Annotated in this window: 46 protein-coding genes, 3 tRNA genes and 1 rRNA gene; 26 read left to right on the forward strand and 24 right to left on the reverse strand. The window is 65.9% G+C overall.

Annotation, left to right across the window (positions count from 1 at the left end; translation table 11 throughout):
- Positions 1 to 107, forward strand: a 5S ribosomal RNA gene (gene rrf, locus NZU74_18420); the annotation flags it as partial.
- Between the two features lie 128 nt (positions 108 to 235).
- On the opposite strand, the gene NZU74_18425 is transcribed toward rrf, so the two are convergent.
- Complete coding sequence (locus tag NZU74_18425; GenBank protein MCS6883312.1) at positions 236 to 1018, reverse strand: SDR family oxidoreductase; 783 nt, start codon at positions 1016 to 1018, stop codon at positions 236 to 238.
- A 757-nt stretch (positions 1019 to 1775) separates the two neighbouring features.
- Here NZU74_18425 and NZU74_18430 point away from each other — a divergent pair.
- Positions 1776 to 3341 (forward strand): hypothetical protein, encoded by a 1566-nt coding sequence (locus NZU74_18430; GenBank protein ID MCS6883313.1) that lies wholly within the window; start codon positions 1776 to 1778, stop codon positions 3339 to 3341.
- 229 nt (positions 3342 to 3570) lie between these two features.
- Complete coding sequence (locus tag NZU74_18435; GenBank protein ID MCS6883314.1) at positions 3571 to 4143, forward strand: AAA-associated domain-containing protein; 573 nt, start codon at positions 3571 to 3573, stop codon at positions 4141 to 4143.
- 18 nt (positions 4144 to 4161) lie between these two features.
- Here NZU74_18435 and NZU74_18440 read toward each other — a convergent pair whose 3' ends face one another.
- The 5 genes from NZU74_18440 to NZU74_18460 form a co-directional block, all read right to left on the reverse strand.
- The gene (locus NZU74_18440) at positions 4162 to 4947 is read right to left on the reverse strand and encodes a TlyA family RNA methyltransferase (GenBank protein ID MCS6883315.1); all 786 of its coding nucleotides are present in this window, start codon (positions 4945 to 4947) and stop codon (positions 4162 to 4164) included.
- Positions 4928 to 5305 carry a hypothetical protein gene (locus NZU74_18445; GenBank protein MCS6883316.1) on the reverse strand — a complete coding sequence of 126 codons (378 nt, stop codon included), beginning with the start codon at positions 5303 to 5305 and terminating at the stop codon, positions 4928 to 4930. The genes NZU74_18440 and NZU74_18445 overlap by 20 nt, the downstream gene beginning before the upstream one ends.
- 3 nt (positions 5306 to 5308) lie before the next feature.
- Positions 5309 to 6925: a glycine--tRNA ligase gene (locus tag NZU74_18450; GenBank protein MCS6883317.1), complete on the reverse strand. Its 1617-nt coding sequence runs from the start codon at positions 6923 to 6925 to the stop codon at positions 5309 to 5311.
- Positions 6926 to 7523: 598 nt separating this feature from the next.
- Positions 7524 to 8477 (reverse strand): tyrosine recombinase XerD, encoded by a 954-nt coding sequence (locus NZU74_18455; GenBank protein ID MCS6883318.1) that lies wholly within the window; start codon positions 8475 to 8477, stop codon positions 7524 to 7526.
- A gap of 387 nt (positions 8478 to 8864) precedes the next feature.
- Positions 8865 to 9074 (reverse strand): hypothetical protein, encoded by a 210-nt coding sequence (locus tag NZU74_18460; GenBank protein MCS6883319.1) that lies wholly within the window; start codon positions 9072 to 9074, stop codon positions 8865 to 8867.
- Positions 9075 to 9238: 164 nt separating this feature from the next.
- Here NZU74_18460 and NZU74_18465 point away from each other — a divergent pair, with 164 nt between their 5' ends.
- Both NZU74_18465 and NZU74_18470 read left to right on the forward strand, forming a co-directional pair.
- The gene (locus NZU74_18465; GenBank protein MCS6883320.1) at positions 9239 to 10240 is read left to right on the forward strand and encodes a diacylglycerol kinase family lipid kinase; all 1002 of its coding nucleotides are present in this window, start codon (positions 9239 to 9241) and stop codon (positions 10238 to 10240) included.
- Between the two features lie 39 nt (positions 10241 to 10279).
- Positions 10280 to 11296 carry a hypothetical protein gene (locus NZU74_18470; GenBank protein ID MCS6883321.1) on the forward strand — a complete coding sequence of 339 codons (1017 nt, stop codon included), beginning with the start codon at positions 10280 to 10282 and terminating at the stop codon, positions 11294 to 11296.
- 8 nt (positions 11297 to 11304) lie between these two features.
- Here the strand turns inward: NZU74_18470 and NZU74_18475 are convergent, their stop codons facing one another.
- From NZU74_18475 to NZU74_18485, 3 genes are all read right to left on the reverse strand, one after another.
- Complete coding sequence (locus NZU74_18475; protein ID MCS6883322.1) at positions 11305 to 11940, reverse strand: 5-formyltetrahydrofolate cyclo-ligase; 636 nt, start codon at positions 11938 to 11940, stop codon at positions 11305 to 11307.
- Positions 11941 to 12053: 113 nt separating this feature from the next.
- On the reverse strand, positions 12054 to 12389 hold the full coding sequence (locus tag NZU74_18480) for a DUF4491 family protein (GenBank protein ID MCS6883323.1): 336 nt from the start codon (positions 12387 to 12389) through the stop codon (positions 12054 to 12056).
- Between the two features lie 15 nt (positions 12390 to 12404).
- Entirely contained in the window at positions 12405 to 12854 is a 450-nt protein-coding gene (locus NZU74_18485; GenBank protein MCS6883324.1) for a DUF4491 family protein, read from the reverse strand.
- Positions 12855 to 13045: 191 nt separating this feature from the next.
- Here NZU74_18485 and NZU74_18490 point away from each other — a divergent pair, with 191 nt between their 5' ends.
- Positions 13046 to 13507, forward strand: a complete 462-nt coding sequence (locus NZU74_18490) for a MarR family transcriptional regulator (protein ID MCS6883325.1) — start codon at positions 13046 to 13048, stop codon at positions 13505 to 13507.
- A gap of 131 nt (positions 13508 to 13638) precedes the next feature.
- Here the strand turns inward: NZU74_18490 and NZU74_18495 are convergent, their stop codons facing one another.
- On the reverse strand, positions 13639 to 14088 hold the full coding sequence (locus NZU74_18495) for a hypothetical protein (GenBank protein MCS6883326.1): 450 nt from the start codon (positions 14086 to 14088) through the stop codon (positions 13639 to 13641).
- A 570-nt stretch (positions 14089 to 14658) separates the two neighbouring features.
- Here NZU74_18495 and NZU74_18500 point away from each other — a divergent pair.
- The 4 genes from NZU74_18500 to NZU74_18515 all read left to right on the forward strand — a co-directional run bounded on the left by NZU74_18500 (position 14659) and on the right by NZU74_18515 (position 19257).
- On the forward strand, positions 14659 to 15066 hold the full coding sequence (locus NZU74_18500; GenBank protein ID MCS6883327.1) for an Hsp20/alpha crystallin family protein: 408 nt from the start codon (positions 14659 to 14661) through the stop codon (positions 15064 to 15066).
- On the forward strand, positions 15066 to 17528 hold the full coding sequence (locus NZU74_18505; GenBank protein ID MCS6883328.1) for an endopeptidase La: 2463 nt from the start codon (positions 15066 to 15068) through the stop codon (positions 17526 to 17528). The genes NZU74_18500 and NZU74_18505 overlap by 1 nt, the downstream gene beginning before the upstream one ends.
- 230 nt (positions 17529 to 17758) lie before the next feature.
- Positions 17759 to 18841, forward strand: a complete 1083-nt coding sequence (locus tag NZU74_18510) for a S8 family serine peptidase (GenBank protein MCS6883329.1) — start codon at positions 17759 to 17761, stop codon at positions 18839 to 18841.
- Entirely contained in the window at positions 18838 to 19257 is a 420-nt protein-coding gene (locus tag NZU74_18515; GenBank protein ID MCS6883330.1) for a hypothetical protein, read from the forward strand. The genes NZU74_18510 and NZU74_18515 overlap by 4 nt, the downstream gene beginning before the upstream one ends.
- 50 nt (positions 19258 to 19307) lie before the next feature.
- On the opposite strand, the gene NZU74_18520 is transcribed toward NZU74_18515, so the two are convergent.
- From NZU74_18520 to NZU74_18540, 5 genes are read right to left on the reverse strand one after another with little or no spacing between them, the layout of a single operon-like run.
- Positions 19308 to 19565: a FeoC-like transcriptional regulator gene (locus NZU74_18520; protein MCS6883331.1), complete on the reverse strand. Its 258-nt coding sequence runs from the start codon at positions 19563 to 19565 to the stop codon at positions 19308 to 19310.
- 10 nt (positions 19566 to 19575) lie between these two features.
- On the reverse strand, positions 19576 to 21312 hold the full coding sequence (gene feoB, locus NZU74_18525) for a ferrous iron transport protein B (protein ID MCS6883332.1): 1737 nt from the start codon (positions 21310 to 21312) through the stop codon (positions 19576 to 19578).
- Entirely contained in the window at positions 21309 to 21848 is a 540-nt protein-coding gene (locus NZU74_18530; GenBank protein ID MCS6883333.1) for a 50S ribosome-binding GTPase, read from the reverse strand. Before NZU74_18530 ends, feoB begins: the two co-directional genes overlap by 4 nt.
- Positions 21841 to 22089 (reverse strand): ferrous iron transport protein A, encoded by a 249-nt coding sequence (locus tag NZU74_18535; protein ID MCS6883334.1) that lies wholly within the window; start codon positions 22087 to 22089, stop codon positions 21841 to 21843. Before NZU74_18535 ends, NZU74_18530 begins: the two co-directional genes overlap by 8 nt.
- Positions 22089 to 22328 carry a ferrous iron transport protein A gene (locus NZU74_18540; protein ID MCS6883335.1) on the reverse strand — a complete coding sequence of 80 codons (240 nt, stop codon included), beginning with the start codon at positions 22326 to 22328 and terminating at the stop codon, positions 22089 to 22091. The genes NZU74_18535 and NZU74_18540 overlap by 1 nt, the downstream gene beginning before the upstream one ends.
- Before the next feature lie 600 nt (positions 22329 to 22928).
- Between NZU74_18540 and NZU74_18545 the strand changes: the two genes are divergently transcribed.
- A complete protein-coding gene (locus NZU74_18545; GenBank protein ID MCS6883336.1) occupies positions 22929 to 23657 on the forward strand; it encodes a metal-dependent transcriptional regulator in 729 nt (242 codons plus the stop codon).
- A gap of 143 nt (positions 23658 to 23800) precedes the next feature.
- Here NZU74_18545 and NZU74_18550 read toward each other — a convergent pair.
- The 6 genes from NZU74_18550 to rpsU form a co-directional block, all read right to left on the reverse strand.
- A tRNA-Phe gene (locus NZU74_18550) sits at positions 23801 to 23876 on the reverse strand.
- Between the two features lie 22 nt (positions 23877 to 23898).
- Positions 23899 to 23973: transfer RNA gene (locus NZU74_18555), tRNA-Val, on the reverse strand.
- Between the two features lie 9 nt (positions 23974 to 23982).
- Positions 23983 to 24072, reverse strand: a tRNA-Leu gene (locus NZU74_18560).
- A 39-nt stretch (positions 24073 to 24111) separates the two neighbouring features.
- Positions 24112 to 25161 (reverse strand): adenosine deaminase, encoded by a 1050-nt coding sequence (add, locus tag NZU74_18565; GenBank protein ID MCS6883337.1) that lies wholly within the window; start codon positions 25159 to 25161, stop codon positions 24112 to 24114.
- 3 nt (positions 25162 to 25164) lie between these two features.
- Complete coding sequence (gene prfA, locus NZU74_18570; protein MCS6883338.1) at positions 25165 to 26247, reverse strand: peptide chain release factor 1; 1083 nt, start codon at positions 26245 to 26247, stop codon at positions 25165 to 25167.
- Between the two features lie 250 nt (positions 26248 to 26497).
- A complete protein-coding gene (gene rpsU, locus NZU74_18575) occupies positions 26498 to 26689 on the reverse strand; it encodes a 30S ribosomal protein S21 (GenBank protein MCS6883339.1) in 192 nt (63 codons plus the stop codon).
- 462 nt (positions 26690 to 27151) lie between these two features.
- On the opposite strand from rpsU, the gene glgX reads away from it, so the two are divergent.
- From glgX to NZU74_18595, 4 genes are all read left to right on the forward strand, one after another.
- Complete coding sequence (glgX, locus tag NZU74_18580) at positions 27152 to 30148, forward strand: glycogen debranching protein GlgX (protein MCS6883340.1); 2997 nt, start codon at positions 27152 to 27154, stop codon at positions 30146 to 30148.
- Positions 30149 to 30158: 10 nt separating this feature from the next.
- A complete protein-coding gene (locus tag NZU74_18585) occupies positions 30159 to 31994 on the forward strand; it encodes a peptide ABC transporter substrate-binding protein (protein MCS6883341.1) in 1836 nt (611 codons plus the stop codon).
- A complete protein-coding gene (locus NZU74_18590) occupies positions 31991 to 33022 on the forward strand; it encodes an ATP-binding protein (GenBank protein MCS6883342.1) in 1032 nt (343 codons plus the stop codon). Before NZU74_18585 ends, NZU74_18590 begins: the two co-directional genes overlap by 4 nt.
- Positions 33023 to 33125: 103 nt before the next feature.
- Positions 33126 to 33890, forward strand: a complete 765-nt coding sequence (locus NZU74_18595) for a TIGR01457 family HAD-type hydrolase (protein ID MCS6883343.1) — start codon at positions 33126 to 33128, stop codon at positions 33888 to 33890.
- 99 nt (positions 33891 to 33989) lie between these two features.
- On the opposite strand, the gene NZU74_18600 is transcribed toward NZU74_18595, so the two are convergent.
- On the reverse strand, positions 33990 to 34892 hold the full coding sequence (locus tag NZU74_18600) for a PIG-L family deacetylase (protein ID MCS6883344.1): 903 nt from the start codon (positions 34890 to 34892) through the stop codon (positions 33990 to 33992).
- Between the two features lie 251 nt (positions 34893 to 35143).
- On the opposite strand from NZU74_18600, the gene NZU74_18605 reads away from it, so the two are divergent.
- From NZU74_18605 to NZU74_18650, 10 genes are all read left to right on the forward strand, one after another.
- Positions 35144 to 35977 carry a lysophospholipase gene (locus NZU74_18605; protein MCS6883345.1) on the forward strand — a complete coding sequence of 278 codons (834 nt, stop codon included), beginning with the start codon at positions 35144 to 35146 and terminating at the stop codon, positions 35975 to 35977.
- 144 nt (positions 35978 to 36121) lie between these two features.
- The gene (locus tag NZU74_18610) at positions 36122 to 39205 is read left to right on the forward strand and encodes an exodeoxyribonuclease V subunit gamma (protein ID MCS6883346.1); all 3084 of its coding nucleotides are present in this window, start codon (positions 36122 to 36124) and stop codon (positions 39203 to 39205) included.
- 134 nt (positions 39206 to 39339) lie between these two features.
- Positions 39340 to 40158, forward strand: a complete 819-nt coding sequence (proC, locus tag NZU74_18615) for a pyrroline-5-carboxylate reductase (GenBank protein MCS6883347.1) — start codon at positions 39340 to 39342, stop codon at positions 40156 to 40158.
- A gap of 13 nt (positions 40159 to 40171) precedes the next feature.
- Complete coding sequence (locus tag NZU74_18620) at positions 40172 to 40951, forward strand: hypothetical protein (protein ID MCS6883348.1); 780 nt, start codon at positions 40172 to 40174, stop codon at positions 40949 to 40951.
- A gap of 7 nt (positions 40952 to 40958) precedes the next feature.
- Entirely contained in the window at positions 40959 to 42392 is a 1434-nt protein-coding gene (locus NZU74_18625; GenBank protein ID MCS6883349.1) for a MurT ligase domain-containing protein, read from the forward strand.
- A 176-nt stretch (positions 42393 to 42568) separates the two neighbouring features.
- Positions 42569 to 43078 carry a molybdenum cofactor biosynthesis protein MoaB gene (locus NZU74_18630; GenBank protein MCS6883350.1) on the forward strand — a complete coding sequence of 170 codons (510 nt, stop codon included), beginning with the start codon at positions 42569 to 42571 and terminating at the stop codon, positions 43076 to 43078.
- 94 nt (positions 43079 to 43172) lie between these two features.
- Positions 43173 to 43808, forward strand: a complete 636-nt coding sequence (locus NZU74_18635) for a 4-vinyl reductase (protein ID MCS6883351.1) — start codon at positions 43173 to 43175, stop codon at positions 43806 to 43808.
- A 130-nt stretch (positions 43809 to 43938) separates the two neighbouring features.
- Positions 43939 to 44151 (forward strand): membrane protein insertion efficiency factor YidD, encoded by a 213-nt coding sequence (yidD, locus tag NZU74_18640; GenBank protein ID MCS6883352.1) that lies wholly within the window; start codon positions 43939 to 43941, stop codon positions 44149 to 44151.
- A gap of 243 nt (positions 44152 to 44394) precedes the next feature.
- The gene (locus NZU74_18645) at positions 44395 to 45072 is read left to right on the forward strand and encodes a sigma-70 family RNA polymerase sigma factor (protein MCS6883353.1); all 678 of its coding nucleotides are present in this window, start codon (positions 44395 to 44397) and stop codon (positions 45070 to 45072) included.
- An 89-nt stretch (positions 45073 to 45161) separates the two neighbouring features.
- Entirely contained in the window at positions 45162 to 45635 is a 474-nt protein-coding gene (locus NZU74_18650; GenBank protein ID MCS6883354.1) for an anti-sigma factor, read from the forward strand.
- Between the two features lie 310 nt (positions 45636 to 45945).
- On the opposite strand, the gene NZU74_18655 is transcribed toward NZU74_18650, so the two are convergent.
- Together NZU74_18655 and NZU74_18660 are read right to left on the reverse strand one after the other, a co-directional pair.
- Positions 45946 to 47949 carry a DUF11 domain-containing protein gene (locus NZU74_18655; GenBank protein ID MCS6883355.1) on the reverse strand — a complete coding sequence of 668 codons (2004 nt, stop codon included), beginning with the start codon at positions 47947 to 47949 and terminating at the stop codon, positions 45946 to 45948.
- 14 nt (positions 47950 to 47963) lie between these two features.
- Positions 47964 to 48866 carry a sortase gene (locus NZU74_18660; GenBank protein MCS6883356.1) on the reverse strand — a complete coding sequence of 301 codons (903 nt, stop codon included), beginning with the start codon at positions 48864 to 48866 and terminating at the stop codon, positions 47964 to 47966.
- A 384-nt stretch (positions 48867 to 49250) separates the two neighbouring features.
- Between NZU74_18660 and NZU74_18665 the strand changes: the two genes are divergently transcribed.
- The gene (locus tag NZU74_18665) at positions 49251 to 49424 is read left to right on the forward strand and encodes a hypothetical protein (GenBank protein MCS6883357.1); all 174 of its coding nucleotides are present in this window, start codon (positions 49251 to 49253) and stop codon (positions 49422 to 49424) included.
- Positions 49425 to 49487: the final 63 nt, after the last annotated feature.

Consider the following 49487-nt stretch of genomic DNA (forward strand, 5'->3'; position numbering starts at 1 on the left):
GTTGAGCGCGGTGGACCCACCCCGTCCCATCCCGAACCGGGTCGTGAAACGCCGCAGCGCCGATGATACTGGGGTTTGAGCCCTGGGAACGTAGGTCCACGCACGCTACTACGCTTCAAGTAAAAGGTCAGGAGTGATAAGCATCACTCCTGACCTTTGTTTGTTCTGGGGGCAATATCTTTAAGGCGCTCCTTGCGGTATGGTCCCTCTCCCTACCTTCTCCCGCCGGGAATAGCTATGATCCGCTGGCCTCGTCGAGTCCGGCGCGGCCGCGAAAGGCCGGGTCGCGGATGTCAATTTCCTGGCCGGCCAGGTCAGCCGCTACAGGATGACAGAGGTAGGCAACAGCCCGCGCTGGTATGCGCGGATCAGCCAGGTCCTCGCGACGCAAGCGGCTAATGGCGTTGATGCCCGAGGCCCGAATGCTGACCTGCATATCGGTGTCAACCACCCCCGGGCGCAACCCATACGTCCGAATGCCGCGTTCGCCAAACTCCAGCCTGATCGCCTGGGTAAGCATGGCCAGGCCTGCCTTGGCGGCGCAGTAGGCGCTCCAGCCCTCACGCGGTGTGCTCGCCGCTCCCGAACTGATGTTAATGATTACCCCTCCGCCTCGCTGTACCATCACCGGCAGCGCCGCCCGGCAGCCATGAAATGCGCCGACCAGGTTCACCCTGATCGCGGTGGCCCACGCCTCTGGATCGACAGCGTCGAGAAAGGCGATAGGTTCGATGATCCCGGCGTTGTTCACCAGGATGTCAAGCCGTCCAAACCGCTCCAGGCTGCCTTCGACCACGGCCTGAACTTCACTGAAGTTGCGCACGTCACAGATTGGCGTCCACCCCAGATCGTTGACCCGGGCCAGTTCGCCGGTCAGTTCCTCGGCGGCTTCCATGGTGCGCACCGTGGCTACTACGGTTGCCCCGCGGCGCGCCAGTTCCAGGGCCGTGGCCCTGCCAATGCCACGACTCGCCCCCGTGATGATGACCACTCTTCCATCGAGCCCCAGTTCGCTCATAGGTTTTGTTCCTTCATTGATGTGACATGAGACCGTGGATGGGCGGGTTTGGGAGAGCTGCGTTCTTCCGAGAAAGGTCTTTTTCTCCTGTCGTTGCGTGGCGAAGCCGTATGTGGCGCCTGACGTGAACATAGCTGGTTGGAGGAGATTGGGAGCGAGGTTCCCCAGGCGCTGCCGCCCGTGGCCGCCGCGGTGACCGTGCCGTTCGAGTTCTTTGTATGCAGACAGGTACGGTAACGGGCAGTATACGAAAAAAAGACCCAACCTTCAAGCCAGGCTTCGGAAGTCATAGTTCCCAAGTAAATTATTATTTGATGAACAGATCCAAAATTTGCTGATGCTGGCAACCCGGTATGCCAGTGACCACATGCTCACAAAGGGAGCCGCGCCTCGATTGGAGTAAGACGACAGTTTGTACAGTTACTACATTCTTGTTTATATAGCAGTCCTCTTCAGGTTGTGAAGCCCGGAGTATCAGACGTACCCGTCGGGACGCAGCGCGCTGCGTTCTTACGCGCGGCCGCTGCTTAGAGATGGCGTAGGACTGTATATATTGACAAATCAAAGAGATTCTGTTAAATTTGAGCATTAATTCTTCCCTGCAGATGAGTTGCATAAGGAGGTCATGAGCGGGCAATTAGCACCTGATGTTCCGCCGGACAATCTGAGCATTTTGGAGAAGCCATATTCGGTCTGGCGCCCGAGTCGCCCTTGTCGTGTCGTTCGCTCCGCAATCAGACAGAAATGGACACTCATCATGCTGTACAGACGTGCGACGCTGGTCGTGATGGTGGCGCTGCTCGTAATGATGACGGGGTTGACGCTTCCGGTGGCGATGGCGCAAAGCAAAGGGGAGGGAGGCCCCGCTCCAGCGCAGGCGCCTGGTCAGACGATCAACGGCACGCCCCTGACCGTAAGGGTGCTGGATAACCTGGCTATGGCGGTGAACTTTGACGGGCGCAGGCAATTCTTCGCTGACACCGACGGAGGTACGTTTGTTCAGGTAGATGGTATTGTCTATGGCAGTACGCCGGCGGCAGGCGGCGGATTTGCCCCGCGGCCGTTTACGCCGGTATCCAATAGTCCGGTGACCGGTTCAGGTACCGCAGCTGATCCCTTCAGGATCGCGACAGAGGTCGAAGCCGGGACATCCGGCGTCCGTGTCTCACAGGTAACGACCTATGTGAACGGCGAGCGACGGTATCGTGTTGACATCACGGCCAGAAACACATCATCGGCCAACCGCAACGTGCGCATATTTCACGGCGCCGATCTCTTCCTCAACTTCCCGGGGAACGTTCTCGATTTCGGCTTTGGCTTTTTTGATCCGCCCACCGGCGCAGTAGGCGCCCTCTCTCAGGATCAGCGCTCGGTTCAGGTCTTCATTCCCATAACCGCACCGACTGCCTACCAGGAAGCCTTCTACGCCACCTTCTGGAGCCGGATCGGCGGCGCCAATGGCGCCCCCGGGCCGGGCTTTGACAACACGATCAATTCTAGTTTCCACGATACGGCAGCCGGTCTGCAATACGATCGGACCCTCGCTCCCGGCGCCAGCGAGACGGTCAGCCTGTTCGGGGCCTTTGGCCTGGCCGACGATGTGGGGATTAGGCCACCGGCGCTTGAGTTGCCCCCGGAACCGGCCGATGTCTGGGTTGTCATCCGCCCGTCATTCAATCTGTCCGTGGCGCCGCGATCCATCATTGTCTTCGAGATCGTGATCACCAATATCGGAAGGGGCGCTGCTAGCAGCACCGAGATCATCTTTCCGTTTGATCCGGATCTGCTGCAGGTGGTTGATGCGAGCTTCGATGTCCCAACCACGTGGGTGGCAGCCGTCAACCGCGACTCGCTGGTGATCCGCAGCGGTCTGCTTGGCCCCCGTTCCGGGCGCACTCGAGGAACCATTCGCTTCACGGTGCGCGAGAATGCGCGACAGGGTGGCACTATCACCGGCCGGGTGCAACTCCGCTGGACGGACGGCGGCAGGGGCGGTCGCAGTCAGAGTAATCTCTTCGTGATCCCGGTAGGCCCTACCGCACAAAGCAGTCCTACCTATGTTATCGTGGTCGAGCCAGCGGCGGGATCCTCTGGCGCCGTATTCAGGTTCACGAGCCCGATCTTCGTCCCGCGTGAGCCAGTGGGAGTCTGGTACAACTTGCCTGACGGTCGCGTCGTTGCGGTCAACACGCTCCGCGCCAATGATGAGGGGGCTTTGACAGTCAACTTCACCAGTCGCGATCTGCCGCCCGGAACCTACTCGATGGTTTTCTACGGCCTGTGGAGTGAGTTTACAGCGGTGACGCCGTTTGTGATCCGGTAGGGGAAACGGGCGTGCAACCGGTAACGCACCACCTCGTGCCTCGAAGGCACGAGGTGGTGGTCATTGGCGTTCTGTCTAACCAGGGCTGATGCAGAGTCCGCCTCCGGCGGGGTTTGGTGCTTACCCCGAAGGCTTTGCATCAGCCCTGACCGTGTAACGGCAGGGCTTGACAAATCCTCCGGGCGGATTAAGATACAAACAGATGTTCGTTCGAGGCGGGAGGGCGAGGATGACCCTGGATACGGCCGATATTCCTCAGGCGGATCAGCTCTGGGATGTGGCGCGGGTAGCCGAGGCGATCGCGCGGGGCCGCCACGACACCGAAGAGATCGCGGCATACATCGGCATGAAGGTGCCGCGCCAGGGGCACTACTATACCCAGGCGGCGCGTATCCTCGGGCTGGTGACGGAGGGCGAACCCGGTGAAGCGCCGCGCCTCACCACCCTCGGGCGAAGCTTCGTGCGCAGCAACCGGGTTGAGCAGCGCACCTTTCTGCGCCGCTTATTGCTCCAGCGCGAGCCGACCCGCTCGGTCATTATCAGGCTGCGCGCCCGTGACGGGCTGGATCGCCAGGAACTGGCTGAGACCCTTCAGCAACTGGCGCCGCTCGCCGCCAGCACCGCCAGCCGGCGCGCCCACACCATCGCGGCATGGCTCTGCGCGGTAGATCTGGCTGAGTGGCAGAATGATCGGCTGGTGTACACCGGCCCGGCTTTCGTCGGCGCCGCCGGGGCGCAGGCGTCTTCACCGGCAGGTGATGCAGAAGGTTGGGGAAACGTGAGTTCCCCCTGGTCACGGTAGGCGGTACAGGAGCAACCTTCACGGTTGCACCACAGTAACCGCCTCCACTGCTGTTTCCACACTGAGGGGCGCGCCGCCTGGCTGGAGCCAGGCCAGAAACTCGATGTTGCCGGCCGGTCCGCTGAGGGGGGAGCGGGTCAGGCCGCGCGGGGTCAGGCCCAGTTCCGCGGCTGTCGCCAATACCTCGCGGAGCACAGCCTGGTGAACAGCGGGGTCGCGCACCACGCCGCCACGGCTCACGTGCTCGGGGCCAGCCTCGAATTGCGGCTTGATCAGCGCCACGATCCAGCCGGTCGCACGCACGAGCCGGCGCACAGCCGGCAAGACCAGCTTCAAAGAGATAAACGATACGTCAATGGTTGCACAGTCGGCCGTGACTCCGCCGGGCAGGGCTTGCAGATGGCGAATGTTGGTGCGTTCAAGGACCGTCACTCGCGGGTCGGAGCGCAGGCGGTAGTCGAGCAAGCCGTAGCCCACGTCCACGGCGTAGACGTGAGCAGCGCCCCGCTGCAGCAAGACGTCGGTGAAGCCCCCGGTGGAGGCGCCGACGTCGAGGGCCACAAGTCCCGCAGGGCTAAGCCCGAAGACGTCGAGGGCGTGGGCGAGTTTGTAACCCCCACGGCTGACGTAGGGTAGCGCCGCTGTCACCTCGACGGCAGCGTCTTCGTCTACCAGAACGCCGGGTTTGGTTGCTGGCTGGCCCGCGACACGCACGCTCCCGGCCAGCACGAGGGCCTGGGCCTTGCTGCGCGTCTCGGCCAGTCCGCGTGCGACCAGAAGTTGGTCAAGGCGTGTTTTTGCCATACTCCTCGTGACCGGGCGGGGCTCGCCTGGCGCGTTCGCGCTCCAGGCGAGCGATCTCCTGTTCCAACTCCGCCGCCATTTGCCGTAACCAGGCCGGTGGGGGGTTGTGGGGATCGTTGAGCTTCGGGCGCAAGCGGCGCAATTCGGCTTTGCGTTGTCGCAGGGCGGCATCAAGGGTGCCGGAGGGTTCGGGCGGCGGCGTGGGCGGCTCCGCTTGCGTCTCCAGGTAGGCCACGACCAGTTCGCTCAAGAGTTCGTCCAGGTCGCGATCGGCATGCTCCAGCAAACGCAGCAGTTTAGCCCGCTGCGCCGCGGTAAGATAGATCCGCGTGGGAATGGCGAAGCGACCTTCGTCCATCGCTTAGCGTAGCTTCTCGCGCAGGTAGAGCGGCAGGTCGGCAACGGGCACCCGCTCCTGGGCCATGGTATCACGGTCACGCACAGTCACGGTGTCGGCGAGCGCCGGTTCTTTGCCTTCGCCAAGGGTGTCAAAGTCCACCGTAATGCAATACGGCGTGCCAATTTCGTCCTGACGGCGGTAGAGCTTGCCGATAGCGCCGGTATCATCATACACCGTCCGCGCGCCGAGTTCCAGTTGGAGCTGGCGGCGGATGCGGCGCGCCGTCTCAACCATCGCGTCGTGGTTGCGTTTGAGGGGGAAGACGGCGACTTTTACCGGCGCCAGGCGGGGTCGCAGGCGCAGGACGGTGCGGAAGTGCTCATCGATCAACGGTTGGGCCTGGCCGCGCAGCTTCTTGCCCAATTCGATGGCATCGGCGCCGGGCATGGCCAGGAGCGGCTCAACCTCCGGCAGACGCTCGGGCAGATGGCTGCGAATGGCCTCACCATAAGCGAGGAGAGCGTCGCGCGCCTCGGAGTGGAGTTTCTCACTGCGGCCTACCGATTTGAGAAAGGCGGCGAGGGCGTCGGCCACGGCTTCGACTCTCTCCGGAGGCGGGGCTTTGGTCATCTCTTCAGCATAAGCCTCGCAGAGCACCGCCAGCGCGCCCCGTCCTACGCCAGCCGAAGGCTCGATCACGTAGGGTACGACGTGTTGCCGGCGTTCGGGATCAAAGTAGGTCAGCCGCGCCGTACTGTCGGAGTTCGGATTGACGCGCGCGGTCAGGTTCAGGCTGGCCTGATCCTTTGAATGTGAGCCCAGATCATAATCGGTACGGTTGGCAATACCCTCGATCTCCTGGGCGCCGAGGTCAGGATAGTGGTACATCAAATCGAAGGTGCGCTTGGAGTAATGGGCCAGTTCATCGGGGGGCACATCATAGACGGTGATGCGTTCGCGGGGCACGCCGACGCTTTCCCACCAGCGCAGGCGCTCTTCGAGCCACTGCTGATGCCAGACCTCGTCAGTGCCGGGCATGACGAAGTACTCGATCTCCATCTGCTCAAACTCGCGCACCCGGAAGAGGAAGTTGCGCGGGTTAATCTCGTTGCGGAAGGCCTTGCCAACCTGGGCGATGCCGAAGGGCAACTTGCGGCTGGTGGTTGCCAGCACGTTGGCGAAGTTGACGAAGATTCCCTGGGCAGTTTCGGGGCGCAGGTAGGCCAGGGCGCCGCTATCGGCCACGGGGCCGACCTGCGTGCTGAACATCATATTGAAGGGCCGCGGCTCGGTGAGGTCGGTCGAGCCGCAGTTGGGGCAGCGGCCGTGAATGTGATCGGCGCGCCAGCGGCTCTTGCAGGCGCGACAATCTACCAGGGGGTCGTTAAAGGTCTCTTCGTGGCCCGAGTACTTCCACACCAGGCGATTCATAAGAATGGCCGCGTCGAGACCCTCCATATCATCGCGCTCGTAGACATTGGCGCGCCACCATTCGGCGATGAGATTGTTTTTGAGTTCGACACCCAGAGGGCCGTAGTCGTAGATGCCCTGCAGCCCGCCGTAGATCTCGCTGCCGGGAAAGACAAAGCCGCGACGTTTGCACAAAGACACGATTTGATTGAGGCTCGTAGCGGTCATAGATGCTGCTCCTGTATAGCGTAGCGGCGGGCGCCCGGCGCTCGCCTCAGCCCGGGGCAACAGAAAACCCCAGGCGACCAGTGTTCGCCTGGGGACGCATCATACCGACGCGCGGTTCCACCCCAGTTAGCGGCGCCCCGGGCGCACGCTCACCTCATTCAGGAGGAGCGCATAGCGCTTCCTCGGCGGCTCCCCGGCGCCCTTCCCCCAAACCGTACCACCGGGCTTGCACCATCCCCGGTTCGCTGGAGGCCGGCGCGCGGGGTACTCTTCCGGATCACAGCCGTCAAATTAACGGCTTCAGTATACCACAGGCCAGTCGGCTCGTCATCCCCGGCATCCGTCTCCGCCATGGGCCATAGGGGGACGGAGAAACCGGGTGTCTCCGCCTTCTCAGGTGCAGGGTTTTTCAAGCGAGAAGGGGTTTTCGGCATTCCAATGCGCTTACGATCCTCACCTCCCGCCCCCTCTCCCGCGCGCGGGAGAGGGGGGCGTTGGGGGTCCCGATGCCCCAGATGGCGCATGCGACGCGAGCATGGGCTGGAAAACTCTACACCTGAGAAGTTTCTCCGCCACCCTGCCTGATCCGGACGGGAGCTCATTCCTCTTCCTTGACCAGCACCCCTTCGTACATTGCGGGGTGCTGGCCGTTGCGCCGAGGAAGCTCGCCTGGTCGCGCGGACCGCCGCCGGGCAGGCGAACCCTCGGGCAACTGGGTATAGATCTGGGTGGTAGAGAGCGAGGCGTGGCCAAGGCGTTCCTGAACCTCGCGGAGTTCGGCGCCGTTCTCCAGCAGATGGGCGGCAAAGGAGTGGCGGAGGGTATGCGGAGTCAGATCATGGAGTCCCACTTCCTCGGCATACCCCTTGAGAATAAGCCAGAGTCCCTGACGGGTGAGGCGCTTGCCGCGATGGTTCAGGAAGAGCGCATCGGTCGGCTGGCTCCCGTTGTGCAGCAGGCGGTTGCGGGCTGAGTCGAGGTACTCCTCAAGGGCAGTCAGCGCCGTTTCGCCAAGGGGCAGGACCCGTTCGCGGCCAGCCCGTCCCGTGCAGCGAATGGCTCCCTGTGCCAGCAGCACATCAGAGACATTCAACGCCACCAGTTCGCTCACGCGCAGCCCGGTGGCGTAGAGGAGTTCGAGCATCGCCTTGTCGCGTAATCCCTCAGGCGAGGAAGCGCGCAGCGGCAATTCCAGCAGTTCATCAACCTGGTGCTGAGACAGAGCCCTGGGAGGATAGCGATCCACCTTGGGCGAGTCGATGCATCGGGATGGATCACCGGCAATAATGCGCTGCTCGGTGAGATAGCCGAAGAACGACTTGAGCGCCGCAGTGCGGCGGGCGATTGTCGAATTGGCGTAGCGCCGTTCGCGCAGGAACAACAGAAAGCCCAGCACGTGATCAGAAGTGACGCTTTGCCACTCGTTCAGGTTCTGGTCCCGCAGATAGGCGCAGAGTTGGTCGAGGTCGGTACGATAGGCGGCAATGGTATTGGCAGATGTGCCTCGCTCCGCCGCCATGTACTCCAAAAACTGATCGACTTGCTCTTGCATACGTTCCTATCTTGCCTAGCTAATGAGTTGGATCTGCATGCGGCGGCGCCGCACATTGCCGCAAGAAACAACGAACTTCTCTGGAAGGGCTATGCCCTGCACACCTCTCCTGAGCTGTAACGTAGACAATCGCCCTGTCAGGTCGTATCCTGAGCCGGTAGCGGCGTGTGGGCGGCACAGCCGACCTGCGGGGCGCGGAATAGGGCGTATGGTACCGCAAAGGCAGGGTGGTGTCAACCGCGACCAGCAGCCCGGCTCAGGGGCTGCAGGCGGCATTTACCGCATCAGGAAGCCTCAGAACGCGCGCCGGCCCGCTTTACCGCGCCGGGCTGCGCTGACGCCGTTTCGGCAACGGCGCGGCAATTCAACGGGTGCGATACAGTCGCGTTAGAAGCAGCAACTCTCCTTGAAGCCGCAGTTGCGACATCGGTGGAAGCTGGCCCACAGGTGCAACTCGGTGCCACAGTTGGGGCAGATGGCGGCCTCAGCGGTGGCGGGCTGGCAGAGGGTGACAGGAGGGGTTGCCTCCGGGCCTGCGAGAGTCCTGGCGAGGGCGCCGGGAAGCATCAGGCGGGGACGAGGGGAGTCACTACGCATGCGTGAACCTCCTGGACGATGCGTTATCGTAGTGGTTGTATTGTACCATTCCCGACCTCCCTCCGAGTGCGGAAACCCGGTCGTGCGTTGCCAGCGTCAGGGAGCTTGTAGATCATTTCGTTGCGCTCCCACAGAATCCTCGACACGACAGATCACGAGAGCGTATGGTATACTGCCACTCGTTCTTGTGCCGCCTCTACGGCGAGATTATGCAGACAATGCTCGTGTTTAACCCGAACGCGGGCCAGGCCGAGGCGCTGGAAAGCGAACTCGCCGCTGCCGCAGCCGTCTGGCGTGAAGCCGGGTGGCAGGTCGAGGTGCAGCCAACTCTTGCCGCGGGTGATGGGCAGCGTCTTGCCCGTCTTGCGGCGGAGCGGAACTACGACCTGGTGGTGGCTGCCGGAGGCGATGGGACGATCAATGAGGTGATCAACGGCCTGGTGGGTTCACAGACGGCGCTGGCGACCTTGCCGCTGGGGACGATGAACGTCTGGGCGCGGGAGTTGCGCCTGCCCCTGCAGCCTCGCGCCGCTGCCGCGGCGATCCTCGACTGGGCGCCTTATCCTATTGATCTGGGCCGCGCGGGCGATCGCTATTTCCTGCTCATGGCAGGCATCGGATTCGATGCAGCCATCACCGCTGGCGTGCGCCCTGCTGAGAAGCGCCGCTTTGGCGCCCTGGCCTACGTGTGGCGGGGCATTGAGCAGGTGCTGAGCGTGCGGGGCGCCAGCGCGCGCCTGACACTCGACGGGCGTCCGCTCCGTGGCCGCGTGCTGATGGTCGTGGTGGGAAACACCCAGCTGTATGGCGGACTGGTAAAAATCACCCATCGCGCCTGCATTAATGACGGCTTGCTTGATGTGTGCGTTATCAAGGGCGAAAATGGCCTCAGCGCCCTGCGCAGCTTTTTCGCCATTCTTGGTCGCCGCCAGGGCCACGATCCGGAGATCCAGTATTACCGGGCACGGATGCTCACCGTAGTGGCCAGACCGGCCCTGCCGGTGCAGGTAGACGGCGACCCGATCGGGTTTACGCCCATGACCTTTGAAGTGGCGCCGGGGGCCCTGCAGGCCCTGCTGCCGCCCGATCTGCCCGAGGATCTGTTGCAGCAGAAGCCGGCCTCGGAAGCGCCATTGCCGCTGAGCCGCAGGCGGCGCCCGGCGTGACGCATCGGTGACGCGGAGCATACGTTTCCCAGTATTCCAATGAACACCTGGTACAGAGTTGTGGCGACGTTGCTGATCCTGCTGCTAATGGCGCCCGCCGCTGGCTGCACGCAGCGACCTGCGGGGTTTGAGCAGTCAGGCGCAAACCCTGCGGTGCGCGGTAACGCCTTGCCTGGACGGCTGCTCTTCGTGCGTCAGGGGGTGATCTGGCAGTGGCGCGGGCGCGAGGCCGCCCCGCTGCTCGGCACGGGCGCGGCGTTCCAACCGGCCTGGGACCCGGAGGGCAAGCGGATTGCCTATATCGCGCGCGACAACAGCTTCAGCGATGTGTGGCTGGCCGATGAGACGGGGCAAGCCCTGACTCGCCTCACCAACAACGGCTCCCAGGCCCCTCCGAATAGCCTGGCGCGCGCTGCCGAGAGTCGCTGGGCCTTTTACCCGGCCTGGTCGCCTGACGGGAGGCGCGTCGCCGTGGCCATGCAGACCCGGCCGCCTGCCGGCGAACCCCTGGCCGATGCCATGCTGGAGTTGATGTTGCTGCCGGTTGGCCCCGGCGCGCCGTTGCTGGCCTACAGTGATGGCGAGGCCAGTGTGGGGCGCAGTGTGTTCATTGCCGAGGGGACAGCGTTGATCTTTACCCGCGCCGGCGCCGGACCGACCGGCCACCAGGAGTTGTATCGCGTTGAGCTGGTGAGCGGCCGCGCCGAGGCGCTCGCGGGAGCGCCCCGGGGCAGCTATGATCCGGCCTGCACGCCTGATGGGCGCTGGCTGGTGTTCGCCGCGCAGCAGAATGAGCGCACGGATATCTTCGCGCTCCCCCTGGCCGGCGGCGTTCCTGTGAAACTCACCGATCAGGGAGCAGCGCGGGCGCCGGCGGTCTCACCGGATGGGCGCTTGCTGGCGTTTCTGGCGCTTGCTCCGGGCGAGCCGGGCTTCGACCTCTGGGTCGCCGAACTGAGCGCAGCACCCGATGGCGCCCTGATGGCCGGTCGATCACGCCGGTTAACGACGGGACTGGGGATTGACGCGGACTCGGGACTGACCTGGGCGCCATAGCCGGAGACCTATCCCTGATCGTCCCGGAAGGCTGTAGCCAGGCCAGGGCGTCGCTGAATGATCTCGCACTCGGTGACAATGATGTCGAGAGGCACGTCGTGCGGCTCGTGCGGAAGGCCTGGCTCTTCCTGGACGGCGAAGGCCACCCCGACGCTCACACCGCGCACCTCTGCCAGCAAGCGATCGTAGAATCCTTTACCGTAGCCGAGACGGTAGCCGGCACGGTCGAAGGCCAGCAGGGGGGCCACGGTCAGGTCCCAGCTCCCGGGCGCGGCGAGGCGCATATCACGGGGGTGCAGCGTGCCGTGGGGACCGGCAACAAAGGCCTCCATGTCGAGCCGGTCAATCCAACTATGTGCAAGCCGCTGGTCGCTGCCCATGACGGGCACGGCCACAGCTTTGCCCGCGGCCAGCGCGGCATCGATCAGGAAGCGGGTATCCACTTCGGAGCGGATAGGCAGGTAGCAATGAATAGAAGCGGCGGCCTGAAAGACAGGTAAAGCAGCCACTCGCGCGCAGATGACTGCACTGCGCGCGGCGTGATCGTCAACGGCATCACGACGGGCGCTGGCCTGGCGCCGTAACGACCGTTTGAGGAAAGATGCCGGTAAGGGCGCTTCGCTCTCCGTTGCCCTGCCATCCATGGCGTCGGAATCTATAGCGTTTCTCGAAAAGATTGAGCCGCGATGACGGCTGCGCGCGCGCAGCGAGGCGCGCAGCTCGGCGCACTCAGGGAATCGATCACCTGGTCAGCGCTCTAGAGATGCGGCGCCTTGATCTTGCGGATCACCTCCACGAATGGCGGATCGGGTTTGCGGCGCGGGTTGAACTTGAACCAGCCGAGTTCGGCTCGCACGGCTTGTTCCTTCAGCTCGGTAGCGCCCCAGATGAACGAGGCGCCGGTGATGCCGAGGAGGGCTGACCATCCGGGATTGGCCACAAAGAGGGATACGAGGATCAACAGCACGCCAAGCGCCAGAGGGTAGGGCCACCAGAGATAGCCAAGGTGGTACTCCAGACGGATGACCCAGAAGAAGCCGAAGCCGATGATGCCCAGACTGAACAGGCCGAGGGCAATTCCACTCCAGTGCATTGGCTGGCGCTCCCTTCAATCGGTGCTGGCTGAGGATGGGCGATAGAGTTCGGACAGGGGTTCGGCCGGGCGCCATGGCGACCGCTGGGGAGCGACCGGGCGGCCAGTCGGCTCACGGTCGAGCAAGTCTGCGGTCGTGGCCGAACCGCCAGCGGCCAGATAGGCTGCGTGGCGCGGGTTGGCGGGATTGGCCGGGGCGTGACCTTTGCGCACCCGCTTCGCTTGCCGGAACAGCTCGAAGGCGTCCCACAGGAGGGTCACGCCAACAATGCTACTGACGCCCGCCAGGATGAGCGAGGGGGTGAAGAGGGCGAAGGCGTTCAACCCCAGGCCGGCGATCGTCAGCAGCAGCGCGGGCGGCCAGATTCGCGGGCTGTGGGCCTCAAGCCAGCGTACGCCAACGTGACCCCACCAGATGCCCAGAAACGTGGCGAGGGCCATCCAGAACCCGGCCAGTTGCAGCATGCCCGTACCCTTCTAGCTCTCCCTCGCAAATCTATGCAAATCTCAACAATTCTTCGTAAGAGATGCTACTATTTTACCGATTATGGGGAGCGGTGTCAACTGTCGGTTGCCATTCCACGCCTTGACGGGCCAGATCCGGCTCTCTATAATCGCTTGCAACTGCAACTATTGCATCGCCGAGGGTCAAGCCTATGTCTCCACCCGTAGCGCCCTCGATTGCCCACGAGCAGCACCGGCTCATTCACGACATCTATGTCCTTCTCGATGATGGCGATCGGCGTGTGCTCCAGAAAGTCAACCTTTCGCCGCTGGAATTCTCGGTGCTCCAGCGTCTTGACACTGTTCAGGGTCGCCGTTTGACCGACATTGGCGCGGAGCTGCTGTGTGTGAAGAGCACGATCACGCGCCTGGTTGATCGGCTGGAGGCGCACGGGCTGGTGCGACGAACGCCTGATCCTGATGATCGGCGGGCTCAGCGTCTGCTCCTTACTCCCCGCGGCCTGGCGTTGCGGGATGAGGCCGTGCGTTTGCACGACGCCGCGGTGGAGCGGCGCATGGGGCTTCTTGAGCCGGCGGAGCAGCAACAGCTGCGGGTCCTGTTGGAGAAACTGCGTGCCGGGCTGAGCCAGGATCTACACGCCAGCGATCCCTGATGTGAAAACAGCCGATAGGCCCCAGTGCGCTGCCGGTGTTTTCATCGGGTCAGTGTGCGGGCCATCAATGGGCGTCTAATACCAGAAGCCGCGCGAGCGGCAGGCTGCAGCGGCTGTCTGTTTCCCTGCGTCTACGAGCCGCAGATCCGGTCCAGGGCGGCGTTCCATGCCTTCATGCGCTCGGGGTCGCCCCCAACATCGGGGTGGTGCAGACGCGCCATAGCCTTGCGGATGGCATTGATCTCGTCTTCGCTCAGTTGACCGGCCAGACTGCTGATATCGAGAGTCCGCTGCGCAACCCTGGGCTCCGAGGTCATTCCGGCTTCGAGGCGCTGGGCGCGGGCGCGCCAGATGTCGCGTTCGTGGGCGAGGGAGGTATTCTCGCGCATCGTCTCCGTCAAGGTAGCGACCATCTTGGCGTGGGCACGCTGCGCTTCATTGGCAGCCATCAGCGCCTTCTCGAGTTGACGCCGCAACCCGCGGTTTAGCGCCTGGGCTTCGGCAAGCTCGCGCCGGAGTTGCTCATACTCACGCTGGGTACAAGCTTCCAGAGTCGGCGGAAGTTCTTCCGGCTGTAACACGCTCTACCTCCTCGCCAGTTGCCTCCTCCACCGTCGCAGTGGCGCTTGGCGATGGGACCTTTCCACATAATCGCGCCCGGTGGCAGCACGAGCTATAGTATAACGACTCCCGCGCACTTGCGCTAGGGGGGTTGTGGATAACGGCATCGTCATCCTCCTCTGCTCCGTCATGTGGCAAGCGGCTGCCTTACGGCAGCCGCTGGGGGCAGATGAGGGGAGCGACAGAGGGGAAAAAGAGGAAGGGGTTCGGCACGTCTGTCGCACCGTTGCCGAACCTGTATATGCAGTATAACAGATTTTGACGCACTGCGGTATCCAACTTTGGTCGGATTTGCGCGCCTGACCGGCCATCGCGTCTAGTATCGGGAGGCTGTGCCATCGCGCGGACCAGCAGGCTTGCAACCCGCTCGCCTTCGCGGTAGCATGGCTTCAGCGCCGTTCTACACCAGCCCTTTCGCCCGTCAGTGCGCCGTTAGCCGCGCCCGGACGCGCCGCAGCCGATAAAAAGCCGCCATCTACAATCGCTCTGGCCGCCAGCGAGGGGCGCCAGCCGCCAGCAGGAGCAGCCACGTGAACGATCCCAGCCGCACGATCCGCGTGATCGCCTTCCGAACGCCATTTGTGACCTTCGAGACCCGTTCGTGGCATCCGCCAATGAATGTGTATGAAACCGATGAGGGTCTGGTTATTATCGCCGATCTGGCCGGGGTGAACCCGACCGATCTGCAGGTGTATGTCAAACCAAACCTGCTTGTCGTCCAGGGGCAGCGCCAGTTGACGCCTCCGCCCGGCCTGCGCCGCATCCACCGCATGGAGATCGGCGCGGGGCGCTTTGAGGTGGAGGTGCCGATCGCCACCTCCATCGATCCGGAACGATCGGAGGGGCATTATCGCAATGGCTTGCTGGAGATCATTCTGCCCTACGCCAGTGATCCGCCCCAGCGCGTGATGGTCATCCAGATCGAGGGAGGGCTGTGATGAGCAACCCCGCGGCCACTCCTGATAGAGCGGCGCCCCCTGGGAGCGTGGAGATTCCCTCCAGCATGCCTATTCTGGCGCTGCCCAATGGTGTGCTCTTCCCCGGAGCCGTGCTGCCTCTGGCCGTCGGAGGCGACCCCTGGGTGCGCCTGGTGGATGACGCCGCGCTCGGTTCGCGCTTCATCGGCCTGTTCCTGCGCACCGCGCCTGGCGACACCTTCGACCCGGCCACCCTGGCCGCCACGGGGTGCGCGGCGCAGATCGTGCGCCTGCTGCGCCAGCCTGACGGCAGTGTGCAGATGCTGCTCGAGGGCCACGCCCGCATCGCCATCGAGCAGATCGTCACCACCGCGACCTATCCCGTCGCCCGGGTGCGGGTGCTCACCGAGCCGCCCCCCGACGCCGAGACCGAGACGCTGGCGCGCACAGCGCGCGTGGCCTTCGAGGAGGTGGTGCGGCTCAGCCCCTCGCTGCCCGATCAACTCGCCATCATCGCCGCCAACATTCCCAATCCCGGCACCCTTGCCGACATGATCGCTGCGAACCTGGGGCTGCGTCCGGCAGAACAGCAGCAGGTTCTCGATACGCTGGACATTTCGGCCCGGCTGCGCCTGGTGATCGGGTTCCTGGAGCGCGAACGGCAACTGCTGGATATCGCCAATCGCACCCGCGAAGACATGGCCCGCAGCCAGCGCGAGTATGTGCTGCGCCAGCAACTCGAAACGATCAAAAAGGAACTGGGCGAGACCGATGAGCGTGGGGCCGAAATCGCCGACCTGCGCAAGCGTCTCGAGGAGGCGGGGATGCCCGAAGTAGCGCGTCGCGAGGCCGAGCGCGAACTGGCGCGCCTGGAGCGCATGCCCCCCGGCGCCGCCGAGTATACCGTCAGTCGCACCTACCTGGACTGGCTGCTCGGTCTGCCCTGGAACAAGAGCACGCGCGACAATCTGGATCTGGAGCGGGCGCAACGCATCCTCGACGAGGATCACTACGATCTGGAGCAGATCAAGGAGCGCATTATCGAGTTCCTCGCCGTGCGCCGCTTGCAGTTTGAACAGGGCGATACCGAGGCTCGCAGCCCCATCCTCTGCTTCGTTGGCCCGCCCGGCGTGGGAAAGACCAGTCTGGGGCAGAGCATCGCCCGCGCCCTGGAGCGCAAGTTCGTGCGCGTCGCCCTCGGCGGCATTCGCGACGAGGCCGATATTCGCGGCTTTCGCCGCACCTACATCGGCGCCATCCCCGGACGGATCATTCAGGGCATTAACAGCGCCGGAAGCAATAACCCCGTGCTGATGCTGGATGAGGTGGATAAGATCAGCGCCGGCATTCAGGGGGACCCGGCTGCGGCGTTGCTTGAACTGCTCGACCCGGCGCAGAATAGCACCTTTGTTGATCGCTACCTGGACGTGCCCTTCGACATGAGCCGGGTGCTCTTCATCTGCACCGCCAATCAACTCGACACCATCCCCGGCCCGCTCCTCGACCGCATGGAGGTGTTGACCCTGGCCGGCTACACCGAACAGGAAAAGCTGCACATCGCGCGGCGCTACCTCATTCCCCGACAGGTGCAGGCTAACGGTCTGGCCCCCCGCAGTGTCGCGCCCGCGCCCGCCGCCCCTGGCGAGACGCCGCCGAGCAACCTGCCCGACCAGGATGCGCTGGAGCGCGGCCACGCCCCCGAGTTGACTGACTCGGCTCTGCGGCGCCTGGTGCGCGAGTACACTCTCGAGGCGGGCGTGCGCGACCTGGAGCGACGCATCGGGACCATCTACCGCAAAATGGCCACCCGTCGCGCCACCGGCAAGCTCCTCCCGGAACGCATTGACGGCGCCGACCTGGAAGACCTGCTCGGCCCGCCCCGGCGTCATGGCGGCATGATCCTCGGCGACGACGAGGTCGGCGTGGTCACCGGTCTGGCCTGGACGCCGGCGGGCGGCGATGCCTTGCTGGTGGAAGCCAGCGTGATGCCCGGCAACGGCCAGTTGATCCTCACTGGCCAGCTTGGCGATGTGATGCGCGAGTCAGCCCGCGCCGCACTGACGTATGCCCGCTCGCGGGCCGGCGAACTCGGCATTGACCCTGATATGTTTCAGAAGCGCGACATTCACATCCATGTGCCTGCCGGGGCCGTGCCCAAAGACGGCCCTTCGGCGGGGATCACCATCGCCTGCGCCATGATCTCCGCCCTTACCGGACGCAAAGCCTATAAGCGCGTGGCGATGACCGGGGAGATCACCCTGCGCGGCCGGGTGCTGCCGATTGGGGGGCTCAAAGAGAAGCTCCTCGCCGCCCAGCGCGTGGGGGTCACCCGCGTGCTCATCCCCCGCGATAATGAACCCGATCTACGCGACGTGCCCGAAGAGACCCGCGCCGCGCTGGAGATCGTTGCGGTGGAGCACATGGACCAGGTCCTGCCGCACGTGCTCTACCCCGCGGAGACGCCTGTCGCTGAAACGGTGTGAAACTATTTCGGATACTGGATTGCCGTATCTGGCGTCCCGAAGGAACCGGTAACAGGGCCGTGGAAAGTCGGTAGAATGGCGTTCCTCCTGACGTATTTACTGGTGAGGAGATTGACGGGAAGACCGATGGCGATCTATATTGTTCGACCCCGCAACGGGCTAGCTGTGCGCGCAGCAAACCTGATCGGCAGGGCTTTACCGAGCCGGCACGCCAGGCGCAGATCGCCGCAGTGCAGGAATTGCAGCAGCAGGACCCCGTTCAGCAAGAACTGCGGGCCTGGTTCGCGGAAGAACCGCAACGGGTGCGCTTCTACGGCCCTGTAACCGGCAACCGGATTGTTGATCTGGATCCGGAGGAGGTCGAACGTCTGCGCCAGGAGATCCCTGGCGACATGGTTGTCGCCAATCAACCGATCAGTGTCATTCATCCACGCCAGACCGCGGGGCGCAAGGTCAGCCTCGAGGAAGATGACTACTGGCATCTACGCGCGATCGGGCTCGAAGCGGCGCGTAGCAACGGGTTTCAAGGCAGCGGCCGCGACGTGCGCGTGCTGGTGCTTGATACCGGCATTGACGAGAGCCATCCCGAATTGCAGGGTAAAATCGAACAGGCATGGTTCTTCGACCCGGAGACGTTGCAGATCAGAGCGATTACGAGTTATGATAGTGATGGACATGGAACCCACGTGACCGGCCTGATCTGCGGCGATACCGTCGGGGTCGCCCCTGGAGCGCGGATCTGGAACGGTCTCATGCTGCCCCGGCGGCGAGGCACCATTGCGAGTTTCGTAACCGCTCTCGAATGGGCGGCGCAGCACGCGGAAGTCCAGATCGTCAACATCTCCGCTGGCATTCACGGGTACGTTGATGACCTGCACGACTCGATCGCCACGCTTTTGAGCGTAGGTGTCCTGGTGGTATGCGCAACGGGGAATGAGGGTGTCAATCAGACGCGCAGCCCGGGCAATTATGTGGAAGTGCTCTCCGTGGGCGCTACGACCCGGCAGGGACGGGTTGCCAGTTTCAGCAGCAGCGGCACCCTGGTGGTCAATAATCACCAGTACAGTGTTCCCGATGTGGTGGCGCCGGGAGCGGGGGTCTTTTCGAGCGTCATCGGGGGAGGATACGAAGCTTGGGACGGCACTTCGATGGCAACGGGAATCGTTTCCGGTCTCGCCGCGCTTATCCTCGAACGCTATCCAGCCATTCGCGTCCCCGACCTGCTCGATACAATCATGAGCACCAGCCTGGAACTCGAGCAGGTCGCCGTGCGGCAGGGATACGGGCTCGTGCAGGTGGTGGCAGCATTATGAAACTTACCGGGATCGATATGAGCAAGATTGATGTGCAGTTGAAAAAGGCGCTTCGCAACGCCAAACCCGATGATGTTTTCCGGGTGGTGATGACCTTGCAGCCAGCGACCGCGCTTGAGTCTGGCGTGCCAGAGTTTGAGCTTGACCCAACGCAGTTTGAGACGCGCGAGGAGTACCGACGGGAGTTGATCGCCGCGCGCCAGCGAAAAATGGACGCGGCGCTTCACGACACCCGCGAGGAGCTTGAACGGCTCCTGCCGGAGGTGCACGGCGGCAAGTTGAGCCATACGGTGGTCGTCGAAGGTCCGGCCAGACAGCTTATCTCGGCCCTGCAACTCTCCGGGGTGAGCCATGCCTCGCTCGATCAGCCATTGCACCTCGTCGAGCCACGGCAGTCCTCACCTGAGAAGGCCTGAGCCCGTTGGACTGTGCTGAGCATGGCCTCCAACGGGCTGCCGGCGCCAGGCTACTTTCGCCCCCGCTCGATCAGCGTGATCGTCCGCGGGCCGCCGGTGTTGAAGACGCATACCTCGGCCCGTAGACCGCAAGCGCCGCAACCCCCGCCGCACACTTCTCCGTCGGCAAGCTGCAAGCGCCCTTTGCGCACCCAGAAGGCAAGCATATCCTCTAACACGCCCGGATCGACCCCCAGCCGCTGGCTTAATTCATTGAGCCTCACCGGGCCGCCGGCCGTTTCTAGCGCCTGTAAGACCTCGTGTAGCAAGCGCGCCTCCTCACCAACCCAGCAGCCGCCCGCCCTGGAACACCAGCAGGGCCGCCAGCCAGGCCACCACGAACTGCCCGATGATGCTGACCCACATCCAGCGGCTGCCGAACTCGTGGCGCGCGGCGGCCACGGTGGTCATACACGGGGTATAGAGCAGCACGAAGACCAGGAAGGCCAGCGCGGCCGCGGCCCCGTGACCGGCGCTGCTCGCCTCGAAACCCGCCCGCACCGCGGCGGCCAGCCCCTCCGGAGCCATCTCTTCTTCTTCCTCAGGGGCCTCCAGATCGACGCCGATGACCCCCGGCAGCGCCCGCAGCGCGTCGCCCGTGGCGCTGACCAGGCCGCCAGCGATGCCCAGCAGATCCTCGCCGAAGGTCGTCGGCGGCGTCTCGGCTTCCTCCTCCAGCTCCGCTACGGCATAGGTCTGCCCCAGGGTGCTGACCACCACCTCTTTCGCCACGAAGCCAGTCAGCAGGGCGCCGCTTGTCTCCCAGGCGCCGAAGCCCAGCGGCGTGAAAACCGGCGCGGCGGCGCCCGAAATGGCCGCGAAAGCGCTGTGCTCCACAGGCGTATGGGCGAAGCGGCCCTCGCCCCGCACCGGCAGCGCCAGCAACAACCAGACCACGATGCTCGTCGTCAGGATGATCGTTGAGGCCTTGCGCAGAAACGCCGCCGTGCGCTCCCACATCTGCCGCCAGACGCCCCGCGGCGTCGGCAGACGGTAGGGCGGCAACTCCAGCACGAAGGGCGCGGGAGGCTGATTGCGGAACAGGGTGCGCCGGAGCAGCACGCCTATCAGGATCGCCACCGCGATCCCCGTGAGGTAGAGGCCGAAGATCACCAGTCCGGCCTGGGCGGGAAAGAAGATCGCCGCGATCAGCACGTAGACCGGCAGCCGGGCGCTGCAACTCATAAACGGCACCAGCAACCCGGTGAGGACGCGGTCGCGCCGACTATCGAGAGTGCGGGTAGCATAAATGGCCGGCACCGAGCAGCCGAAGCCGACGATCATCGGCAGGAAGCTCTTGCCATGCAGGCCCAGGGCATGCATCAGCCGGTCCATCACAAAGGCGGCGCGGGCCATGTAGCCCGAGTCCTCCAGCAGGGCCAGGGCGAAGTAGAGGGCGAGCAGCACCGGGACAAAGACCAGCACCCCGCCCACCCCGGCTATCACCCCGTCCACGAGCAGCGACTCGAGCCAGCCGCCCCCCAGGCCCAGCGCGCCCAGCAGGGCGATGGTCCAGGCGCTGACCGGCCCGCTCAGGGTGGCATCGATCCAGTCCACGAAGGGAGCGGCGACATCGGTGGTGAGCTTGAAGACCACCCACATCAGCGCCAGGAAGATGGGGATGCCCAGCCAGCGGTGGGTCACCACCCGGTCAATGCGGTCGGAGAGGGTCAGGGGAGGCGCGGCGGGACGGGTGAGGGCCTGCCCGGCCAGGGCGTGCACGAAGCGGTAGCGCTGATCCACCAGGGCAACGTCGAGGTCCTCGCCGTAATGGGGGGCCAGGCGCTCGCGACTGGCGGCGAGGGCCGCGGCGACCGCCGGCCCGCCCAGACTCTCGGCCTCGGCCAGCAGAGCCTCATCGCCTTCGAGAAGCTGGATGGCGAGCCAGCGAAGCGGGTAACGCTCCGCAAGGGCGGGTATGGCCCGCAGGGCCGCGACCAGACGCTCCAACTCCGTTTCGATAGGCGGCGCATAGCGCAAGGGGACAGCGGGAGAAGCCAGAGGAACGGCGGTCATCGCGCCACCTCCTTGAACGCAGGCTGCGCCGGGCGGATCGAGGCGGCAACCAGATCGCGCAGGGTCGCCTTCAACTCGTCAAGGCCCTGGCCCTTACTGGCAGCCATCACTACCACCGGGGCGCCGAGGGCTGCAGCCAGGGCCTCGGGGTTCAGGCGCAGACCGCGCGCGGCAGCCACGTCGGCCATGTTCAGGGCCAGCACCAGGCGCGCTTCGGCTTCGAGCAACTGGGCGGTCAGATAGAGGTTGCGTTCGAGATTGGCGGCGTCAAGCACGTTGACCACAGCGTCGGGCCGTTCGCGCACGATGAAATCGCGGGCGATCTGTTCCTCCGGCGAACGGGCGGCCAGACTGTAGGTTCCTGGCAGATCAACCACGGTGATCTGATGCTTGCCGAGGATCAGGCGACCCTCTTTGCGCTCCACCGTCTTGCCGGGCCAGTTGCCTACGTGCTGGCGCATACCGGTGAGGGCGTTGAAGACGGTGCTCTTGCCGACGTTGGGATTGCCGGCCAGGGCGATGGTCACCTCACGCATCATGCGGCTCCTCTCCAGTCACGAGAACCATCTGCGCGAGCCCGTAGCTCAGGGCCAGGCGCGTATCGCCGACCGCCACCAGCAGCGCGCCGCCATTGTCGCGCAGCACCGTCACCGTCGTGCCAGGGGTGAGGCCCAGTTCGGCCAGGCGATGCGCGGCGCGCTGGCCGCCCTGGATGGCCACCAGACGCACCGTGGCGCCTTCGCCGGCAAGGGCCAGAGGCAAAGTGGGGATGGACATCAGGCAGGCTCCACGACAACCAGCCGGGCCTCCTCCTTGCGAAGCGAGAGCCGGTAGCCTTTCACGGTCACTTCGATCGGATCGCCCAGGGGGGCGACTGCGGTCAGTGTCACGTGCTCGCCGGGCACCAGACCCATCGCCAGCAGCCGGCGACGAAACTCGCGATCGCCCCCCAGCCGGCGAACTACGGCGTTCTGGTTCCGGGCAAGCCGGTCAAGGGTCACTTCAGAGACGCTCATAGGATAGCGACCAATCTTTGGGTAAACCTTAACAGCAGGTATACCAGAGCGAGTCCCAGCCTCTCAAGTAACGCCGGGGCAACTTCAGGTAGAGAAATGAAAACCCATCCCGGCGCGAAAAGGCGCTTGACAGGGCGGAAACGGCGGCGTATGCTGGCCCCGACAAGGAATTTAGGGTAAACCTGAAATCAGTGGTTGGTTGGGTCAGGTAAGGCGGGACGGCAGGACGACCCCGGCAGGGCGATCGTGATAAGGATTAAGAATTGAATCCGGCATACCACATACCACGCTTATCCTTGCGACGGCATCGCTCGCTAAAGCCCTCGCTCAGGACATGGATGCCCCGCGGAGGCTTTCATGAACTCAGCAAGGGCTTATGAAGATGAATATAAAGCAGTATTCGCCGTATAGCCCGGCGGCTGAAGCCGCGGGCTACCGATGCGAAGCTCGCCTTCGCGGGCTATACCGGATTAAATTCTTAACCTTCATTAGCCCGCAGCGTTGGGCGATACCAGATGTAATTCTTAACGATCATGAAAGTTGCCCTGCCAGGGTTGCCAGGATCGCCCTGCCAGGTCGCCCTGATATGGTACAGACCCTATGAGCGAAAGCGTCGAAATGTACCTGGTGATGACGGCGCTGTCACGCCGGGCGCCGGACCAGCCGGTGGCGGTGTCGCATCTGGCAAGCCGGCTGGGAGTGACGCAAGTCTCGGCGATCGAGATGTGCCACAAGTTGAGCGAGCGGGGGCTGATGCACTATCAGCCCTACAAGGGGGTCACCTTAACTGAGGCGGGGGAGGCGCAGGCCCAGGCGATCCTCTCGCGCCGGCGCCTGTGGGTGATCTTTCTGGTGGAGAATCTGGGCATCGCCCCCGAGGAGGCCGACGACCTGGCCTGCCAGCTCGAGCACATCACCTCGGAGCGGCTGGTGACGGCCCTGAAAGCCTTTCTGGAGCGCGCGCCGGCGTCCGGGTCAGAATGGGAGGCGGCGGGCGAGCCCGAGGCGCGCCCGCTGGACGCCTGCGCGGCAGGGGCGCGGGGCCGCCTTGCCGCCCTCGGCGTGCCGCCGGCTGCCGAGGCGTTTCTGCGGGGCCAGGGCCTGGCGCCGGGCGTTGAGGTCGAGGTGCAGGCGATCGGGGCCGACGGCGCGGTGCTCCTGGCGGTCGAGGGGCGTCCGGTTGCGCTCGCGCCGGCCCTGGCCGCGGGCATTACCCTTGCCGCAGCGCCCCGCTCGCAGACGCGGCAGGAAGCCTGGGCCCGTTGCAGCGCCTTCTGGGCGTGCCTGCGGGGCGAAGCCCGTGCCTGCGCCCCCGGCGCGCCAGATTAGCGCACTGAGCGGAATGCTTGATGCACCAGGACGCTGAGCGATTCCAGATGGGCAGAAAAGCCAAAAGCCGCCCCCAACCTGTGGGTAATGCACAGGCATATACCACCGGGGGGACAGGAAAAGCGCCAGCAACTGCAGAGAAATGGTGCCAAGGGCCGGATTTGAACCGGCGACCCTCGCATTTTCAGTGCGATGCTCTACCGGCTGAGCTACCTTGGCGCACCGGCGAACGAGGATGAACTGGTGGGCGATGACGGGATCGAACCGCCGACACCCTCGGTGTAAGCGAGGTGCTCTACCGCTGAGCTAATCGCCCGACCGCCCGTGGTGCCCAGGAAGGGATTTGAACCCTTACGACCGTGGTTAGGTCACTAGGCCCTCAACCTAGCGCGTCTGCCAATTCCGCCACCTGGGCGTGATCCTCGATTGATTATACGTCGCCGGGGGCGGCTTGTCAAACGGCCAGCTCGGCCCGCAGGGCGTCGAGCTCGGAGGCAAGGGAACGGCGGAGCGCGGCCCGGCTTTCCGCGGGCAGGAAGCTGGCGGTGGCGGCCGTAAGCACGGCGGCGCAGAGGTCGTCGGCGGTGAAGCCGAAGTGGATGGCGGCGCGGCGGTACTCCTCGGTCAGGGTAGTGTGGAAGAAGGTCGGGTCGTCGGAGTTGATGGTCAGCGGCACGCCAGCGGCGCGGAGGCGCGGCAGGGGGTGGGTCTCCCAGGAGGGCACCGCACCGGTGAGCAGGTTGCTGGTAGGGCAGATATCGAGCACCACGCCGCGTTCGCGGAGGGTGACGACAAGCTCCGGGTCGTCCACGGCGCGAATGCCGTGGCCCAGGCGCGTAATGCCCAGGGCATTGATCGCCCCCCATACGCTGGCCGGACCGACCACCTCGCCGGCATGCGCCATCAAGCCAAGACCGGCGGCGCGAGCGGCGGCAAAGAGGGGAGCGAAGGGTTCGGGGGGATGGCCAATCTCATTCCCGCCGATGGACCAGCCGACCACGCCGCGCGGCCGCATAGCGCGGGCTACTTCAAGCACGGGCCATGCCGGCTCGGTGCCATAGCCGCGCCCGTAGTCGAGCACCAGCCGCACCTGGGCGCCACCGTCGCGCTCCACGCGGGCAAAGCCGGCCATGGCCCCTTCAATGGCCTCGCGCAGATCCACTCCGCGGTTGATATGCTGCATTGGCGAGATCATCACCTCGGCGTAGCGCACCTGCTGCTCGCTCAGGTCAAGACCGAGTTCGTAGGCCAGGCGCTCAAAGTCTTCGCCGTAGACAATGGCGCGGGCCAGGTCCATGAACACAGCGAGGAACTCGCCGAAATCGCGGTAGCGGAACAGGGCGGCTACATCGGCCTCGCTGCGCGCGCCGAGGTTCAGCCCGTTGCGCCGGGCGAGTTCGAGCAGCGTCCGGGGTGTAACGGCGCCTTCGAGATGGAGGTGGAGTTCGACCTTGGGCATGCGCCGGATGAACTGCTCGAGCTGGAGAGGAAGGACGCTCGGCATTTCTCAGGCAATACCCGACGCCTTGAGCCGTTCGGCGTTGTCATGAACAATCAAGGCGTCAATAATCCGGCTCAAATCGCCATCGAGGATGGCGGGCAGATTGGAGAAGTTCTGCCCGATGCGATGGTCGGTCACGCGATCCTGGGGGAAGTTGTAGGTGCGGATCTTCTCGGCGCGCTCGCCGGCGCCCACCTGGGCCAGGCGCGAGGTTCCCAGTTCGCGTTCTTTCTTCTCCTGCTCGCGAGCGTAGAGCCGGGCGCGCAGCACGGTCATAGCCTTCTCTTTGTTCTTAATCTGCGAACGCCCATCCTGGCAGGTGACGACAATCTCATCGGGGGTGCCGGGCCGGTACACCAGACGCACAGCCGAGTCGGTAGTATTGACGCCCTGCCCGCCGTGCCCGCCAGAGCGAAACACATCTACGCGCAGATCCTCGGGCCGGATCTCGACGGTAGCTTCCTCGACCTCGGGGAGCACGGCGACCGTCGCGGTGGACGTATGGATGCGCCCGCGGGCCTCAGTCGCGGGCACGCGCTGCACCCGATGCACGCCGCCTTCGTACTTGAGCAGGCTATAGGCGCCCTCGCCGCGGATCTCGAAGATAATCTCCTTGAAGCCGCCGGGACCATTTTCGGTGGCGCTGTCAACCTCGACCTTCCAGCCGCGCTCTTCGGCGAAGCGCGAGTACATACGGAAGAGGTCGGCGGCAAAGAGCGCGGCCTCGTCGCCTCCCTCGCCCTGACGGATCTCCATTATGACGTCGCGAGAGTCGTTTGGATCACGCGGGAGAAGCAAGACGCGCAGTTCCTGCTCGAGGGCCTCCAGGCGCGCGCGCTGGTGCTGGAGCTCCTCCTGAGCGAGTGCACGCAGCTCAGGGTCATCGGCCTCGTGCAGGACGGCGCTGGCCTCATCGGCAGCGCGGCGGGCCTGTTTATAGTCGCGATAGGCGGCGACAACAGGTTCGAGATCGCGCTGCTCGCGGGCATACCGCTGCAACAGGGAGGGATTGCTCACCACCTCGGGGCGGGCGAGCAACTCGCCAAGTTCCTCGTAGCGCGCTTCAACAGCAGCAAGTTTATCAAACATTCTCGGTCCTCAGGTGTTTATCCGGGAATGCTCAGAGCCAGGATCAAGTTAGGGAGACCAGATTTCCCTATGCCTCATCGCCGAGCGTTAACTAGCCCGACAGCGATTAGCGCACGGGGACATCGGATTTCGCCGCGCCCCGGCTTGAGCTACAAAGCCAGAAAATAGCGTTTCTCGCGAACCACATAATAAGAGCACGGGACGACGAGCAACGGCCCGTCGGACCCGTGCCAACATCATCAACATGCAGCTAAAGGCCCTTCGCCATCTTCTTGCGCCGGTTGCGCTCGGCGCGGCGTCGTTTCTCCTTGCGCTGTTCGCTCTTTGAAATGAAGTGCATCTTCTCGCGGTACGTCTTCGTAATGCGCTCGGAGATCACGCCCTTATTAAAGCGACGGATCAGTTGCTCGACCGTCTCGCCTTCGCGACGTTCTACACGCATAGCTCTGTCGTTTGACGTGCGCGGCCACCGCAGTGGTCCGGGCATTAGTTGGAGCGCGGGGTATCGCCCCGCCCGGAATATCCGCGTTCGTCAATCGCCTGCTCACCCCCTTTGCCACAGATTTGGTGGACCCCGCACAGCTAACAGAGCCGTTGATGCAACACCATCCATAGTATAGACGAAGGAGTGCATTTGTGCAAGATAGCCGCTGCGCTGGCCGACGCCGGGCCTCAAGGCAGGCGCCGCTACTCCGCTCATTCCAGTGATGATGGTGGGCGGCTGCGCCGCCCTGAACCTCGTCGCCGAAGGCGGAAACGGCATCGGCCGTTCGTGTCGCGGTACGGCTGCTTCGGCAAGAGGGAGCCGGTGTTACAATGGACATAGACCAGAAATCCGGCAGGGTGCGGCTCTTCCAAGCCTTTGCAATCCACAGCCCGGTGTTCAGATTAGCGAGGAAGTGCAGTGACAACCACGCGCCCCGGCTTGCCCTATCCTCTTGGGGCCACATGGGATGGATCGGGCGTCAATTTTGCCCTCTTCTCCGAACACGCGACCGCCGTTGAACTCTGTCTGTTCGACTCTCCCGATGCGCCGCGCGAGTCGGTGCGCATCCCGCTTACTACGCAGACCGACCTGGTGTGGCACATCTACATTCCGCATCTGCGGCCCGGCCAGCTCTACGGCTACCGCGTCCACGGTCCCTACGAGCCTGCCGAGGGTCACCGCTTCAACCCGCATAAACTGCTGATTGACCCCTACGCCAGGGCGCTGCACGGCGACATTCGCTGGCATGACGCCGCCTTCGGCTATACGATTCTGCATCCCGATGAAGATTGCTCCTACGACGAGCGCGACAGCGCGCCCTACGTGCCGCGCTGCGTGGTGATTGACCCGACCTTCGACTGGAGCGGCGACGAGCGGCCCGACCGCCCGCTGCACGACAGCATCATCTACGAGGCCCACGTCAAGGGCCTGACCATGCTGCATCCGGAGATCCCCGACGAGATCCGCGGCACCTACAGCGCCGTGGCCCATCCGGCGATCATCAACTACCTGCTGGAGCTGGGGGTTACTGCCATCGAGTTGCTGCCGGTGCACCAGTTCACCAACGACCGGCTGTTGATCGAGAAGGGTCTGAGCAACTACTGGGGCTACAATACGATCAACTTTTTTGCTCCCGCGACCCAGTATTCCCGCTGCGCTCACCCCGGCGACCAGGTGCGCGAGTTCAAGCAGATGGTCAAGGCCCTGCACGCCGCAGGCATCGAGGTCATTCTGGACGTGGTCTACAACCATACGGCCGAGGGCAACCACATGGGGCCGACGCTCTCGTTCCGCGGGATTGACAATGCGGCCTACTACCGCCTGGTTCCCGGCAACGAGCGTTACTACATGGACTACACCGGCACCGGCAACACGTTGAACATCGTCCACCCGCGGGTGCTGCAACTGGTGATGGACAGCCTGCGCTACTGGGTGAGCGAAATGCACGTGGACGGCTTTCGCTTCGACCTGGCGGCGGCGCTCATGCGCGGCCTCTACGAGGGCGACCAGCTTTCCTCGTTCCTCGACACCATTCAGCAGGACCCTCTGCTGGCCCAGGTGAAGCTGATCGCCGAGCCGTGGGACGTGGGTCCCGGAGGCTACCAGGTGGGCAACTTCCCGGTGAACTGGGCGGAGTGGAACGGCAAGTACCGCGATACGGTGCGCCGGTTCTGGAAGGGCGACGAGGCGCAGGTGGCCGAGCTGGCCTATCGCCTCAGCGGCTCCTCGGACCTCTACCAGCAGAGCGGGCGCAGCCCTCACGCTTCGATCAACTTCATCACCGCCCACGACGGTTTCACCCTGCGCGACCTGGTGAGCTACAACGAGAAGCATAACGAGGCCAACGGCGAGAACAACAACGATGGCGAGAGCCATAACAACTCCTGGAACTGCGGCGTCGAAGGCCCCACTGACGACCCGGAGATCAACGCCCTGCGCCTGCGGCAGCAGCGCAACCTCATGGCCACCCTGCTGCTCTCCCAGGGTGTGCCGATGATCCTCCACGGCGATGAGCGCGGGCGCACTCAGGGCGGCAACAACAATGTGTATTGCCAGGACAACCCCATCGCCTGGATGCGCTGGGATCTCGACGCCGACGGGCGGGCGATGCTGGAGTGGACCCGGCGCCTGATCGCGATGCGCAAGGCGCACCCGGTGCTGCACCGCGCCACGTTCTTCCAGGGGCGCGAGATCCACGGCGCGGGGGTGCGCGACATTGAGTGGTACCGCCCTGACGGCCAGCAGATGGACGATGACGACTGGAACAATGGCATGGTGCGCTGCGTGGGGCTATTGCTGAACGGGCAGTTGATGGAAGAGTTTGACGCCCAGGGCCACCTGCTGCGCGATGACGTGCTGCTGTTGCTCTTCAACGCCTACCACGAGCCGCTACCCTTCATTCTCCCCGGCGTGGACGGCGGTCCTCTGTGGCAGCCGCTGCTGGACAGCAGCGCCCCTGACGGGCGCGACGACCTGCCGCCGTTGCCGCCGGGCGGCGTATACCCGCTGCAAGGCCGCTCGGTGGCGGTGCTGAGCCAGGACGGTGCGGCCTGGGCGGCGCTGTATGGCCGGGTGGAAACCGCGGCGCCTCCGGCTACGGCCCCGTTGCTGGGCGGGCCACCCCCCGAGATGCGCACGGTGGTGGGCAACCTGATTACTATTGCCGCCTTTCCCAGCCCGCAACTGGATAATCGCCGCGATATCAGCATCTATCTGCCGCCCAGTTATGATGAGGAGACGCGGCGCTACCCGGTGCTCTATATGCACGATGGGCAGAACCTCTTCGACGCGGCCACGAGTTACGCCGGAGTGGAGTGGCAGGTGGATGAGACGATGGAGGCGCTGGCCCGCCAGGGTATCGAGGCGATTGTGGTCGGCATCGCCAATATGGGCGAGCGGCGCATAGCGGAGTACAGCCCCTTTACCAGCGCCGAGAATGGAGTGGGCCTGGGCGACGCCTACCTGGCCTTTATCACCGATACCCTCAAACCGCACATTGACCGGAGCTTTCGCACCCGGCCCGAACCGGAGCACACGGGGATCATCGGCTCGTCCCTCGGCGGCCTGATCAGCCTCTACGCCCTTTTCCGCCGGCCTGACGTGTTTGGTCTGGCCGGGGCCCTCAGCCCGTCGCTCTGGTTCGCCAACGGCGCCTTTTTCGCCTACCTGGCGGCTACCGACCACGCGCCGGGCCGGATCTACCTCGATGTGGGCACGGGCGAGCAGCCAGAGATGCAGAGAACCGCCCGGCGGCTGCGCCGTCTGCTCCTGGCGCGCGGTTACGACCGCGAGCGCCTGCGTTACCTCGAAGTGAAGGATGCCCGCCATACGGAGGCTGACTGGGCCGCGCGCTTCCCCGCTGTGGCGACCTGGTTGCTGACGGGCAGGAGCGCCAGGCCGGACAGGCTGCCGTAGGCGGCGACTGATGACGAAACCGGCAGACTGCGCGAGCGCCTTGTGCATCCGGCTCTCTGGAGGGCGGAGTCGCTGGCAGACGCGACTGTTCCGCAACTGGTATAATGGGCGCATGAGCATGCTTCCCACCCGTCGCCTGTTCTGGACCAGCCTGGTCGCGGCCCTGACGTTCCTGGCGGTGCTGGCCGGCTGCGACCTTGCCAGTGGTCCCTTCGCTTCCGCCCCTGGCGCGCCCGCTGCCCCCTCGCCCCCGGCCACCATCGCGCCGCCGACGCCGACGGCGCTGCCCCGCGGCGGCAATCTGACGGTGCGGCTGGAAGCCGACATCCCTGATCTGCGTCCCTGGCAGCCACGCACGCGCGGCGAAGAGCAGGTAATCGGCCTGCTTTATGGAGGGCTGATGCGGCTGGACGCCCAACTGCGCCCTGTGCCCGATCTCGCCGAACGCTGGGAGACGACTCCTGATGGCCGGACGTTGACCTTCACGTTGCGCAGCGGTCTGACCTGGCACGACGGCGCGCCGCTCGACGCCTCGGACGTGCTTTTTACCCTGGAACGGCTGCGGGGGCTGCCGATGACCTCGACGGCGCTGCTGGCCGATCTGCGCTACATCAGCGCGGCCACGGCCCCGACGAGCAACACCGTGGTGCTGACGCTGACCAGCCGCTTCGCTCCCCTCCTGGCCTCGCTGGCCGTGCCGGTGCTGCCCGCCCATGTGCTGGAGAACCGCGACTTCGGCAGTTTCAACTTCTGGGAGGCGCCGGTAGGCAGCGGTCCCTTCCGGCTGGCCGAGCGTGATCCCGGGCGCGCTATCGTACTCGAACGCTTCGAGAACTTTCACCGCGGGGCGCCGCTGCTCGACCGGGTGGCCTTCGTCGTGGCGCCCGATCCCGAGGTGGCCCGTCAGGCCCTCACCGACGGTCGGCTGCTGCTGGCGGAGTTGCCCTGGAGCGATCCGACCTCGCTGGCCGCCCGCCTGCCCGGCGCGTACCTGAGTTCGTACCCGGAGAATGGGTACTACTTCCTGGGCTTCAATCTGCGCGAAGGGCGGCCCTTCGCCGACCGGCGCCTGCGCCGCGCGCTGGCGCTGGCAGTGGACGTGCCCCGGCTGGTCGAGGCGGCAACGAACGGTCAGGGCATGCCCATCAACTCAACCGCGCTTCCCGGTTCCTGGGCCGATCTCACCCCTCCGCCCCGCGGAGGCGCCGATCTCGAGGCGGCGCGGGCGCTGCTCGACGAGGCAGGGTGGACGTTGCCCGCGGGGGCGACCATTCGCGAGCGGGAGGGCAAACCGCTGCGCGCCACGCTTTACGTGCGCGGCGACGACCAGCGACGCGTCGCGGCGGCCACGCGCATCGCCGAGACGGCCGCGGCGATTGGCATGCAGATTGAGGTGCAGCCCGCCGACTTCGCCTCGGTGATCCTGGCGCGGTACGCCCCGCCCTTTGATTTTGACCTGCTGCTGGGAAGCTGGAGCAATGGCGCCGGCGACCCCGACTTTGCCGATGTGATGTTCTACGACCCCGACGATTTCGCGCTGTTTCACTCCAGCCAGCTTATCCAGGGCGAGAGCGATAAACGTTCGACGCGCAACTTCGTCGGCTTTAGCGACCCGGCCTACGATAACCAGGCCCAGGCCGCCCGCCAGCTCTACAGTCTTGAGGAGCGCGCCGCGGCGATCGCCCAGGCCCAGGCGCGCGTCGCCGAAGAGTTGCCGTACCTTTTTCTCTGGGCTGATCGTCTGCCCGTGGCCCTCAACGGGCGTGTAACCACCCTGGACGGCCCGGTGACGCTCGCGTCGCCGCTGTATATGTGGAACATCGAACGCTGGCATCTCTTGCCATGAACCCCTTCACCCAACGCGAGCGCATCACCGACCCTGAACGCTTCGCCGGGCGCTGGCGCGAGGTCGGAATGGTCTTCGAGCGCATTGAGGCTCGCCGCCCGGTATTGCTGACCGGGGCGCGCGGCACGGGCAAATCGTCGTTGCTGACCCACGTGGGGCAGTCGGCGGGCGCGGTGCTGGAGGATCCGACCCTGGAGGCGCTCTACCTCGACCTGGCCCTGCTGCCCGACGCGGCGACGGTCTACCGGCTGATCGCCAGGGCGCTGGGGTGGCGCGGCGATACGCCGGACGCGGTGGAGACGGCCCTGAGCCGCGCGGGGCGCACGGTGCTGGTGTGCCTGGACCATGCCGAGGCGGCGGTAGAGGCCGGCTGGGGCGCGGATATGCTCGAACGTATGGCTCGCCTGGCCCGACGAAGCATTCCGGGGGAACCGGGCGGTCTGGTGCCTCGCGGCGACGGGGTCTTCGATCTGCTGCTGGTGGCGGCGGGAGGGGCGACGGCGCCCGAACTGAGCGAGCCGTTCGCCCAGGTGCGCCTGGGGGCCTTCGCGCCCGCTGAGGTGCGGCTCTTTGCCGAGGCGTACCTGGAGGAGACGGGCGTGACGTTCACCTCCGCCGAACTGCGCGAAGCGGCCGCGCTGAGCGCCGGCCACCCGGCCTACCTCCAGCGAGCCATGTTCCATCTGTTCGAGGCGCATAGCCGCCCGGATTATGACTGGCGGGCGGCCTACCTGGCCGAGGCCCGCGAGCGGCCGGTGCCCGGCGCGCCGCTGCCCCCCGAAGCCTTTGTGGGCCAGGGCGACGCGGCGCGCGATGAGGGCCGGGGCGGCGAACTGGCGACCCGGCAGGCGCCCTCCTCGCTGCCCGCCGCGCCTCTCGGCGGTGACCTGGGAGGGCTGCTCAATGCGGCATTGCCCCTGGTTCTGGCCCTGATCACCCTGCAGGTCCTCGGAAACTGGTTCGTGGCCGTGGCGGTGCTGGTCGCCGGTTACGGCGTGGTGGCGGCGCTGGCGCGGCGAGAGCAGTAATACGATTTTGGATTTTGGATTGCGGACTGGGCGTGTCGGTGAGGTGTGGTGATTGTGAATAGCAAAGCGCATGTGAAATCAGATCCAGGGAGAAGGAGGATCAATGCCTGGTCCAAAGAACTACCTGATTGACATGGACGGGGTGCTGGTGCACGGGTCAAAACCCATTCCCGGCGCCAATGAGTTCATCAAGCGTCTGCGCGCCGCCGGAGCGCCGTTTCTGGTGCTCACCAACAACCCGACCTACACGCCGCGCGACCTGTCGGCGCGTCTGGAACGCATCGGTCTGGAAGTGCCGCCAGAGGCGATCTACACCTCGGCGATGGCCACCGCCCGTTTTCTGCACAGCCAGCATCCGGGCGGCACGGCGTATGTGATCGGGGAAGCGGGCCTTACCACTGCCCTGCACGACATCGGCTACACCATGACCGATCACGACCCCGACTATGTCGTCGTGGGCGAAACCACCGCGCTGAGCTATGAACGGCTCACACGGGCGGCGCGGTTCGTGGCGGCGGGCGCGCGCTTCGTCGCCACCAATCCTGACGTGAGCGGCCCCGGTGATGAAGGGATCGTACCGGCCTGCGGAGCGATCGCGGCGCTGATCGCCGCCGCCAGCGGCGTGCAGCCGTACTTTGTGGGCAAGCCCAACCCGCTGATGATGCGCACCGCCCTGCGCACCCTTGGCGCTCACTCCGAAGACTCGGTGATGGTTGGCGACCGGATGGATACCGACATCATCGGCGGCACTGAGAGCGGCATGGAGACCATCCTGGTGCTTACCGGGGTCACCCGCCGCGAGGATGTGGATCGCTTCCCGTACCGCCCAACGCGGGTGCTGGGGTCGGTGGCAGAGATCGAGGTGTAGGGAGGGCTACGCCGTACCGCCAATGCTCAAAAAAAGGGCCTCCGGGAGGGCTTTTCTTCCTCCCAGACCCTCCCATTCACGAACTTCCCGGAGGGGCCGCTAAAACCTTACCCCCTCAAACAGATCGCGCTCATGGAGACCGGGCGGGGCTTCGGGGTAGGCGCGCATAAAGGTCTCGTAGCTGCCGAAGAGCCTGAGGAGGCGCGTCAGGAAGCGCGCCCGGCCACCGCCCTGGCTGGCGTGGCATGCCCCGGCCGCCTGGCGCGCCGCCAGTACCGGCAGCACATCAATACGGGCGTGAACGGGGAACTCCACTTCGGCCAGGGCGGCGAGATCCACGTCCTGGTTGCGCCCAAAACGCCGCGGATCGCGCCCAAACAGGGGCATGAGCTGCACTATGATGCGCAGCAAGCGCCGCGGGAAGGTGAGAAAGTAGAGCTTCTGCGGCTGGTGGGCCGGCAAATCGCCGGGGTGCCGCGCCGGGTCGCCCGCGGCGTGAAAGGCCGCGACTGTCGCCCGTTGAATGGCGATGTGGTCGGGATGGCGATACCCCCCGATCGGATCGAAGGTGATGACCACGTGCGGGCGCAGCCGGCGGATCTCGTGGGTGAGGCGGGCAGTTACGGCATCAAGGGGCTGCGCCGCCAGAGCCTCAGGGTGCTGGTTGGCGGGAGAACCGGGCATGCCCGAATCGCGGTAGCCGAGCATGGTCACGCTGCTCAGCCCCAGGATCCGGGCGGCGCAGCGCAGTTCGTCGCGACGCCGCTCGGCAAGGGAGGCGTAGCCTTCCAGGTGCTCCGGGTCGCTCGAACCTTCCTCACCGCCAGTTGCGCAGATCAGGTGCACGCGGGCGCCGCTCCAGGCGTAGCGCGCCAGGGTGCCTCCGCAGCCAAAACTCTCATCGTCAGGGTGGGCGAAGATTGCCAGAAGTGTCGGCCACAGCCCATCCGTGGCCGTAACCGGGTCGGTTCTCGTTGTGAAAAGCTGATCGTCGGCAAGCATGGTTGTATAATGCTCAGAGATCTTGTCCACTCATGGTAGTATAGCCTGATTTACCCGCAACGAACAGGCGGCCGCGGATGAGAGCATGCGAAAGGGTGTCACCCTGTTACGAAATCTCTTGTTCATTCCAGAACTCTGGGGAAACCTGGTTTCCCCATGCCCCTGCTCGATAGGGAGCGGCGTAGCCGCGAGGGGGGTGTCACCAGCACCGGCAGGCGAATGGATCGCTCACGAACAACCTGATCGAACCTATGAACCACCAGCGCAAATACCCTTACGCCGTGCACCGCGTCGCGGCTGAGTTGACCCCCATTCCCCATCTGCAACGGGCGCCTTACAGCAGCCCGACCGAGCCGCGGCGCATTGTTACGGCCGATGGGGTAAGCCTTGCCGCCACGCTGTGGCGACGGGGCGCGAGCCGGCTGGTGATCATCTGCCACGGCTTCGCCTCCTCGCAGCGCACGGCCTCGATTGTCTGGCTGGCCGAGCACCTGGCCGGCCCCTACGATGTGCTGACCTTTGACTGGCGTGGCTACGGGCAGAGTGGGGGACTGGCCACCTTTGGCGGCGCCGAGGCCCGTGATCTGGAGGCGGTGCTTACGGCGGCCCGCGAGTGGGGCTACCGGCGGGTGGTGGTGGTGGCCGAGAGCATGGGCGGATTAATCACCCTGGCGTCACTCGGCGCGGTTAGCGATACGATGGGGTACCCTTTCCCCGACGCAGTGGCCACTGTCAGCGCCCCGGCGGCCTATGACCTTACCGGCGGCCTGCGACCGCACCTGGTCAGGCATGTGGCCCCCGTCTCCTGGCTGCGCCCGGTGGCGCCGTTGCTGGGGTTCCGGCTGGGGGAGGTGCAGCCGCCCACGCCCCTCGAGGTGGTGGAGCGCATCCGACTGCCGCTGCTGGTGATCCACGGCGACCGCGATACGACTGTGCCGGTGCGCAACGCCTATCTGCTTAATGAGCGCAATCCGGCCATCAGCCTGCGCGTCTACCCCGGCGTTGATCACGCCATCGTGGGGATGCGCGCCCGCAGCCCGCGCCTGCTGCTGGCCGATCTGCGCGCCCTGGTTGAGGAGAAGTGATGCGATTTTGGATTTTAGATTTTGGATTGCCGTAGTTTAACATGTGCGGAGCGCATACCGCTGCCAGGAACGCGCCGGCGCCGGACTATTGGTTATCACCGCACACCAGGGCTGCGCCCGGCCCGTACCCCCGAGTTTCCGCCTATGCCTGAGATTACGTTGTTGATCGGCCCCGCCGCAGCGGGCAAGACCGAAGCGGCGCTGCGCGAACTGGCCGCGCCGCGGCGCGGTCGCGCCATTCTGCTGCTGCCGAGCGACCTGCACCGCCAGCGTCTCCTGCCGCATGGCACCCAGCCCGGCCTTACGGCGGGAACCTTCACCCACGTAGCCAGAGTGCTGGCCCGCGCCAGCGGAGAGCGCCTCCGCCTGGCGAGCCAGGCCGTCCGTGCTACTGCGCTGCGCGCCGCACTGCGGGCCGAGGTGGCTGCAGGGCGGCTGCCCCGATTCAGCGGGGTGGCGACAAAGCGCGGTCTGGTGGAGGAGGCCCTGCGCCTCATCGGCGAGCTGCGCGCCGGGGCGATTGACCCCGAGCGCCTGGCGACCGCCGGGGTAACGCCCTACGACGCCGAACTGGCGGCGATCTACCGCGCCTACCTGGCGGCCCTCGACCGGCTGGGTATGACCGATGAAGATGGCCTTATCATCCGCGCCCGCGACCTGGTGGCGAGCAACCCGCACCTGACGCGTCATCTGGACCTGCTGGTGGTGGATGGCTTCGACCAGATGACGCCAGTGCAGGTGCGTCTGACGCAGACGCTGGCCCGGCGCGCGGGGCGTGCGCTGATCACCCTCACCGGCGAGACGAGCGAACGCCCGACGCACCAGCGCTTCGCCCGCACTCTGGAGGCCCTGCGCGCGGCGCTGCCCGAGGCGCGCGTCACCCATCTGCCGCGTCGCGCTGCCTTCGCCCCCGCCCTGACGCATATCGAGGGCCATCTGTTCACGCTCGACCCTGCGCCACGGGTGGACGCCAGCGGCACGGTAACAATCATCGGCGCGCCGGATCGCGAACGGGAAGTACGGGCGGCCCTGCGTCGCGTCCGCGGGCTGCTGGCCGACGGCGTGGCGCCCGAAGAGGTGGGGCTGATCTACCGGAGCGGCGATCACTATCCGGCGCTGGTGCGCGAGGTGGCGGCTGAGTACGGGCTGCCGGTAGCGCTTTACGCGGGCCGGCCCCTGAGCGAGGCCCCGCCGGTCGCGGCGCTGCGGGCGCTCCTCGAACTGCCGCCTGGCGACTATCCGTGCCGCGCACTGGTAGAGTGCTGGCGGGCCTTCGACACGCTGGCGCCGGCGGAGGTGCTCGGCGCAGCCGCGCCGCCGATCCTTACTTTCGCTGCCGCCGCCGCCCTGCTCGACCGCGCGACGCGCACGAGCGGAGTGGTGCGGGGTCTGCAACGTCTGCGCGGCGTGCTTTCGACCCTGGCCAGCACTGCGCCGCCGCTGCCCGACGATGAGGAACAGCCCCCCGCCACGCCCGAGGAAGCCGCGGCGCTGCTGGCCCTGCTCGACGCCTTCGTCGCATGGCTCGCCGCACCGCCTGTAGCTGCGCCAGGAACCTACGTGGCCTGGGTACGCCGGCTCCTCGGCTGGCAGGCCCCCGCCCCGCCGGCGCCGCGACGCTTACCCTTCACCGATGCACAGGTTGCGCTGCTACGCCGCCTCCTCGACGAGCGAGCGCGGGTCGCCGCAGTGCTGGATGAGCCGCCCCTCACTCTTGCCGCCTTTGTGGACGAGTTCGGCGGCTTGCTCGACGGCGCGCGCGAAGACGGCGAAACGCCCCGGACCGGCAAGGTCGCGGTGCTGCCGATGCTCGCCGCGCGGGGTAGCGCCTTCGCCCACGTGGTAGTGCTGGGCGCCGCCGAAGGCGAGATTCCTGCGCCCGCGGTCGAGCCGCCCTTCTACACCCGCCGCGAGCGGGCGCTGCTCGCCGAGCGCGGCGCCGTCCCGCTGCCCGCCGACCCGGGTGATGAACGCTCCCTCTTTTACGAAGCGGTGACGCGGGCGCGGGCCGGCCTGGTCCTGACCTACACTCGCCTGGATGAACGCGGCAACGAGATCCGCCCCTCGCCCTACCTGCACGCGCTGATGGATCTCTTCGCCAGCGGGGTCGCAAGGCGCGAGATCCGCGCCGGCAGCCCGCCTGATCCTGATGAGGCCGCGTCGGCCCAGGAAGCCCTGATCGCTCACGCCGCCCGGGGGAATGACCTGGACTGGCCCCCCCCGGGCGTCCCCGCTGAACTGGCTGGCCACGCGCGCCGGGCGATCGCGGTGGAGCGTCAACGCGCGAGCGCCGCGCCGCACGGCCCCCACGAGGGCCTGGTACACCACCCCGCGGCGCTCGAAGCCCTGCGGCGCCGGTTCGGGCCAGGCTATCGCTGGAGCGCCACGCAGATCAACGACTACACCCTGTGCCCCTACCGGTTCGCCGCTGCCCACGTGCTGCGCCTCGCGCCGCGTGACGATCCCGAGGAGGGCCTGGCCCGGGCCGGGCGCGGACGGATCTACCACGCCATCCTCGCCCGCGCCGGGGCGCGCTGGGCGCGTCTCGGCCAGCCCTTCGACGCCGCCAGCGAAGCAGAGATCCTTGCCGCCCTCAGCGCCGCCGCCGAAGAAGTGCTTGACGTCGCTCCGCAAACCTATGGCTTCGAGCCGGGGCCTTTCTGGAACTGGGAGCGCCAGGAGGTAAAGGCCATTCTCGCGCGGGCCGTGCGCCGCTGGCTGCGCGACTCGAGCGGCTGGGAGGGCTTCCGGCCCGCGGGGGTCGAAGAGAGCTTCGGCGTGGGCCGGGGTCTGCCGCCGCTGCGCCTGGAGACCCCGGCAGGACCGGCGCTGGTGGCGGGGCGCATTGACCGGATTGATCAGGACCCGCAGGGGCGCCTGGCGCTGATTGACTACAAGAGCGGCAGCGCTCCCGGCCCGCTGGAGCGAACCCTTACCGGCCAGGACGTGCAACTGACCCTGTACGTCCTGGCTGCCGAGCGCCTGGCGGGGCCGGGGCAGAGCGTGGCGCAGGCGGCGTTTCTGATGATCGGCAGCGGGCGGCGCAGCCGGCCCCTCACTCCCGCCGAGCGTCCTCGGGCCGAAGCGGCGCTGCGCGAACGGCTCGCCGCCGCGGTCAGCGGCAGCCGCGCGGGCGTGTTCCCGGTGCGCCCCACCGAGAAGTGCCCCCCGGCGTGCGCCTTCGCGGCCATCTGCCGGGTCAACCGTGACAAAGCGCCGCCCGCTTGACAGGGCTGATGCACCCGTGCTATCGTCGCACAAGGCGACTGGAAACACAGGAGTGCAACTCTCCGAGTGGTGCAACTCGGAGAGTTGCATCCACAAGGAAAATCCCTACATGGAAACTCTCCACTGGAGAACTGATGATTAAAGACCTGCAAATCGGCGTCATCGGCCCTGGAGCAATGGGCGAGGCGATTATCGGCGGATTGCTGCGCCAGGAACTGGTGGGACCGGATCAGATCCTGGCGAGCCATCCCCGCGAGGACCGCCGCCGCGAACTGGCGGCTCGCTACGGGGTGCGCACCACCCACGACAACGTCGCCGCCGCCGAGTGGGGCCGGGTGGTGATCTTCGCCGTCAAACCGCAGCAACTCAAGCGCGTGCTCCCCCCCCTGCGCGGCGTTCTGCGCGGCGAGGATCTGGCCATCTCGGTCGTCGCCGGGGCGACCATCGCCACCTTCGCCCAGGCCCTTGAGCATCCCGCCATCGTGCGCAGCATGCCCAACACGCCAGCGATCATCGGCGAGGGGATGACCGTCTGGACGGCGGGACCGGAAGTAAGCGAGAGCCAGCGCGGCTGGGCGCGCACGGTGCTCGGCGCCCTGGGCCGCGAACTGTTCGTTGACACCGAAGCCTACCTGGATATGGCCACGGCGATCAACGGCACCGGCCCGGCCTATTTCTTTCTGATGATGGAAGCGATGATTGACGCTGGCGTGCATCTGGGTCTCTCACGGCGCATCGCCGAAGAACTGGTGTTCCAGACCATGCTCGGCTCGGTGCGCTACGCCATCCAGAGCGGCCTGCACCCGGCCCAGTTGCGCAACGCCGTGACCTCGCCGGGCGGCACCAGCGCCGCGGCCCTCGCCGAACTGGAGCGGGGCGGCATGCGCACCGTCCTCGCCGATGCTATCTGGGCCGCCTACCGGCGCTCCGTTGAACTGGGCAAGCAACAGTAACTCGAGCACGTCAATGGTCACCTACGGTCGCCCGCGCCTGATCACTGAAGACGACAAATACTACCGCGCCTACGTCGAGAGCTTCAAGCTACAGCGCAAGAACCAGAAAGCCATGCGCCCGCCGCGCCAGCGCGACCTCTTCGGCGCCGAGGCCGAGGCCGCTCTGCGCGCCTGGCTCGGCGAGCGTCTCGAACTCGACGAACGTCGCATTCTGGCCTACGAAGAGCGCCGCAACAGGCGGGGGGTGATCAAGTACCGGGAGCTGGACGCCCTGCACCTGGATGATCGCAGCGCGTGGGTGTTCGAGATCAAAGCCAGCCGCACCGCCAGCGCCCTGCGCCGCGCCGTCGCGCAACTGCAAGAGACCCGCGCCATCCTCAAACTGCTCTACCCCACGGTGCGGGTGACGATCCTGCTGGTGGACACCGGCATCCCTGCCAGCGTCGAGGAGGTCGAGGCGCTGATGGCCTCCGACCGGCCGCCGCCGCGCCGCCCGGAGTTGCTCAGCGAGGTCGCCGCCGCCGTGCCTGAACTGCGGCTGGTCGAGAGTCTGGAGGTGGAACCCGACGCCGAGCGGATTGACGTGCTCCGCTTCAGCGTCGAGGATATCATCGCCATCGTCGGGGCGGAAAACCTCTCGCTCGATTGGGAGGCCGACGACGAAGAGCCTGAGGAACCGGACGAGCCGTGCCCGGCCTCCTCACTATACGCCACCAGCGATGAGGGCGAGGAGGATCAGGACGACGACGACAACCCGCTCGCCGCGGCGCTGCGCAAGGCCGGGCTGCGTTGAGCCAGCGATGACCATTCGCACCCCCCTGGCTATCGTAACAGGCAAAGTAGCCGGCGCCCTCTCGCGGCGGTTACGCCTCGGGGGCGGTACCACGCTGCCCGGCAGCCTGGCGCGCCGGGTAGCCCCGGACGTGCTCGGCACGCTCGCCGCGGCGCTGCCCCACGGCGTCGCGCTGCTCTCCGGCACCAACGGCAAAACCACGACCAGCCGCATGCTGGCCGACATTCTGCGCGTCAGCGGGGAGCGCGTGCTGCACAACCGCGCCGGGGCCAACCTGATCGCCGGCCTCACCGCCACGGCCATCGCCGGCGCCGACTGGCGCGGGCGCCCGCGCGCCACCATCGGCCTGTTCGAGACCGACGAAGCCGCGCTGCCCCGGGCGATCGCCGAAACCCGCCCGCGGCTGGTGCTCATCCACAACCTGTTTCGCGACCAGCTCGATCGCTACGGCGAAGTGGACACGATTGCCGCGGCCTGGCGCGCGGCCCTGCAAGAACTGCCCGCCGCAGCCACCGTGGCCCTGAACGCCGACGACCCTGCCGTGGCCGACCTGGGGGCCAACCTGCGGGCGCAGGTCGTGTACTACGGCTTCGAGGACGGACGACATGCCACGGGGGCGGGGGCGCACATCGCCGATTCGCAGTTCTGCCGTCGCTGCGGCCAGCGGTACGCGTATCCTCTGGCCTTCTACGCCCACATCGGGCACTACCACTGCCCGAGCTGCGGGCACCGGCGTCCTGAAGCCCAGGTGCGGCTCGTCCGGCTCGATCTCAAGGGCGTCGAGGGAAGCCGGCTCTGCCTGCTCTACCCCGGCGGCGCGCTGGAGGTGGAACTGCCCCTGCCGGGTCTTTACAACGCGATGAACGCCACGGCCGCCATCGCCGCCGCCCTGGCGCTGGACGTAGCCCCGGCGAGCGCCAGAGCGGCCCTCGAAGGCTTCCGCGCCGCCTTCGGGCGCATTGAGCGCCTCACCGCCGGCCCGGGCGGCGCGCCGCTGCTGATCGCGCTGATCAAGAACCCCGTCGGGGCCAGCGAGACGGTACGGATGCTCGTGAATGGTGACACGCCCACGGGCGCCAGTCTCAACGGCCAGGCCGCCGGCGCCGGGCTGCACCTGCTCATCGCCATCAACGACCGCTTCGCCGATGGCACCGACGTCTCGTGGCTCTGGGACGCCGAGTTCGAACCCCTGGCGGAACGGCTGGCGCACGTCACGCTGAGCGGCGCCCGCGCCGAAGACATGGCCGTGCGGCTCAAATATGCCGGCGTGCCCGAAGCGCGCATGCGACTCGAACCCGATCTGGGGCGCGCCGTGGATACGGCCCTGTCGGAGTTGCCTGCCGGGGCGACCCTCTTCATTCTGCCCACCTACACCGCCATGCTCGACCTGCGCGACCTCCTTGCCCGGCGTGGGTGGGCGCGACAATTCTGGGAAGTATAATGATGGGACACCCTAGGGCCGTGCGCACGAGTTCGGAAGGGCTGCGCCTTCCTCGCAGGCCGGGCCGTGGGAGAAAGCCGGTTGTCCCGCCCTCCTTCCTCCTTCAACGGCGAGGAATTTCTCTCAGGCAACCATCGGGGCAACCAGATTGCCCCATACCTGTAGGAGCAAGACGTATGGGCCACCAGGAGCACGAACAGCGCGCCCGCGAGGCTGCGACGGTCATTCGCTGCGGCGTGCTGACGATCAGCGATACGCGCACCCCCGAAACTGACGAAAGCGGCGCGATTATTCGCTCCCTGCTCACACAGGCAGGACATGATGTGGTAAGATACGCGGTAGCGCGCGACGAACCGGTGGAGATCGCCGGTCTGGTGCGCGTCTATGCGGCAGAAGGGTGCAAACTGATCATCACCAACGGCGGCACGGGCATTGCCCGCCGTGACAGCACCTTCGAGGCGATTGACGGTCTGCTGGAAAAACGACTGCCGGGATTTGGCGAATTGTTCCGCATGCTCTCCTATGGAGAGATTGGCCCGGCCGCGATGCTCTCGCGGGCTACGGCTGGCGTCTATCGTGAGGCGCTGATCTTTTGTCTGCCCGGCTCCACCAATGCGGTTCGCCTGGCAATGGAACGGCTCATTCTGCCTCAACTGGCCCACCTGGTCTGGGAAACGGTGCGCTAGTGCCGCAGTGGTAGCAGTCGTCTGGTATACTGTGCTGCGTCGCAGCGTCAATACTGCCGTTCTCTGCATAGCTGTGTAAGGAGCCAGAGAGCCCATGACGTCAGTAGAAGAATTCCGTGGCCTGCATTACCCCAACAAAATCGGACGGCTCACGTTCCTTTCCCTTGAAGAGGTTATGGGCCAGAATGGAGTGAAGGCGCTGCTCCGCCTGGCTGATCTCCCCCAGTATCTCGAGGCCTATCCTCCCAACGATCTGAAGCGTGAGTTCCCGTTCGAGGCCATCTCCGCCACCTCGGTAGCCTTAGGGACGATGTACGGCCCGCGTGGGGCGCGCGGTCTGGAACTGCGCATGGGGCGCGTGGCTTTCACCCTCGGGCTGAAGGAGTTCGGCCCCCTGCTGGGGATGGCTGACCTGGCCCTCAAGCTGATGCCGATCACCATGAAGTTGAAGATCGTGCTGAACGCCACGGCGCAGACATTTGACCGCTTCAGCGACCAGTCCAGCCACGTTGAAGAGGAACGCGGGCAGTTCGTCTACCATATCACTCGCTGCTCGAACTGCATTACGCGCCCCCAACCCGGGCCGGTATTCTACATGGCGCGGGGAATCATCGAAGAAGCGACAGCCTGGGTCTCCGGCGGCCGCCGGTTCGCCGTGGAACAGTGCTCGTGCATCGGGCAGGGCGCCTCGTCGTGCAGTTTCACGATCAGTAAGGAACCTCTAGAGTAACCGCGCTCACGCCTGACAACTCGCTCCTTCGCGGCATGCAGCAGCCACTCCAGCCGACTGTCGGACGATTGAGCTAGCAGCGCCGTTCATTGGCGCTTCGCCTACTCATACGGTCACACGGTGGCAGTTTATGCTCCGCTGGCTTGCCATCAAGTTGATCCGCTTCTACCAACTGGCGATCTCTCCGTGGTTGCCTCCTAGCTGCATCTACACGCCGACCTGTTCACAGTATGGCATCGAGGCGATCAGCAAATACGGCGTGTTCAAGGGCGGCTGGTTGACCTTCAAGCGCCTGCTGCGCTGCGCCCCCTGGGGCCGCGGCGGGTATGATCCTGTTCCGTAAAGGCCCTGCAACCCTGCGCGCCGATCGGTCGTCATACCCGCAGAACAGAGGACCTATGACGAAAGTCCGGGATGCCCCTCCGCCCGCAGGGTGATGCCCGGAGGTGAATCCTGTGCCATACTGGGCGCAGTGCAGACCATCACAATGGCGCAGCAACACTCGCAGGCCAGATTGCCCTCCGGGCCAGCGCGCTGGCTCGGAACGCAGGTGCTCTAGCGGGTCCCGGCGTCAGGAAGGGTAACGGTGGCAGAACCAACGCGTGAGTTGATCGTCCAGGCCCAGGCGGGTGATCCCCAGGCCCTGACCCAGATCGTTCTGGGACAGCAACATTATGTCTACAGCATCGCGATGAGCGTGCTGAAGAACCCCGAAGATGCCGCCGACCTGACCCAGGAGGCGTTCATCAGGCTGTTTCGCGCATTGCCCCAATACAATGGCGAGAGTCGTTTTACCACCTGGCTGTACCGGCTGGTGGTCAATCTGTGCCGCGACGAGTTGCGCCGGCGCGGGCGCCAGGTGGCGATTGCCCCTCCGTCGTCCGACGACGAAGAAGCCGACCAGCTCGCCAGCATCGCGGACGACGACCGCTGGGCCAATCCCGCCGAGGCGCTCGACACCCGCGAACTGCGTGATCAGGTGCGTCAGGCGCTTGGGCAACTCGAGGAGCACTACCGGCTGGTGTTGACGTTGTACTACTTCGAGGATCTGAAGTACACTGACATTGCGGAGATCCTCGACATTCCGCTGAACACTGTGAAGAGCCACATCCGGCGCGGGAAGGAGCGCCTGGCCGCCATTCTGGAGACCCAGGAGCATCCTCCGTCCGCGCGCGCGGCAACTCAGGCGCGTCGCGGCGACCGCCGGGACCACTTCCCCGGCGCCGCGCCGTTGCGTCTGCTGCCGGGCGCGACCGGAAGCTAATTCGACTTGGGATTTTGGATTTGGGATTTTGGATTGCCGTGGACGGCGTCCCGATGAGAGCTGGCGATTAACGGAACTGGTATAAGACGATGCGTGACCCTCTGGAACCAACCGCGCGCGGATCTGATGACGCCCTTGATCGGGTCCTGCGCCAGGAGCTGCGCTGGGAAGCGCCGCCAGACGTTACGGCGCGCTTGCTAGGGCTGATCCCCAACGGAAGTCTGTGGGCCGAGGCGTTGCAGCGCCCGCGCCCGCAGCCCTGGTACAGCACGCTCGTCCTGATCCTCACCGCCGTGGCAGTGGGCCTCTCGCTGGCGGTGGCCTGGCAGGTGCTCGGCTCGCTTGGCGCCGAACTGGGCATTTTCGCCATTCTGGAACAACTCCGCGCCATCCCCGCCATTGGCCTCCAGCGATTGTATGAGGCGTTGCCCGTCTCGCGCCAGATTGTGGCCGTGCTGGTGATCGTGCGCGAACAACTCCACTGGCTCCTGCTCGCGATTATGCTCTGGCTGGCCCTCGATGGCTGGCAGCCGCGGCGGCTTTCCGCGCGCCAGACGCGGTAGTCCTCCCTTGCGGCCGCGCCCTCTCAAAGAACTGGGGAAACCCGGTTTCCCCACGCCCCTGCCCGTGGGAAAACCGCGGGCGCGCCCGCGCCGGTAGGAAAGAGACGGGAAACCCTTTCCCCACGCCCCTGCCAGGGTGCCAGGGGAAACCGGATTTCCCCACGCCCTGCTTGCCAAAGGCTTAAGGGAAACCCGGTTTCCGCTCACCCCTCCGTGCCGAAGGCTGAGCGGAAACCGGGCTTCCCCCTTGCTCTCGCCCGTCCAGAAAGCAGGCGGTGGCGCAACCCCTCCGGGTTGCGCCACCGGGCATTTACAGCCGGCTCCTGGCCCGGTGCAAGCGAATGGTGCGCGTGAGGAGCGTGCCGCCGAGGAGCATGATGCCCAGGAACGGCACGCCAGCGCTGGTTTCGGGCAAGGGCGCGGGCGGCGGTGACGGCGGCGCCGGGGCTACGGTCGGCCTCGGAGTGGCTGTCGGAGCACTGGTCGCCGTCGGTGCAGCAGTGGCCGTGCGGGCAGGGGTCGGGCTGCGCGGCGGCGGGTAGGGCACGGCGGTGGGAGTCACCTGCTGAGCAATCGGCGGCGTTGGCGGCTGCACGGCGCCTACAACCTGCACCGAGACGATGTTCGAGAACAACGGCGCCGGACTAAGCCCGTCGTAGAGCAACTGTCCCTGGACAACAATCAAAGTGCCCGCCAAAACATCGGGCCTGACGCGAGTGGGAATGGTGATTTCAACCCCTTCGCCGGACTGGAGCTGGTCGAGGGTATAGTTCACATCATTGCCGCTGACAGCAGGATCAACGCCGCGATCGGCGCGCGCGCCCAGCACCTCCAGGTTGGCGGGCAGGGTGCTGCGCACGGTGAGGTTACGCAGGGTGTTCGCGCCATCGGCGGCAGGCGGGCGCGTGTTGCGCACGACCAGGGTGAAGTTGACCTGCTGGCCCGGGTAGGCGCTGCCCCAGTCGCTGGCCAGGCGGAAGAAGACGTCGGTCGTCACACCGGGGGGAGTAACCGGCGTTGCCGTGCTCGTGCCAATGGGAATGAGCGGCGCCGGCGTATTGGTCGGGCCGAGAGGCGCGCGCGTCGGACGCGGAGCGGCGGTGGGACGCACAATCGGACGAGACGGAGGGACAGCCGCCACCGTAGGCGGCTCCGTGGGCAGTTCAGGGATCACCACGGGCGGGGGCGGGGGCGGCGCGGGTGGCGCGGGCGGCGGCTGGGTAGGCGCGGGCGGCTCCGGTTCCTGTTCGCCCGACGGCGGCGGAGGCGGCGGCTCCGGCGGAGGAGGGCTGGTTGGCGGCACGCCGGGGGTCGGTGGTGGGCCGCCGGGGGTGGGCGTCGGGCCGCCCGGCGTCGGCGCCGGGCCGCCGGGGGTGGGCGTCGGGCCGCCGGGAGTGGGCGTCGGGCCGCCGGGAGTGGGCGAAGCGATCGGCGCACCACTGACCCGCACCACTACCGTGCGCGAGGTTTGCCCGCCTGCGGTGGCGGTATTGGCGATGTTCGCGCCCGCGGCGACAGTGGTCCGCACCCGCACCTGAATGGTCACCGTAGCCGGATTGGCATCGTTAACGGTCAGGGTGCACTGCACCGTCTGGCCGACATTACAGCTCCCGGAACTGGAACTGGCGCTCAGCACCTCCAACTCGGGACTGATCACATCCTGCATCGTCACCTGTTGATTGGCCGTGCTATCGGTAACGACGGTGACGGCAAAGCTAAACTGCTGCCCCGGCGCAGCCTCGGACACCGAGGCGACTTTGAAGACCCGCACGCCGGTGATGGGTACAGGAGTATCCGTCGGCGCAACCGTCGTCGGCGTGCCTGTGCCGACCGTAGGCGTCGGCGTGGCCGTCCCGCTCGTGGGCGTCGGCGTGGCTGCGCCGACCGTGGGCGTCGGCGTGGCTGTGCCGACCGTAGGCGTCGGCGTGGCTGTCCCGACGGTGGGCGTCGGCTCGGGGGTATTGGTAGGCGGCGTCGCAATGGGCGTCGCCGTCACAATCTGCTGGGGGCTGCCAGTATCGGTTGGCGTAGGCGTCTGCGTATCGGTAGGGAGCGGGGCCAGGGTATTGGTGGGAAGCGGCGTATTTGTCGGAACGATGGTCGGCGGCAGGACGGGATCTACTGTGGGCGCTTCAGGGGTGCTTTCCTGAGCGGGCGCGAGTGGGGGAAAAACCAGACCCATCGCTCCCGCGTAGAGCGGGAAGGCGATCATCAGGATGCTGAGCAGGATCAACCCCAGTTCCAGCTTCGTCCAGCGCGCGGGGGCGCGGCCACGGCCAGGCGATGATGGGCGACCTCGTGAATGCGGCTGCATACCAACTCCTCGCTTCAGGAGCGCGGGCGGGCGTCGGCAAGGTCGGCAACGACCACCAGACGCTGCGTGTCCCAGTTCGTGCAGGTAATCAGGGTCAGCACCGGCGTCGAGGTAGGCGCCATGACCTCAACCTGGGTGGGCCAGACCTGCAGCGTCTCGCGCACGCGGTAGACATAGCGCCAGCTCCCGGTCTCGACAATGACCTCGTCACCCGGTCTGAGCCGGCCAATATCCCTGAACACCGCGCCGCGCAACCCGGCATGGCCTGAGAGGACCGTATTGCCGATAGTGCCGGGCAGGGCGCTGCCATTATGGTAGCCCGCGGCGTACTCGGCCACTTCCCATTCGCCATCAACAACGAAGATCTCGCGCACCGGCATATCGGCGCCGATGCCGGGCATGACCAGCCGCTGCGGGCGGGGATCATCGCTGAGGGGCCCCGCGGCGGGAACGGCCTGCGGGGCCAGAAAAGCGTCGCGGGGCGCACCCCGCGCGGAAGGGTCGAGACGGGAGTCCTCGGGGCGAGTAAACGGCAGCGGCGCGCTCGCGCTCTGACCGGCAGCCGTGGGCACAACGAGTGGCGGCGTCGGCAGCGGCGCCATGGCCTGCGCCCGGGAAGCGCCCGGATTCATCCGTATATGCAAGAAATCGCGCACGGGGCCGTCGAACAGCCAGTAGCCAAAGGCGATCAGTGCGGCGACGACCAGCGCCCGCTCCAGCACCATCAACCCACGATCAACCCAGTTGCGCAGGCGGAAACCGCTCAGGGCGATACGTTGCTGCTGGGAGGCCGACCGCAGGCGAGCCGGACGGATCTGGTCCTCCCGGCTCGGCAGTTCGCTGACGAGCAGTTCAAGCAGCAGGTCGTCATCATCAGGCCCGGCGTCATTGCCGGGCGCGCGCGGCGTGCTTCTCATGGGGGGCTCGGTTGTCGGCGCGGCATTGGGGGGCAACCCTGAGGGTTACCCTGCCATAGTTCATTGCGGTCAGCCGGGGATCATTATACAACCTGGTCTGCACCATTGCAATAGTCTCATGCCTACAGAATGAGGGATTCGGCCTCGATTCAGGCGTCAAGTGTAAAGTGATGTGGAAAGAGCAGGCGGTCCAACCGGCGACAATGCATTACCCGCAAATCGGAAGGGCGGATCGCCCTCCCACTTTCCTGCCCGTCTGGACTGGCAGGAGCGACCGGTTGGGCGCCCCTGCCGGTTTGCCGAAGATTAGGGAGGGAGCAGGGGGCACGCTCGGCGCCGCCTGCTGCGCTCTCCTGGTAATCCTGCCGTAATGCGCTTACCAGCATGCTTGTTAGCGAATACGCGACGATCCCGCATCTCCTCCGGCGGTTCGAAGCTGTGCCGCCGCTACGTCCCGACCGCCGCGCGACGGACCGGGGCGTTGATGAACGGTCAGGCTGGAAAGGAGTTGCCGAGAACATTGCCAACTCATCGTTGCGCGCCATCCCTCGCGCCTGAACGCCCGTCTCTGATTGCCGGTCCAAATCATTTCGCTCATCGGTCGTCTGTGCATCGTTGTTG

This window comes from Chloroflexaceae bacterium (assembly GCA_025057155.1).
GTDB lineage: Bacteria > Chloroflexota > Chloroflexia > Chloroflexales > Chloroflexaceae > JACAEO01.

What these genes read in the sequence shown, in the direction of transcription:
- NZU74_18540 (MCS6883335.1), bottom strand. Translation starts at nt 22,328, where the DNA reads ATGAGCGTCTCTGAAGTGACCCTTGACCGGCTTGCCCGGAACCAGAAC.
- NZU74_18515 (MCS6883330.1), top strand. Translation starts at nt 18,838, where the DNA reads ATGAAACTTACCGGGATCGATATGAGCAAGATTGATGTGCAGTTGAAA.
- NZU74_18535 (MCS6883334.1), bottom strand. Translation starts at nt 22,089, where the DNA reads ATGTCCATCCCCACTTTGCCTCTGGCCCTTGCCGGCGAAGGCGCCACG.
- NZU74_18660 (MCS6883356.1), bottom strand. Translation starts at nt 48,866, where the DNA reads ATGAGAAGCACGCCGCGCGCGCCCGGCAATGACGCCGGGCCTGATGAT.
- yidD (MCS6883352.1), top strand. Translation starts at nt 43,939, where the DNA reads ATGCTCCGCTGGCTTGCCATCAAGTTGATCCGCTTCTACCAACTGGCG.
- NZU74_18490 (MCS6883325.1), top strand. Translation starts at nt 13,046, where the DNA reads ATGTCTCCACCCGTAGCGCCCTCGATTGCCCACGAGCAGCACCGGCTC.
- NZU74_18430 (MCS6883313.1), top strand. Translation starts at nt 1,776, where the DNA reads ATGCTGTACAGACGTGCGACGCTGGTCGTGATGGTGGCGCTGCTCGTA.
- NZU74_18440 (MCS6883315.1), bottom strand. Translation starts at nt 4,947, where the DNA reads ATGGCAAAAACACGCCTTGACCAACTTCTGGTCGCACGCGGACTGGCC.
- NZU74_18630 (MCS6883350.1), top strand. Translation starts at nt 42,569, where the DNA reads ATGGGCCACCAGGAGCACGAACAGCGCGCCCGCGAGGCTGCGACGGTC.
- proC (MCS6883347.1), top strand. Translation starts at nt 39,340, where the DNA reads ATGATTAAAGACCTGCAAATCGGCGTCATCGGCCCTGGAGCAATGGGC.
- NZU74_18605 (MCS6883345.1), top strand. Translation starts at nt 35,144, where the DNA reads ATGAACCACCAGCGCAAATACCCTTACGCCGTGCACCGCGTCGCGGCT.
- NZU74_18625 (MCS6883349.1), top strand. Translation starts at nt 40,959, where the DNA reads ATGACCATTCGCACCCCCCTGGCTATCGTAACAGGCAAAGTAGCCGGC.
- NZU74_18470 (MCS6883321.1), top strand. Translation starts at nt 10,280, where the DNA reads ATGAACACCTGGTACAGAGTTGTGGCGACGTTGCTGATCCTGCTGCTA.
- NZU74_18445 (MCS6883316.1), bottom strand. Translation starts at nt 5,305, where the DNA reads ATGGACGAAGGTCGCTTCGCCATTCCCACGCGGATCTATCTTACCGCG.
- NZU74_18585 (MCS6883341.1), top strand. Translation starts at nt 30,159, where the DNA reads ATGACGAAACCGGCAGACTGCGCGAGCGCCTTGTGCATCCGGCTCTCT.
- NZU74_18635 (MCS6883351.1), top strand. Translation starts at nt 43,173, where the DNA reads ATGACGTCAGTAGAAGAATTCCGTGGCCTGCATTACCCCAACAAAATC.
- NZU74_18610 (MCS6883346.1), top strand. Translation starts at nt 36,122, where the DNA reads ATGCCTGAGATTACGTTGTTGATCGGCCCCGCCGCAGCGGGCAAGACC.
- NZU74_18600 (MCS6883344.1), bottom strand. Translation starts at nt 34,892, where the DNA reads ATGCTTGCCGACGATCAGCTTTTCACAACGAGAACCGACCCGGTTACG.
- NZU74_18505 (MCS6883328.1), top strand. Translation starts at nt 15,066, where the DNA reads ATGAGCAACCCCGCGGCCACTCCTGATAGAGCGGCGCCCCCTGGGAGC.
- prfA (MCS6883338.1), bottom strand. Translation starts at nt 26,247, where the DNA reads ATGTTTGATAAACTTGCTGCTGTTGAAGCGCGCTACGAGGAACTTGGC.
- NZU74_18650 (MCS6883354.1), top strand. Translation starts at nt 45,162, where the DNA reads ATGCGTGACCCTCTGGAACCAACCGCGCGCGGATCTGATGACGCCCTT.
- NZU74_18435 (MCS6883314.1), top strand. Translation starts at nt 3,571, where the DNA reads ATGACCCTGGATACGGCCGATATTCCTCAGGCGGATCAGCTCTGGGAT.
- NZU74_18465 (MCS6883320.1), top strand. Translation starts at nt 9,239, where the DNA reads ATGGTATACTGCCACTCGTTCTTGTGCCGCCTCTACGGCGAGATTATG.
- add (MCS6883337.1), bottom strand. Translation starts at nt 25,161, where the DNA reads ATGCCGAGCGTCCTTCCTCTCCAGCTCGAGCAGTTCATCCGGCGCATG.
- NZU74_18665 (MCS6883357.1), top strand. Translation starts at nt 49,251, where the DNA reads ATGCTTGTTAGCGAATACGCGACGATCCCGCATCTCCTCCGGCGGTTC.
- NZU74_18545 (MCS6883336.1), top strand. Translation starts at nt 22,929, where the DNA reads ATGAGCGAAAGCGTCGAAATGTACCTGGTGATGACGGCGCTGTCACGC.
- NZU74_18425 (MCS6883312.1), bottom strand. Translation starts at nt 1,018, where the DNA reads ATGAGCGAACTGGGGCTCGATGGAAGAGTGGTCATCATCACGGGGGCG.
- NZU74_18530 (MCS6883333.1), bottom strand. Translation starts at nt 21,848, where the DNA reads ATGCGTGAGGTGACCATCGCCCTGGCCGGCAATCCCAACGTCGGCAAG.
- NZU74_18590 (MCS6883342.1), top strand. Translation starts at nt 31,991, where the DNA reads ATGAACCCCTTCACCCAACGCGAGCGCATCACCGACCCTGAACGCTTC.
- NZU74_18655 (MCS6883355.1), bottom strand. Translation starts at nt 47,949, where the DNA reads ATGCAGCCGCATTCACGAGGTCGCCCATCATCGCCTGGCCGTGGCCGC.
- NZU74_18595 (MCS6883343.1), top strand. Translation starts at nt 33,126, where the DNA reads ATGCCTGGTCCAAAGAACTACCTGATTGACATGGACGGGGTGCTGGTG.
- feoB (MCS6883332.1), bottom strand. Translation starts at nt 21,312, where the DNA reads ATGACCGCCGTTCCTCTGGCTTCTCCCGCTGTCCCCTTGCGCTATGCG.
- NZU74_18460 (MCS6883319.1), bottom strand. Translation starts at nt 9,074, where the DNA reads ATGCGTAGTGACTCCCCTCGTCCCCGCCTGATGCTTCCCGGCGCCCTC.
- NZU74_18480 (MCS6883323.1), bottom strand. Translation starts at nt 12,389, where the DNA reads ATGCACTGGAGTGGAATTGCCCTCGGCCTGTTCAGTCTGGGCATCATC.
- NZU74_18485 (MCS6883324.1), bottom strand. Translation starts at nt 12,854, where the DNA reads ATGCTGCAACTGGCCGGGTTCTGGATGGCCCTCGCCACGTTTCTGGGC.
- NZU74_18455 (MCS6883318.1), bottom strand. Translation starts at nt 8,477, where the DNA reads ATGCAAGAGCAAGTCGATCAGTTTTTGGAGTACATGGCGGCGGAGCGA.
- NZU74_18450 (MCS6883317.1), bottom strand. Translation starts at nt 6,925, where the DNA reads ATGACCGCTACGAGCCTCAATCAAATCGTGTCTTTGTGCAAACGTCGC.
- NZU74_18620 (MCS6883348.1), top strand. Translation starts at nt 40,172, where the DNA reads ATGGTCACCTACGGTCGCCCGCGCCTGATCACTGAAGACGACAAATAC.
- rpsU (MCS6883339.1), bottom strand. Translation starts at nt 26,689, where the DNA reads ATGCGTGTAGAACGTCGCGAAGGCGAGACGGTCGAGCAACTGATCCGT.
- NZU74_18475 (MCS6883322.1), bottom strand. Translation starts at nt 11,940, where the DNA reads ATGGATGGCAGGGCAACGGAGAGCGAAGCGCCCTTACCGGCATCTTTC.